A 57,118-nucleotide genomic window follows, 5' to 3' on the forward strand; every position below is an offset into this window, starting at 1 on the left:
CAGCGGGTTTACTATCCTTTCACCATCAACAAAGCGCCAACTGTAGGCATCGAACGAACCGAACTCTTCCTGAACCTTAAGAAATGCTCTGGCGTTCGAAACGGCGGCCCCAACTTTTAGACGATTTCTAATGATACCCGCGTCCTTAAGCAGACGTTCGATATGAATTGGTGTGAATCGCGCGACCTTTTCGGCGTTGAAACCAGCGAACGCCTTGCGATATCCTTCGCGCCTTTTAAGTATAGTGAGCCAGCTAAGCCCCGCCTGTGCCCCTTCAAGCACTAAAAACTCGAATAGCTTCTTATCGTCATGGACGGGGACTCCCCATTCCTTATCGTGATACTTGATATAAACAGGGTCTTTTTCGCACCACTGGCAACGCACAAGTTGTTTCATAGAATATGAGCTTCAATATCCCATCGCGCCAAAATTCCAAGTTTAAAATTGTGTGTACAGCAGGATCATGGCACTGCGTGCCATGGCTCGTAAGGTGGCATGCCGCCCACCATCGCTTGCGCTCTGGTGCCGGCCGGCCTTTGGCTCCGCCCGGTAAACCAAATTAGAACCTGTTTTATAAATCAAAGCAACATTAACAATTTATAAAATACACTTTACAAATTGTAAAGCATGGTGTAACCTAGCCATATTCTTATGAAAAACAGAATACTTGTAAGTACCATTTCAGCCCGATTATCGGAAAAAGAACCCCTTATACAGGTGATCGTTGGCCCCAGGCAGGTAGGTAAAACAACGGCTCTTAAGGCAGCGATCGGAGAAAAGGCAATTTACGAGAGTGCGGACAATCCAACTCCAACACAGAGCAGTGCGATCGAGGAGTGGTGGAATCGGGCGCTAGAGAGCGAAGCCAAGATACTTGCCATAGACGAGGTCCAAAAGATATCAGCTTGGACAGAAGTTTTAAAAAAACTATGGGATAAAAAACCAGGGGCGCTTAAGGTCATAGTGACAGGGTCCTCGGCGTTATTAATTGAAAAAGGACTTAGGGAATCCTTAGCTGGAAGATTTGAACTGATACGGGCCGAGCACTGGAACTATCAAGAATCAAAAAAAGTCTTTGATCTGTCGTTAAGCGAATTCATAGAATTTGGCTGTTATCCTGGTTCCCTTCCAATACTAAGGAACGATATCAATCGCTGGGGCCAATACGTCATGGATTCGATTATTGAACCGGCGATCGGAAGAGACCTGCTGCAGTTATATCCTGTGGATCAACCAGCTCTGCTAAGACAGGTGTTTGGTGCGGCCATTTCACTTCCAGCCCAGGTCGTCAGCCTTCAAAAAGTTCAGGGACAACTGCATGGAAAGGGAACTCTTCCAACGATCCAACATTATCTAAGATTACTATCGGATGCTTTTTTAGTAAGTGGGGTAGAAAAATATTCTAAATCTTTACTACGGATGAGAAAGAGCTCACCAAAGCTGATAATTCACGATAATGGGCTCATTCGGTGTTTTGAAAAACCCATAAACAAAAGGATCTCACCGGAAAAACTGGGACATTATTTTGAAAATTGTATCGGCGCGCGCTTTATCGAGGCTGGATGGAGCACTTATTATTGGAAAGATAGGGACGCCGAAGTTGATTTTATTGTTATTGGCCCAAATAATGAAAAATGGGCGGTGGAGGTAAAAAGTTCCAAGGTCAGTGAAAAAGAACTGAAAAGCCTTTTTAAGTTCTGTGAACTGCACGACGATTTTGAACCAGTCTTAGTTTCGCTGGTTGGACAGAGAGTCGATGGAATAAAATCATTGGCTGCTGAAGACGTATTATCCTTTAGCAGAAAATATTAGTCAAGCGTTAGTCAAGCTATTAGTAAAGTGGCTGCCCTATCAACAAAAAAGCCCTCTGATATCGGGGGTTTTTAATATTTGCTCCGCTTCAGCCGAAGGCCGAGCCCCTCCAAAGTCTGGCAGGCGCATCTGGCGGAGGATAGACCAAGTTAGAACCTGTTTTATGGGCCATGTGGCCTGATTTACCCCACCCCGCGGCTCACCAAATGTATTGTTTTGTAATCGCAAATTATGATACAAGGCGCTTTGGCCGCTAAACCTAAAATATAAGCACCGTCTCTTAACCTCTCTTGTCAAACATTCCCCAATCCTTTTTTGGGCTATACACTTGGCTCAAGTGACTTCATGAAAACATAATGATTTCAATGTGGCCACATAAAAAAATCTTAATCAACCTGAGCCAAGTGTATAGGCCTATCCCTTTTTTTGACTAAATGACGAAATTACTTTTACAGGAGTCAATAATCGTCGGTTTTCAGGTGGCCGGTGACAGCCAAGCGCATAAGCACATAAATAAGTACGAAATTCCGGAAAAATGAATGTATCATTGTTCGGATTAACGAACAACTGTTTGCAACTTTCGTTAATATCATACGATTTTCTTTCTTGGCATGATTTTTGCTGAGTGAAACGGCATGAAGAAGGCTATGGTTGCTATTATCGTGTTCCAGATGGTTCTTCCATATCGTCTATTTGCAGGAGGGATTACAGCAGTCATTGTCCCGGTCAAAGACGGAGTTTCCGACGATTCAACAGAAGAGATCGCCAACCTTTTTATGGAGGCGCTCTCAAAAAATGACATAGAGGTCATCTCGAAGGAAAAATCCGAGGCGGTGCTTAGTTATTACGACACAGCAGACAGCATTTCCGTTTCGGATCTATCTTCAGAAGCCGTAAAACTGATTTCGAAGGCAAAGGAACATTATTATAATTTTGATAGCGATTCCGCTTATGCAGAGGTCTCTCGCGCAATAGAGCTACTCAAAGGTGAGTCGGGTCGGACGCTCAGGGACGCCTACGTTACGGCCGCTATTATAGACAGGGCCAATGCTGAAGGATACCTGAGGTCGGCCCTTAAGATAGATCCTTTTTATGCAATAGATAGAAAAACGTTTCCGCCATCAACGGTCGATGCGTTTGATAGGGCAAGGTCCGAGATGGAGCGCCTTCCCACGGGCGAGATCCGTATCGATACGGACCCTAAAGTTTGCGAAGTTTATATCAACGGGGTCATCCGTGGAGTTACCCCATTGGTGGTCTCAGAGCTCCCCGAGGGTGAGTATAAGATCTTAATTAAAACCAATAAATATAGGCCGGTTGAGCGAATCGCTGCCGTCAGATCCGACGAAACGATAAAGATAAAGGAAAAACTGTACTGGGCGTCCGAAATAAAGAAGGAGGCGCCGATCAAGAACCTTCTTACGTCCCAAGACGTCGCTCGCTCGGAAATAACCGAAGGAGTGAGAGTTGCCGAGATTCTTAAGGTTTCAAAGACGATCCTCATAGATGTTGACGAAGAAGCAGGTGGAAACGGAGAGGTTGCGATCAGGATGGTAGATAGAAAATATAAGGCGGGTCACAATCCTATCGTTATCAGTTATGACCAGTCAAAGGACAATCTGTCACAAAACTTAAATTTAGCCGCCGAGAGCCTTATCTCGCAGACAAAGGTAAATATCTTGAGCGATCCCCAAAAATATCTCGACCCAGATGGCGTGGGTGAGCCGGTGCTCTTGGGAAAACGCAAAAAGGAGCTCACAAAATCACCGGCATTCTGGGCGGTTCTGGGCGGCGTAGTTGCTGCAGGAGCCGGCGGCGCCGCCGCGGCGGTCATGCTTGGCGGAGGAGGGGGAGATAGCGAAGGGGCAGGAAGCGTTAACGTGCAGTTTAAATGAGTCGCTTAAAGGGGTTTATTATGAGTAGCGTTATTTTATTATTTGCAATTTTAATGATCGCTTCATGCGGCGGCAATTCCGGCAGTTCCAATAGCTCAACATATAGTTCAAATAATACAGGGACGATCAAGGCGATCGTTACGGGTTCCAAATCATTTAATCCCAATATCTCTCACGGCAAGATCGTTAAGTATAAGATAACGATAACTGGTGAAGGCATAGAAGCGCCTGTTGTGGCCGAGATTGACGGAACCGCCGATTCTGGAACCGTTGAGGGCGTGCCTTCGGGTGATGAAAGGACCGTCAGGGTCGAGGCGATAAATCCGAACGAGCTTTCCATAAGAGACGGCGAAGTAAGCGGCGTTCACGTTTCGTCGGGTGAAACCGAAGATGTAGAAATAACCCTAGAGTCGGTTCCGGTCTTCGCCAATATTAAGAGCGGGGCGTCTATCCCGAACACTCGTTTTATTGTGAGGGTCTTTTCGGATCCTAAGGATCCGGTGATGGTAGAGGACGAGTTTGGCGGATCCATAGCGGCCATGACGGATGTTAGCACCTCCGGTATTGAAATATCTCCGAACGTTGTAACTGGTATCGCGTCAATCTCACCCGCGCTCCTTTCTGTGGGAGAACACAGTCTCACCGCAAAAAATTATCGAACCAACCGCTCTTCTAATGTCATCGTGAGGATAATCGACGGTACAAAGCAAAAAGGCGCGCCGTTCTTCAGTGTGAAGGAGAATTTATGAACAAGAACGCCATTGCGGTCGTGATGTCGGCACTTTTAATATCGTGCGGAGGCTCAAACGGCGATGATGAGCTCGCGGACGAGCCCGCCCCGACCGGAGATGAATCCGCGTATTCTGAATCGATACCGACGGCCACACCGGATGCGGATAACGATTCTGTGTCGGATGAGAACGATAATTGCGTCAACACGGCCAACACGGACCAACTTGATACCGACGCCGACGGGAATGGCGATGCCTGTGAGAACGACGATGATGACGACGGCCTCGATGATACAAAAGAACAGGAATTTGGAACAGATCCTAAAAATAAAGATACTGACTTCGATGGAATGATCGACGGTTTGGAGATCAAGAACGGAACCGATCCCCTAAGGCAGGATACCGATTCGGACGATTATAGCGATAGTAAAGATGTGTTTCCGCTTGACGCCAAAGAATGGAGAGATTCCGATAATGATGGCGTTGGCGACAATAGCGATAATTGTAAAAGCGTTTCAAATCCCGGTCAGGAAAATACCGACAAGACCTACTCTATGGAGGGTGTCAAGGCCCCGGACGGGGATCTTGTGACAGCCGACAATCTTGGGGACGCCTGCGACGACGACATCGACGGCGACGGTCTGCACATAACCTATCTTGATGCGGGTAACGGAAACGATTCGAGCTCCGGCACGTTTGTGGAACCGGTGACCGGCGTTAAGCGCGCCATCGAGCTGGCAAAGGTCCGAGGAGATGACGTCTATGCAGTAGCGGGTTTCTATGATGTCTCAGGAGCAGAATTTACCGACGGAGTCGATCTATACGGAGGGTTTTCGGCCGAATTTACACAAAGAAGCGTTCTTGACGATCTGCCGCAATTTAAAACGACGCTTGGTAGAAGCGACCTTCCGGCAACGCTTTATTTTAAAGATCTAGAAGGACAGGTTAAGATCGACGGTTTCTTTGTGGTAAATAATGGCGACGATGACAGTGTTGCCGGGATCATACCTGATACGGACGATCTTGGATGCGACACGGCGGCCGCCTATATTGAAAATAGTAAAATAGAGCTCACGAATAATGTCATTGAAGGTAATAATAAAAGCCCAAGGTCCTGCGGAGTGATCCTTGGAAAGAATGCCGAAGTCAAGCTCAACGCCAATAAGATAAGCGGGGGCGGTTCAAATAAGGCGACGCTTTCAATAGGCGTTGCGATTGTTGAGGCCCTTGCCAAGATCTACAATAATATCATCGTTGCCGGCAACGGTGAACATGCAACGGGGATAAAACTGACTTATTCGAACGCAACTATCATCAACAACACCATCGATTCGTCATCGTATGCCAAAAGCCCGAAGGTCTCTTCCGGCATCTCATTTAACGGCGGATCGCCGAAGATAATTAATAATCTGGTCTATACCTCTCTCTCAAAGGACCAGGCGGTTCTTTGGTGCCTCGGGAACGACATGTCCGGAGCTGAGCTGAAGAACAATCTTTTCACCACATTCCCCCAAACGGGGACGAACGCGGCGCTTATAGACTGTGACGGGGAGTTCACGCTCACATCGGAATATATCGGCGGCGCCGGTCTTTTCGTTCCGGGAACGATCGTTGGCGAGAACCTTTCCTATGAAGGCGGCTTGGATGGGCTTGTGGGGCCATCCTATTTCCCGATAAGCAACGCTCTCGTGGATTCAGGCCTTAATGTTGAAAACGAAACCGATCTATATGGGGATCCAAGGCCGAACGGATCCGCAACGGATGTGGGGGCCATAGAGAAATGAGAAAGCTGTCATTCATAGCGGCGGCGGTAGCTCTTGCAGGATGTGCGAAGAGCGGCATTAATGTCCCGTCTTCATATATGGGGGAGAGTAAGAGAGAGGCGGCGGCTCCCCCTGTGACCCGAGTCTATTTTCCGTTCGCAAGCGACGTCATCCTTCCAGCCGTCGAAAAAGAGCTGGACCAGAACGTGTCATGGCTAAAAAGGAACAATGGGATCTATATTATCTTAGAAGGCCACTGCGACGAGGTCGGTCCTAAAGAATACAATATGGAGCTTGGCGACAGGCGTGCGCGCACGGTCAAGGCGTATCTAATGGAGATGGGTGTTGATCCGGAGCGGGTCATCATGCTCGTGAGTTACGGCTCCGAAAGACCCTTGAACCCGGGACATAAGGTCGAAGACCTTCGCGAAAATAGAAGGGCCGAATTCGTCACTAGATAAAATTGGAGGATCTTATGAAATATGCGTTCCTTGTTTTGTTCTCCCTTGCGGCGCTTTTTATTTCTCCCATTTCCGGGGCAGAAGAGACAAGGCAGATACCTCTTCTTCTTAATTATCAGAGCGCCCTTTTCGATGAGGGTGGAAATCTGATCCAGGATGGCAGTACCGACTTCAGTTTCAGGATCATAGATCATGAAGGCAACATTCTCTATGAAGAGAACCAGCAACTGGATGTCGCAGATGGGAGGGTGAGCGCAATGATTGGAAATGGGCTTAGTGGCGGCGGGGCGGCAACGGGAGGGGTCCCTTCCGATATATTCGACCCGAATGGCCGACGGTTCCTGCAGGTAGAGATACCCGGCCAAAAGCCGTACGATAAGCTCGAGATAGTCTCCGTTCCGTATTCCCTCTGGTCCGAAAAAGCCCTTGGGCTGACGGAAGGCTCTCTAAAAGGAGAGATGATAGGGGGCGGGGTGATACTAAAAAGCCATCTTAGCGACGAACTCATTTCTTACATTGAGGATAACGGCACCCTTGGAAATTTTGTTAATAGCGTTCAGGGTTCGACGGGCGCTTCCAAGGTAGGGGTAGGCTCGACGTTTATTTACTCAGGCTCAAGCACGGTTCAGGGAGTGCTGAAGGACCTCGATGTTGCGATAAAAAAACGGCAGGAAGAGGTCGATTGGACAAAGGGCGATTACACGGCAAAGATCACGGGCGAGGCCACGGCGAGACAGGGCGCTGATACGACGCTTCAGGCCGGTCTAAACAGCGAATCTCTGGCGCGGTCTGCGGCAGACACGACGCTTCAATCGAGCATAACGGCAGAGACAGGCGAAAGATCGGGCGCAGACGCAGTGCTTCAGGCCAGCATAGATGAGCACGGTTCCGCAACTTCAACGCACGGAGCATCCGGCAATATCGTCGGAACCGATAATAATCAGTATCTTTATAACAAGATATTGGTCGCGCCAAAGATCATAAGCGGAGCCAATGGCAATCCTGACGTCGGCGCCCAATTCGATATCTCGGTTGATGAAGGAATGGTCGTGGACGGTAATTTGGTAGTGACAGGTTATATACAATCGAAATCTGTAAAGGCGTTGTCTACACCTTCTTTTAGCGCGCCATCAGGGAGTACAGCGGAGAGATACATCTATCCCATTACGCTGATCGAAGACGACGACGGCGAGAGAGATACGGACCTCTTTACGATAGCTGATCTCGGTTCCAAAAAAATATGGCTTGAATGGTTCATCAATGGTGTCGATGGAGATGAATACATTGAAATGATGGGAACCGCCGCCCTGCCAAGTGACGGCGATGTTGTGAGAAGTCCGATGAAGTGGGACGCTGGAAAGGCAAAGCTTAATGTGAGCGGAAACACTGTCAGGCTCCGATATGATGTGACCGGCGATAACAGAACTTTCGATATCGGCGGTTTTTTTAAGATCACAAGGGCTTTAGAATAAAGCTCGCAATGGTTTCTTAAAAGAGAAACTAAGAAAGGGGAAAGATATGAAAAAGAGGATGATAGCAGGCGTGGTGGCGATGCTGTTCTGCACGGCGCTTGTTGCCGCATGCGGTAGCGCTACTTCCGATGTAACAGGAGGAGGCGTCGATAGTCCCGCCGACACCGGCACCGAAGGCGTTGCCGATGCTGATATTGTTCAAACAGTGCAGGCGCCCGTTCCGGGATCAGTTAAGGATTTTTTCGATGGCATTTGCTCAGATTATCGGCCGGTGCCTATCAAAAAAGATGAAGATTTGGCCGGTCAGACAGCCGCCTACGACGAGATCGTGGCCGAAGAGGATTGGGGGGGAGAGATAGCGGAAGGAACAAAATTGTATGTCGGTAATATCAACGGCGCCGTATTTGTTTACGGTACGAACGATACAGATAAAGCGTCTTGGGGTGTGAGAAAATGGGCGCTTGCCGAGACCGGTGAAGATTCAAAAAAAGGCCTGGGCAATATCCAGATATCCGCAGGGACAAAGGCCGATGAGGCCCGGGTCGTAGCGAATCATCCCGACAGCAGTTATCCAGGCGTCAGATATCAGACCTGCGTTGTTGTTAATACCCCGAGCTCTTGGGCGCAGTCACTTAAGAACGTCGCCGGTGATGTCTTTGTTTTCGATGTCATGGGTACAGTGAAGGTGTCGAATGGAAACGGCAATATTAATGTTGGAGACGCCGGGGGGAATTCGGTAGAGATAGAGAACCAAAGCGGTAATATTGTTGTTAGTGCGCGCCCTTCCTCCGCCGTTAGCGTTCTGAACGGTTCCGGCAACATCACCTATCATCTGCTTGAAAGCACACATCTCAAGAACGACAGCTCGCTTGACACAAAAAACGGGACGATAAAGCTTGTCTTTAACGCAGGGACCGGCGCCAAATTGGATGCCCTGGTTGATGCCGGCACGATAAGCGCGCCCGATCTCCCGGCTCCGGAGGCGGTGGACGCCAACGGACAGCGTCTGGTCGCGGATGTGAACGGCGGCGGCGCAAAACTGACGGCTCATTCCGAGACCGGAACGATCACGGTTGAGTTGTTGAAGCCGCAGACTGATGCTGGCGAAACGGAATAAAGACCATGCGCCTTCCGCACAAGTTCGGCAAATATATCCTAGAGCTAAAGATAGCTCAGGGAGGGATGGCGGAGATCTACAAAGCAAAGTATGTGGGCGAGGGAGGATTCGAAAAAACGGTTGCCGTTAAACGGATCCTTCCCGTCTGGTCGGACAGCAAAGATTTTATAACGATGCTTTGCGATGAGGCCAAGGCGTTGGTACAGCTTCAGCATCAAAATATCGTTCAGGTGTATGAGCTGGGCAGAGATAAAGACGTATTCTACATATCTATGGAATATGTGGATGGCGTGGATGTTAGAAGGCTGTTCAAAGCGGTTCAAGATAGTTCAAAGGTTACCGAATGGCCGCTCAAACTCACCTGTTTTATCGTTTCAGAGGTATTGAAGGCCCTCGATTTTTCGCATAATAAAAATTCAGGGATAGTTCACCGTGATATCAGCCCTCAGAACATCCTTGTTTCATTCAGCGGAGAGGTAAAGGTCGCCGATTTTGGCATTGCCAAGGGCTTTCACAGATCATTTGAAACCACCGCGCAACAGGTGAAAGGAAAATATGCCTACATGTCCCCCGAACAGGCAGGAGGAAAAGCGGTTGATGCGCGTACCGATATTTATTCTGTAGGCGTTATATTTTATGAGCTTCTGACCGGCCAAAGGCTTTATGACGCGCCCAACGACCTCATGACGATCGAAGAGGTAAAACGATCGTCACTGCCAAACGGTTGGGGCAGAGAGATGGACACCGAACTTAGAGAAATTATTATAAAGTCGCTAAAAAAAGATGTTTCGGAAAGATATCAGACGGCCAGAGAATTTTTAGATGACATAAATAGATATATTGTGTCTCACGGTCTTGTCACCAATAGCATCGAGCTCTCCGGCGTGCTTCGCGGGTATTTTAAAGAGAATATTAAGCAGGCGCCATCTTTAGCAGACGACAAAAGAAATGAGACCAAGGCCTTGAGCGTTGTCTCAAGAACCCCTCCCGAAAAGAAGGCGCTTGGCCTAAGATATGTGTATTCTATCTTGTTCATCATCCTTTCGGGACTCTTTTTTAGTTTCAGCCCCCATTCAATTCGTTACACACCAGAACCGGTCCGAACGACCCCTACGATAGAGGAGAAGAAGGCGATCCCGTCTTCCATGCCAGCGACCCTAAGCGTTCAGGCGCGACCGTGGGGATATGTTTACATCCCGGGGCTCGTTGAGAGGAGAGAGACGCCCGTTCGTTCGGTAAAGGTGAGGCCGGGCGATTATACGCTCAAGGTAAATTTTGAACCAGAGAACAAGTGGGTGGAGAAGAAGATAATATTGTCTGGCGGCGAAAAGACGGCGTGTATGGCGGACTTTACCAAAGGCACAACGCTTACCTGCATATCTAAATGAATTATTTAAGCCATGGGCCCCAGTCGGGGAGCTGACCGCCGCCCTTGGACATCTTCACCTGGTTTGCACCGTCGGCCCGCATCATGTATATGCCGGCGCCTTCTTTTCTGGTAGAGCTGAAGACTATATAGCGGCCGTCGGGCGACCATCTTGGATGTTCGTTAGAACCGGAATCTATCGTTAGGCGCTGAATGTTACTGCCGTCGCTGTTCATCACGAATATGTCGAACGTTCCCGAGTCCTGTCCGCAGAACGTTATCTTTGTGCCGTCCGGGGAGATGTCCGGCGAATCATTATGAACACCTACAAAGGTCAACCTTGTGCCTAGTCCCCCTTCCGGAGTTGTTCTGAAGACGTGGAGTCTTCCGGGAAGGGTCGATGAATACACCATTGTCCCGCCGTCCTTAGAAAATCGCGGAGCAAGATTTATTCCGGAGTTGCTCGTTAGCTGTCTTTCCTTTCCGCCCCTTATGCTCTTTGTAAAGAGTTCAGTAGAATATCCGAGCGATGACGCGTAGTAGATCAAATTATTGGTGAGAAAGGCCGGCGTTATGTTCGTGTTCTTGTTGTTGGTCAACTGTCGCATGTTTCCGTTGCCAAGGTTCACGAAGAATATCTCGGGGTTCCCCTTTTTGTAAGAGGCAAAGGTCAGCATGCTACCGTCGGGCGACCATGAGGGACCTAAGTTTATAGATGAATCGGGCGTAACCCTGAAATTGTTCTCGCCGTCCACATCCATCACATAAATAGGTTTGTTACCCCTTCCGCTCATGGCGGTGTAGGCGATCTTTGTGTTGAATATCCCGCGTTTGCCCGTAAGCGCCTCCATTATATCGTCGGAAAATCTGTGAGCAACGGAACGCAGGTTCTTTTCGTTGGATGTATATTGTTTTCCCACAAGAAGCTGGGCCGAGTAGGGGTCGAAGAGTTTCAACTGAACGGTATATTCCCCCCCCTTCCTCTTGATGGAGCCTTTCACAAGGCCGCCCGCCTCAAGAGCCGTCCATTTTGCAAAGTTTATAGTGTCTGATGTGAGAGCTTCGCTCGCGTCAAGAAAAGCGGAATCGGGGATAACCTGAAAATATCCAGAAATGGTCAGGTCGTTCTTTATTATATCGGGGACCTTTTCTGTAAGCTTTGAACCGCGCATTCCATCCAGCCCTACAAGTTCGGTAACTGCGATCGGGAAAAGTTTGTCCGAAGGCTGGTCGACGGGGATATAGATGCGGGCCCATGCAGAAGAAGCAAGAAGCAGGAGGCAAGAAGCAAGAAGTAGTGTCTTTTTCATGATCAATGTTTCCTTATGGTTTTAATCTCGGATCGAATTCCACCAAAAATCCCTCATTGTATGCCTCCCATTTGAGCCTTTCGATAGGTTCGTCAAAAGGGGAGGCCCTTTGTATCGCGCGCACGCAGGAGGAGTCGAATGATGCGTCACCGGACCTACGTTCCCACTGGGTGGATATTACCTCGCCACCCTCATTTATCATGACTATCACCCGCGACTTCGGTCTTGTCCCCTCCGGCATCTCGCCGTACTTCATGGGGACTATCCACTCCTGAATTATCTTCGAGCGTATCATTGCCTGATACTTTACATATTCCGGGTCGTCAATAGGAACCCTTAAAGGCTCGTCGCTCGTCCCGTATTTGAACCCCTCACCGCCATCCTTTAATTGGGCGGCCTCGGGTTGTATCACGCGCTTTTTCAAAAGTTTGTCTATCTTTGCAAGGGCGGCGCTCTCTTTTGACTTTTTCTTAACCGGCCTTTTCTCTTTCTTTTTTTTCTTCTTGTCCTTATCCTTTTCCGGTTCCTTCATCGTCTTTTTGTCTATTTCAGCCTTCGGGTTCAAGAGATCTTTTTGTTCCTGAATGGTGCTTTTAGGAAGGGCCTCGGACTTTTTCATGCCGGTCCCTATATCTTCGGAGGTCCCGCGCGGAAGCTCAACCCATACCATTTGCAGGGGCTTATCAGAAAAAGTCCGCTTTATCGAAGGGACAACGCACAGGATTATTATCAGGACCAGATGCCCTATTGCGGAGTAGAATATCGGGCGGGATATGTTTGGGACGTCCTGACGCGTGTACACATTTAACCCTTCAGTTTGGCTTTACATTCTCGGGCTGAGTTACCATTCCTATTCGCAGGATGCCAGCGCTCTTTGCCAGCGTCATGACCTTAACAACGTCGCCGTACATGATATCGGTATCGGCCCTGATGAAAAGGTCCTTTTTTTCTTTCGACTTGTAGACATCGCCAAGCTTCTTTTCAAGAAAGCCTATGGTCACCGGCGCGGGGTCGTCCCCCACGAAAATGTCGCCGTTCTTTCTCATGGTGAGTATTATGTCGGCCTTTTCCCTTGAAATAGAGGGCGCGGATGCCTGCGGCAGGTTGACATCTAGCCCCTGTTGCATAAGAGGCGCCGTTATCATGAATATGATAAGAAGCACGAGCAATATATCGCAGAAAGGAATTACGTTGATCTCGGCCAGAGGTTTGTTCCGGCCGTTACCGTTGTGGTTGTTTGTCATAATAATTATCTGAAATATTCCTTTTGTATCCTGTTCATAAGATCGCTTGAGAACTGGTTGATGTCGCGGGTGAGAAGCCTTATCTTATTGACGAAAAAGTTGTAAAAAATAACCGCCGGGATTGCCGCGGCAAGGCCTATTGCAGTTGCGATCAAGGCTTCCGCAATGTGCGGGCCGATGACCGCTATAGAAGAAGAACCGCCGCTACCGAGCTTCCAGAACGCGTTAAGTATCCCCCACACCGTTCCGAAGAGGCCGATAAACGGCGCCGCGCTTGCCGTTGTTGCAAGGAACGGAACGTAATATTCGAGCTGCTCAACTTCCTCGTCTGTCGTTCTTGAAACGTCTCTTTGAATGTACTCCAGGTTCTTGGCGTTGTCGGGATCGCGAAGTGACGTTATGCCGGTCTTAAAAATGCTGAATACGGGGCTTTTCCTGAAGGAGCCTTTTGAGACGAGCGCTTCTATAGACTTTGCCTGCCAGAAAGAATAGAGAAACTGCTGTGTCCTCTTCTTGAACATCTTCAGCTGGCGCTGTTTCATTACGATAATAGCCCATGAAATGACCGAAAAGATCACTAAAATGAGCAGGGCACACTTAACTACGATGTCGGCCTGCCAGAAAAGGGCCAGAACGTGGTTGTTGGAGCCTATATCCGTTGTTTCGACCGTCGGTAGCGCGTCGGCGGCATAGGCAATTGCTGAAAAGAGTATCATGATCGTTATTCCTCCGTTATTTTGTACAGCGGGTCCGGATAATCTAATAAAAAGGCTCGCATGTCAAGCCCCTCAAGGTCCCATTTAATTTTGCTTTGACTTGGGACCGGTTTTAAGGGTACTCACGCCCCGTAACGTTCATGCACAGATCAATAGGCATATTCGATTCCGGGGTGGGGGGACTCACCGTTTTTTCTGCGGTGAGGAAGGCGCTTCCCCATGAATCTCTTATCTATTTAGGCGATACGGCACGCGTTCCATACGGGACAAAGTCGGCCGAAACGGTCATAAAATATTCGATACAAAACACCCATTTTCTTGCGCAAAGGGGCATCAAGGCGCTCGTTGTCGCCTGCAATACATCTTCTGCGTACAGCCTTCCGTTCCTCAGGAAGGAGGTCGATGTCCCCGTGATAGGCGTTATCGACCCGGGCGCAAGGGCGGCCCTTAGCGCCAGCAAGTCAAAGCGTATAGGCGTCATCGGCACACCGGCAACTATCAACAGCAATGCATATGCGCGGTCATTAAAAGAGCTCGATCCCGATGTTCTCGTGGTGAGTCAGGCGTGTCCGCTCTTTGTGCCACTCGTGGAAGAGGGCTGGCTCGATGGTGATGTGACCGAATCGGTCGCAAGGACCTACTTAGATTCCTTCAAGAAGGAAAAGACAGACACCCTGATCCTTGGGTGCACCCACTATCCGTTTCTTAAAGGGGTCATTCAAAAGGTGGTAGGAGACGAGGTTACGTTGATCGATTCTGCCGAGGCGGCGGCCGAGGCCCTAAGGGTCGAGCTTGAGAAAGAAGGACTTCTTGTAGCGCCTAACGCAGAGGCGGAATATCATCTGTATGTGACCGACCTTCCCGCACGCTTTGAATCCGTTGCCATGAACTTTTTGGGAAGAAATATACCGGCGGTAAGAAGGATCGAACTATAATGTTGCGGGAGATCCTTCGGCCCGAGGGCCTCAGGATGACCTTTTGCGAGGTCTCACAAAAGGTCTCACAAAAGGTCAGTTGCCAATATGAGAATAAGGTGTTATAAGAACTTTCGTATGACGCGAAAATTATTGTATTTTATCGTTGCCTTGGGGCTTTTGGTTTCGCAAAGGGCTTTTGCCTTATCTGAGAGCGGTTTCAAAAATCTTCACATCTTTTCCAAAATATTGAGCCAGGTCGAAAAGAACTACGTTGAAAATGTGAACGACACGGAACTTGTCCAGAACTCCATTCGCGGAATGCTTTCGGGTCTCGATCCACACACGGTTTACATGCCTCCGCAATCGTACAAGGAGCTTCGCACCGATACCGCAGGTAAGTTCGGCGGAGTTGGCGTTGAGGTCTGGGTAAGGGGAGGAATGCTCACGGTCGTGGCTCCTATAGAAGGCTCGCCGGCGGATAGGGCGGGACTTAAGAGCGGTGATAAGATAATCAGGATCGACGGTAAATCTACAAGGGACCTCGATCTTTCCCAGTCGATACTTCAGATGCGCGGTAATGTCGGTTCAAAGATGACGATGACTATCCAGCGCGACGACCCCAAAAAGACATTCGATGTAACGATGACGCGTGAGGTGATAAAGGTTCCCAGTATCCGTTCCGAAGTTCTCGATAAGGAATACGGATATGTGAAGATCAGAAGTTTTCAGGAACGAACGGCAAAGGACCTGAAGAAGGAGCTGGATAAATTAAGAAAGAAGAACGCTCTTAAGGGCCTTATCATAGATATGCGCGATAACCCCGGCGGTCTTTTAGATCAGGCGGTAGAGGTGGTAGATATATTCATCAACAAGGGGGTTATCGTCACAACGGAGAGTCGCGGAAAAGAGATAGACAGAAGGGAGGCTCACGGTGTCGCCACCGAGGATATTTCTTATCCCATAATAATACTTGTCAACGGCGGTACCGCATCGGCATCAGAGATTGTGGCCGGAGCCATGCAGGACCATCAGCGCGCGGTTGCGCTGGGGACGCAAACGTTCGGCAAGGGGAGCGTGCAAACGGTGATAGAGATGGATGACGGAAGCGCACTCAAGCTTACCATCGCGCTCTATTTCACGCCAAAGGGCCGCTCTATCCAGGCCCAAGGCATCATGCCCGATATAATCGTAGAGGATCAGCCCCCCGAGATTGCAAAAGATGAAAAGAGGGGGATACGTGAACGCGACCTTCCCGGTCACCTAGAGGTTCCGCCGGAACGTATTGATACGAGAGAAGGCGCCAAGCTCGTTACCAAGACCGGCAAATTAGACTATCAAAAGAAGGTGGCGCTCGATTATCTCAAGAGCTGGGAAATATTCAAGGCAGGCACCGCCCCCCTCTCAAGGCCATTACCAAAATGATAAGGGTGAGTAACTCTGACGGGTAATATTTCACCCACCAGCATCAATTTTCAACTTTTCCCGTTAGATGATATTTTCATAACCATTTAATTTATAAAACTCTTTTCAGATCACCGATTACCGATCACCGATTACTGAACATGGCATGTCAATTGCATAATCACTCCTTGGGGGAACGGTTATGAAAAATATACGACTATTAATGGTGGTGGTTTTAGTGGCCTTTGGCGCCTCTCTGACGCTGTCGAGCACCTCTTTTTCAGGAGAGGGCAAGGGCTCGACCGTTCAGGCGGCTTCCGCTGTTCAGACGGCCGCCTGGGCTAAGGCAAAAAAAGGATTCTTCGAAAGCATAGCTGAATCTATAAAGGCGTTCATCGACAGTATCGCCAGCGTTCCATCCAAAATCAAAATGGCGATGAAGGGAATAGGGGCCGAAGATCAGCAGGAGATGCAAAAGATAAGTAACGTCGAAAATATAACCGCAAGCCTGGATGAAAGCGAGTTTCCTCAATCGCAAGGCCAAAAACCCGACCTTGCAGATAAACCAAAGGCGGAGTTTGGGGACGCTGAGAAGGACAATGCCGCGGCGAAGGCCCAAACTACAGAAGGTCAAGAAATGGACCCGGATGGTCTCTTGCAGCCCCAACCGATCAAAGATGGAACCGCCAACAAAGATTACTTCCGCCTTAATGATGTTACAAGGTCCGAAGATTTTTCTCAAACGACCGTTGTATCTCGGGACGCTCCAGACGATATCGGAACTCAACCGGTTAAACGGGTTGTAGCCGGACATTCATTCCCCGCCGTTTCGCAGCCAGAAGGAGATGCGGTTGTGGTTGCGGCGCCCAGGGAGGGGGCTGCCAGTTTTCAGGGCCAAAGAGATGCGGCAGACAATGAGCCTCTGTCTCCGGTGTTTCGGTCGCAGTCGAGTATAAGACCTGATGCCGCCGGCCAGACGTTATCAGCCGGTGCTCTAAGAGGGAGAACGGTCACGGAAGAAACATCGACGCTAGCGATACGGACGCGCGCGCAGGTGATAGCGACTCCGGGTTCGGTCCCTGCCAGGATCTTGGCTCCGGCCACAACCGGCGAAGAGCCGGGTCTTTGTGACGACGGTTTTGCGGCGAACGATTCGTTTCAGATAAGCTCCTCCGAAGGTCTCGATAATTTCATATCGGTTACCGGCAAATATCTCCTTGTAAAGAATCTAGACGGCGGGCTTAATGCCGCATCTATTTGTAGCGGGCACGTTACACGCTGTCCCGCCTCATTGGATCCCTGCGTCAGCGGTTTGCGGAACATTGTGAACGCCGCCGATGCCTGTAAAATATGTGTGGCCTCGCGAGTTGATAGAGAGGACGATCTTCCTCAGACGCTCCCGTCGGTCGGTGAGAAGATGATATTCGCTTTCAAAGACACGGTCTATGTTACAAAGGAGAGCGAAAAGATCTTAGGTGATATTTTTGTGGATGACGCCGGTAACGGAAGGGTGGATTTTTCAAGCATAGCCTACAAAATGACGCCCGGAGGAGTCAATATTTGTGGTGATTGCACGAGCGAATATTTCCTCACAAAGAGGGTCATCAACGATAGGGATGTAAGCGAATTGGATGTAACGTTCCTTTTAAAGTACGATGACAGGTCTGTTCATCCGTATCTTAGCGGTCTTATGGTTGAAGGAGACAACCCTTTTACCTACATCATAGCTCTTGCCGTTCACCGTCCGAACCAGCGGCAAAGCGTTTTTGATACCACAGCGTCCGTGCAGCTTTCTGATTACGTCCGTCCGGCCGCTCCTTCAAGATAAATGGCCAATGCAGGGTTTTTGAAGGAAAATCAGCCGGTTTTTCTTGCGTTAAAAACCGCTTATTGCTAAGAGACACACAACTTTAAAGGTGAGCGAGAATCTGGCTTTGCCAGTTCGAGATCGAGGGGTTTGGGGGAAAACGGCGAGGTTTTGGGAGCTGGTCGCCCCCCCATCGTAATAGGAGGATTTGATCCAATGAACAAACGTGTCGGGATACTCACTGGCGGCGGCGATTGTCCGGGGCTTAATGCCGTGATAAGAGCCGTGGTTTGGCGCGCGACCCAGTTCGGAGACAGGGTCATAGGACTTAAGAACGGATGGGCAGGCCTTCTTAACGCCGACACGATGCCTCTCGACAGAAAGATGGTTGGCGGCATCCTTTACCGCGGTGGCACGATACTTGGAACATCAAGGACAAATATCTTCAAGGAAGAATCAATAGCCGAGACGGCCATTAAAAATTTCAAAAAAATAGGCCTCGATGCCTTGGTAGCAGTAGGCGGAGAGGACACCTTGGGCGCAGCCTATAAGTTGGCCCAGCGGGGCATTAATGTTGTGGGCGTTCCAAAGACGATAGACAACGATCTTCCCGGGACGGATTTTACCTTTGGCTTCGACACGGCCATTTCAATAGCAACGGAGGCCATCGACAGACTTCACACGACCGCAGAATCTCACAACCGCGTCCTCGTGGTAGAGGTGATGGGGAGGCATGCGGGCTGGATAGCGACATATTCAGGACTTGCGGGCGGCGCCGATATCATTCTGGTGCCTGAACATCCGTTCAGGGTAGAAGATGTTTGCGAGGCGATAAGGCGCAGGCACGATGCCGGCAAGTTCTTCTCTATCGTCTGTATCGCCGAAGGCGCGCAGATGGTCACAAGGAAGGGTAAAGAGTCGGTACTTTCTTCAAAGGGGAAGGATGCGTTCGGGCATGTCCGCCTCGGCGGAATAGGTGCGGTGCTGGCGGAGAGGATAGAAGAGATCACCGGCTATGAAACGCGCGTTACGGTGCTTGGACATATACAGCGCGGCGGTACGCCAACGGCCCACGACCGCGTTCTTGCAACACGCTACGGAGTTGAGGCAATGGATTGTGTGCACGAACAAGACTTTGGTGTGATGGTGGCGCTACAAGGCTCGAAGATCGTTCGTATCCCTCTCAAGACCGTTGCCAAGAAGATAAAGACGATAGACAAAGATTTATACGATCTTACCAAGGTCTTTCAATATTGACCGAGTTAACCGATAAGATTTTTTATCTTTTCCAGCAATTCTTCCGGATCGGCAGAGAGATAGAACTGGCTATTGCAAAGGCCGCGCCAATCGCAATTTTCAGCGTGCCTGCTCTTGCGGAGTTTATTTAATGGACGGCGGGCTGATGTAGGCAGGAATGCGGGGAGAGACACAAAACAAGAGTTTGAAGTCGCGCTCCGGGTATTTCCTCGCGCACCCACGAAACGTGAGTACCCGCGGTCGGTCGGAACAGCGGCTCCTTCGGAACCGAGTTCTCGTCCAGAGAACCTAAAAAGTCGAAAGGCCAGCTGTTTACACAGCCGGCCTTTCGACTTTGTGGGCCTCGAGGGACTCGAACCCCCAGCCAACCGGTTATGAGCCGGTAGCTCTACCATTGAGCTAGAGGCCCTATTTAAGATGGGGGGAACGACCGGCTCGAAGACTCGCCGTTTCCCCCCAAGCCACTCGGCTCACCGCTGGCAAAGCCGGGCGGTTCGCCGCTTAACTATAATTTCAAACATTTATATTCAAAATTCTGCCCGCCAAAGCTCTAGTGGCGGGCGCTTCCTTAGAGGAAACCCATATATTATATGATGTCCTGTAGTCAACGTAAAATTAAACCGTTTAAAAAGTTTAAAAAGATTGACAAATCCAAACCTTCAAGTAAATTAACGCCTCAACAAATCGGGAGGAAAAATGGATAGAAAGAAAAAAGAAGATCTGTGCAAATGCGGTTGCGACCCCAAAGTAACGACCAAAAAGGACAAAAAGAACCAGAAATGGGTGAAGCCGGAGCTTACAGACGTGTCCGGACGTGTAATGGCACAGCCTTATATCAGATTTACCTAGATCTTAAACGCGGTGTGATGGATATCGTAACGTTTCAAGGGGGCGACGTTTATGACGATGCCCCTTTGTTTTATTTTAAAGCCCGCCTTCGCCATTAAAATGGCTACGGCGAGGCAAGGAGAAATCTATGGAATTCAAAAAGAACGTTCAGGTGCGGAAAGAAAAGTTTGGAACGGTCATCTTTGAGACATTAAAAGAGAAGGTCTTTGTTACCAACGAAACCGGTGCTGAAATTATCGAGCGCCTCAAAGAGAAGAAGACGCCGGATGTCATTGTTAACGAATTGGCGTCGCTTTACGGAGCATCTAAAGAAGCCATCGCTAATGATGTCAACTGTTTTATCGAAAACATGATCGATCAGGAGGTGTTAGCAAGATAAGTGTTCTAGTGCGTGGTTCGGAGAGCTCCGACTAATCACTAATCACTGTTCACTAATCACTGTAGTAAACATGGAACCCACAAAGAACTTTAACACAACGCCCGGCATGGCCGGAGAGAATTTTGACGATTTCAAGGCGCCGCTGTTTCTTGCGTGGCAGATAAATTCCGTCTGCAACCTTGGATGCCTCCACTGTTGCGAAGAGGCCGGCCACCACATTCCGGGAGAGATGACAAGGGATCAAATTTTCACTTTCCTGCATCAGGTCCGCGAGATGGGGATCCCTTACGTTGCCATATCCGGCGGCGAGCCGCTTCTGCATCCCAACTTCTTCGAAGTGGCAGAGTTCATCCGCGAAGCCGGAATGAGCCTAAAGGTCGAGACCAACGGAGAGTTCATCGACGACAAGGTCGTTGATCGTTTTGCCGCGCTCGATTTTAGGTCGGTCCAAATAAGCCTCGATGGCGCGACCGCCGCCACCCATGAGGTCCTGCGTTTAAAGGGTGACTGGAAAAAATCTTATACCGCCGTAAAAAAACTGGTGGAAAAGGGCGTGACAACGGAGATAGTATTCGTGCCGACAAGTTTTAATATCCATGAAGTGGGCGAGGCGATAGACATGGCCCATGACCTTGGCTGCTACGGATTTTATACAGGCAAGATAATGCGCATCGGGCGTGCCGCGCTTAACTGGGATAAGTTGAATCCTACCGAAGAACAATACAAGGCCTTCTTTAAGACCCTCGACGAAAAAACAAAACAATACGAGAACAAGATGAAGGTCTATTACTATCCGTACGATGTCATCGAAGAGCTCAAATATAGATTGGAAAAGCCATCGGCGAGCCTCTTGGTCGTTCCTAACGGCAATACTAAATTAATAGGGCCGCTTCCCTTTATCTGCGGCAATGTTAAGGAACAATCGCTTGCGGAAGTTTGGGAACGTTACAAAAAGGCGTGGCGCGAACCCAAGGTCATCGAATTCACAAAGAGGGTCATAAAGGATCCCAACCTCCTCGCCCAATCAAATAAATGGCAAAACGTATTTTAAGGTTCGTCCGTTACCGTTTTCTGCTATTTGCAGGCCTTCTGCCATATTGCCTTGGCGCCGTCATTTCGAGGCATAGCGTTCAAGCGTTCGACCTTAAACTCTTTCTTATAGGCCTTGTCGGCATATTTTTTACGCTCGTCGGAGTAGAGGCCTTCAACGAGTATTTCGACTGGGTGCTGGGGACCGACAGGGTCTTTCAGTTGAACCCAAAGCCTGTCACAAAAAAAAAGTTCTATATAGGTGTTGGGGCCTTCTTTATAGCCCTTTTGTTCGCGGTATATCTTACATGGCAGGTTGGGGCCGGCATTGCCATTTTTGCCTTGGTCGGTTTTATTGCGGCGGCCGGTTATCTTGGTCCGCCACTACGGTTCACGTACCGAGGACTTGGCGAGATCGTCATCGCCATTTCGTATGGCCCCGCCATGGTGCTTGGTAGCTACTACCTGCAGACCGGCCGGATAGATCTGCTTCCGGTCGTTGCATCAGCGTTACCGGCCATCTTTTTATTCTTAATAGCGATAATGAACGAGGTGCCCGATTTTCTGCAGGATAGCCTTGTCGGCAAGAGGAATATATGCGTAAGGAGCGGCAGGGAAGGGACGGTAACCATATACGGCTTGATGTCGGTCGTTCTCTACATAACTTTGACGCTGATGGTAATTATTGATCTGTTGCCAAAGATCTCCCTTCTTATCTTGCTAACCATCCCTTTTATGTGGCGCAACTATTACACCGCCAGAACTATGCTGGAGGAGCCTCCGAATCTGTTCGGTGCTATACGCGGGACCCTGATAGTTTACATCGTTTCCATGGGCGTTCTTATTGTCTCTTACTTGCAAAATTAAAATAAATGCGGGGTTGACAATTTTATCCAGCCAGCATATATCCCCCGCCAATTGTGACAGCCGATCTGAAAGGTCAATTAGCGTTACTCAAGACACTGCAGGACGTCGATGTCGTCCTCCACGATATAAACCGCCAGTTGGAAGCAATACCCCTTAAAATAGACGAAGTCGCCTCCGTTTTTCGTGCCGCCCAGGAAGAAATAATCAAAAAAGAGGCCTTAAAAGCCGAGATCGAGAAAAAGAAGAGAGTTGAGGAGCTTGAGATAGAGGCCCAGAATGCCCGCACCAAAGAACGCGAGTCAAAGCTCCATGCTATTAAAACTAATAAGGAATATCAGGCCGCCATCAAAGAGATAGCCGACGCCAAGCAGACCACAAAGGATCGTGAAGAGGCCATTTTTACTATGATGGAGTCGATAGAGAAGATTTCTGAAGAAATCACGCAACTTTCTTTGGGAATAGCCGATAAAGAGAATGTCTTTAGGAAAAAGGAGACTGGGCTCAAGCAGGAAGAGGAGCTCTTAAAGCTCGAACGTGACGAAAAGCTGGCTTTGAGGGCCGAGGCCGAGAAGGGCGTGGATAAGAAGGTCCTTAGCGAATACCGCTTAATTCAGCATCGTTTTAGCGATGGGATGGCGCTGGCAATAAACGGTGTCTGCGGCGGGTGCAATAAAAGGATACCCCCTCAGGTCTTTATCGAGCTAATGAAGTGGAAAGAGCTCATCAGTTGCCCAAACTGCCGCAGGCTCCTTTTCTTTGAAGAAGCGCCCACGCAAGAAGAAGCTTAAGAAATAATTTGTCTTGCATTTTTGGCGTGGTATAATCGCGTACAATTATGATCAACATTAAAACAATGCCAAAGGATGCGGCCGCCGAGATCTTGCGTTATCTCGCCGAACATGAAGACCTTCATTCGCTCGAAAAGGTTACGGGTGAAGAACTGACCTCGGTAGAGGTGAAGGCCCTCTTGAGGGAGATAGCCGACCAGCTTACAATTGAAGCCGCCGCCGAGACAAAAGGGGCCTTCAACGTCAGGGGAGACAAGACCCTTTCAAAGAACGCCAAGAACGTCATTTCATGCCTTTCGCCAAGGGAAGAGAAGCGCTTCCTTTCGGCATTCGGGCTTATCGACCCCTCGACTTGCCGGCCCGACGACCGGCGCGCTCGGGACAGGTAAGAAGTGACCCGTGAAAAAACTGATAATAAATAGCGATGGTGCCGCACGCGGCAACCCCGGACCCGCCGGTATCGGTGTAACGATAAAGGACGAAAAAGGGGCCATTGTAAGAGAGATAGCCGAGTATCTGGGCGAAACGACGAACAATCAGGCGGAATATAGGGCGCTCATCGCAGGGTTAAAGGCGGCCGTAGAGATGGGCGCCGAAGAGATAAGGGCTTTTGCCGATTCGGAGCTTATCGTCAAACAGATAAAGGGCCTTTACAAGGTGAAGAACGAAGGACTTAGGCCCCTTTTTGAAGAGGTCAAGGGGCTCTTGCGAAAATTCAAGAGCTGTAATATAACCTATGTGCCTCGCGAGATGAACAAAGAGGCAGATAAGCTCGCCAACAAGGCGATAGACGAAGCTTAAAGTAAAGATCTTTGAAAAATGAACGGAGGGCCTTTTACGCGGTCGCCGTCCGCCTTTGGCGGATGGAGGAAAGTCCGGGCTTTAAAGAGCGCCGTAGCGGATAACGTCCGCCATCTCGATGAAAATCGGGAGAGGAACAGTGCCACAGAGACGAGTCTTGTCCGGGGACACACACTTAATTCAAGAAGTGTGAATTAATTGTGTGTCCCCGGATGAGGGTGAAACGAGGTAAACTCTACGGAAAGCAAGGCCAAGCAGGGACACGGGTTGCTCGCCCGTCCGATCCGGCAACGGAGAGGACAATCCCGGGTAGGCCGCTACTATCTTTATCAGTAACCGCCTTTGCCGCAAGGCTTTGAGCGAGTCAAGCGCTAGCGTTGGTAAAGATGACGAGATGCGAGGCAACTTTGCACCCCAGATGAATGATCGCACCCCGGAAGGGGATACAGAACCCGGCTTATTAAAGGCCTTCCGTTCATTTTTATCTTATTTTAAAACGAGTAGGTCAATCCAACCTTCACAGGTATCTGTATGATCGGCGTTGTCGAGCTGTCCGAAAGGTCGTTGTCGTTGAGAAAAAGAATTATCTTTACCGGGACCTCTACCATTAGCGAGAGGTTCGTCACGTTTGGCGAACCGGCCATCGCATATTCCATCAAGGTGTATTTAAAACCAAATGCCGCACCGAAATCGGGGCCAAGCGACGCCGACTGGTTCGCAACCTTTCCTTCTGTCATGTAGTTAAAGCCTGCCAGCGCTCCCACGTATGGGTCGAACTTTCTGTCGGGATCTAAGAAGTGAAAGTTTACCTGCATATCACCGTTTATAAGATTTACCCACTCTGAACTATTGAGCTTTAGCATTCCCCAGTTGGCCGAAAGGGCTAGACCGAGCCAGTCGGGTCGTTCAAACTCGTACCCGCCCATGAGGAAGGCGCCGAAGTTGGGCCAGAACTTGATCGATGAACCGGGATCGGGCGCTATCACGCTCTGGTCCTTCCATGTGAACATTACCGGCTGCTGATAGCCGCCGCCGATATAGAAGCCTTCGGTGCGGGCGTGCGCGGAAGAGGTCAGGAGGCAAGAAGCAAGAAACAGGATGCAGGACACAGAAAATACTATTTTTTTCATATGAACTCCGCAGATTAGATGCCGGAGACTGGAATCCGGAGGCTGGAGAACTTTATCTTTTTCCTGCCTCTTGCTTCCTGCTTCCTGCATCGAAAATAAACAAACTGTCACCCAATCCCGAATCCAACCTCGTATTATCAAACACATAAGTGGAAATATTTCCAGACTTATTATGTATCGTCATCGTTTTGAGGATATTGTCGGGTCCGAACTCGCAATCGAGCCATTTGTACTGCGGGCTCTTTCCCTTGGGAGTTAGCTTTAGATATGTGTTTCCCTTTTTGGGGGTATTCACCTTCCGCTCGGCTACCGTAAAGAGCTCCTTCATTTCCGAGAACCCGTTCAGGAACTCAAGCGCCTCTTTGGGGATGGTCTCGCCGCCCACCTTGTAGGTCTCTACCTGTTCGAGTTCCTTGTCTATTATCCAGAGTTTCTTGCCGTTACTTATATAGCGCTTAGGATGTTCGCCGGTATATTCGATAAATAGTTTTCCAGGCCTTTTCATCATAAAAACGCCCGGCTCTTTTATTGTGGAATCGAGCACCTCAACGTAGGTCGACTGCGTGAAATTGGCGGTCATGTCCCTTATGGAAGAATAGGTGGATTGGATCCCGTCGACCGAAGCGGCGTTCGCGTAGTTCGAAATGACCAATGTCCAAATCCCAATGAAGAATGAAATTACAATGACACAATGTCCAATCCGTTCATGCCATTGGGATTTGAATTTTGGATATTTATTTGTCATTTGGATTTGGTCATTGGATATTTCTTCAGCTATTCTCTCTCCTGCGAAAGGCCGCTGACAAGCACTGTTCTTGGCTTTGCTCCGTCGGCGGGACCGACAACGCCTTCCAACTCCATCTTCTCTATTAGCCGCGCTGCCCGGTTGTAGCCTATGCGGAAACGCCTTTGTATCATTGAGATGGAGGCCTGCTTTGTTTCAGAAACGAGCTTTACCGCTATGTCATAGAGCTCATCATATTCCCCTTCTTCGCCCATGGGAAGCCCGTCCTCGCCAACGTTCCTCTCTTCAACTATCGATTCGTCGTAGGCGGGCTTTCCCTGTTCCTTGATGTGGTTTATTATCCTTGTTATCTCGACCTCGGTGATAAGGGCTCCGTGCAACCTCATGATATCAGATGAGTTGGGCGGCATGAAGAGCATGTCGCCCATGCCAAGGAGTTTTTCGGCGCCTACCGTGTCAATGATGGTGCGCGAATCGTGCTGGCCGGAAACCTTGAACGACATACGCGCCGGGAAGTTCGCCTTGATGAGCCCCGTGATAACGTCGACGCTCGGGCGCTGGGTAGCGAGTATCAAGTGAATGCCGGCCGCGCGCGCCATCTGGGCTAGGCGCGTGATCGACTCTTCCATATCTTTAGATGCCACCATCATAAGATCGGCAAGTTCGTCTATCACGATCATGATATAGGGGAGCTTGCCCAAATGGCAGATGGCCTCCCTGTTCGCCGCCTGCACCCTTGCCGCCTCTTCAACGGACATGAGCTTAATACTGCCCTTGTCTATTTTTTCGTTATATCCGGCGATATTTCTGACCCCTGCGTCCGCCAGGATATTATAGCGTCTCTCCATTTCGCGCACGGCCCACTGGAGCGCCAGCACCGCCTTGCGCGGTTTTGTGACGACAGGGAGGAGGAGATGGGGGATCCCGTCGTAAATAGGGAGCTCGAGCATCTTGGGGTCGATAAGTATCATCCGCACTTCTTCGGGAGTTGCCTTGTAGAGCGTGCTCACTATCATCGTGTTGACAGCCACGCTCTTTCCACTGCCGGTGGCGCCGGCCACAAGGAGATGGGGCATCTTTGTGAGGTCGGTTATCACAGGATGTCCTTCGATGTTCTTGCCGAGCGCAAACGTTATCTTGGAGCTAGAGCGCCTGAATTTGCCGTCGCTTATAACGTCCTTGAGCCAGACAATCTCGCGCTCGATGTTGGGTATCTCGATTCCTATGGCCGCCTTGCCGGGAAGATGGGCAACGATACGAACGCTTCGCCCGCCCATTGTGACGGAGAGGTCGTCTTCAAGATTCACTATCTTGCCGACCTTTACTCCGGGTGCGGGTTCGAACTCGTACATCGTGATGACGGGCCCGGGGTGGATCTCCGTGACCCTTCCTTCAACTCCGTAATCCTTGAGTTTTAGCTCCAGAAGCACCGAGTTTTTCTTGAGGTTCTCTTCGTCGATGGCGACTATCTTCTGTTCCGACGAATCAAGGAGAGACGTCGGCGGGAAGGTGTAATCCTTGCTCATCCTTGCAAGCTCCAGCTGGCTGTCGCGCGCCTTTGAAGGCTTTGAGTCGGCGCGTTCGAATATCTTCGGGCCGTCTGCGTCGTATTCGCTCGATTCAGATTGGGGCGCCATGGGGGAAGTTACCGCGGTCTCTATCTTTTTGGATGGCCTTTCGGCGGAGGATGTTAGTCCCGGAATGGCGACCCCGGAGCCCCTTTTTACAGCCTCTTTTTTGATGATGTTTATCTTAACTTTTTTGCGCTTTTTAAAGTTCCCGATACAGTCGGCTATTGCATCTTTCCATAGGGGTAGTGTTTTAAAGGCCCACTTTTTTGTCCTCTCGAAGTAGATTATGATAAGCCCCAAGAGCCATGAACCGATCACAACCGTTATCTTTTGAACACCCTTGGCTATCTCCACCACCGACATGTGGGTTGCGTAAAGGGCTGTGAGCGTAACGAGAGTGAAAGCGACGATATATGCGCCGGCCTTGCCCAGCCAGTTCTGCATCAAGGTGCCAAAAAGCGCTCCGAGAAAACCGCCGGCCTCAATGGGCTGACCGTGGATATGGACCATCTCGAACTTTAAATGAAAGAGCGCAGCGCCGGAGACGAGAAGCATGGCGTAGCTCACAGCCTCTTTCCAGTTAAGGTTTATCGTCCTTCCCCAGAACTGCAGGAAGCTTACAAGGAAAAGGACCGAGCAGAGGAAGTAGGCGCTGACGCCGAAGATGTTGAAAAGTATATCGGCGGTATACGCCCCCACAAAACCGCCTAAGTTGTTTATATGTTTAACGTTAGATGTTACGTTCAGCGCCGGGTCCGCCGGGTCGTAAGAAAGGAGGCAGAGGGCAAAAAAAATGCCCAGCGCCAGAAAGAATACACCAAAAATCTCGCCCTTAACCGTTCTCTTTTTATCTTTGGCCATAGACTAGTTCTCGATAAGCCCCGTGAATATAGCAACAAGCTCGGGATCGAACTCTTTTCCCGCCCCTTTTTTAAGCTCGTTTAAAGCCTGATCGAGCGGAAACGCGGTCCTGTAATCCTGAGCTGTTATCATTGCGTCCCAGCTTTCTGCAAGATGAATTATTCTGGAGGCGACAGGTATATGCGTGCCCTGCATGTGGTCAGGGTAGCCGTTCCCGTCAAAATGTTCGTGGTGGTGGAGTATCGTGTTGATCTCGCGGACAGAATTCGTGGCGATGAGCCCGAAGTCCACAAGGACGCGGTCGCCTATTTCGTGGCCGTATTTGGAGTTTATCTTTCGAAGCGAGTCTATTCCCACATAAAGGAGAGTTAACGGATAGCCATATCTTATCGCCTTTTTTGTCTCGCGGGCGAGCGTTTCCAGCAAGAATTTCTGGTTGTATAGTCCGGTAAGTTCGTCCTTTATCGAGACCTCTTTTAACTCTTGAGTGAGTTTTTTTCGTTCAAGAATGTCTTTTACAGCTCTTGCTATAGCATATGACGAAACTTCATTTTCTGTAATAAAATCAAGGTGTTGTTTAGCGTATTCGTCTGCCTTTTCGATGGGGACAACGCCTAAGAATGGGAGGTCTGTCTTGATCTTGAACTCGTCATCGGCGATGATTATGTCGAGGTCTTTAAAATTGTGGATCTCTTCGGGAGATGCGGTCTGCGAGGCGGTCAATTTGGGGAATGCGTGCCTCAAAATGGATGCAAGTGGTACTATCGCATTCTGTTTCTTTGTGATATAAAGGATCGAGAGCGAATTCTTGGACATCTTGCGTATAATAATAACACGAGATGAGAGGTTGATGCAATGTTAAAGAAAAAGGGAACAGGAAACAGGAGGCATGAAGCAGGGAGCAAGAACGGTTTTATCCTGCTTCTTGCTTCATGCCTCCTGTTTCTCTTCTCATCCCACGCAAGGGCCGACGTAATCTCCGAGACGCTTTTGGGCGAAGAGCTCATGTTCGAGCGCAATTACCCGGCCGCGCTCGAGCTATTTTCGATCATCGAGAAAGAATATCCGGATTCACCCTGCGGCACGTTTGGCCAACTGGCAACGCTGCAGATAATGATGTTCGAGAACCTGGATTTCAGGTTCAAAGATCAATACGTTGAAGCGGAGAAAAGGTTCGAAAGGGTTGCTTATAAGACCATTAACAACAACCCAACCACGTGGGACCTTTTTATTTTGGGCGCCGGTTACGGGATGAAGGGATTCTATTTTGCCAGAGAGGGAAAATGGTTCAGGGCGGTAGGGAGCGCAGTTCGCGCCACACAGCTCTTAAAAAGGGCGCAGTTCATAGACAAGACGTTCGTCGATTCGGACCTTGGAATAGGAATGTACAATTATTGGAGATCGGTCCTCACAAAAGGGCTCCGGTTTTTGCCATTTTTCGGCGACCACACAGCAGAGGGGATAGCGGCGGTTGAGAACGTTATCGAGAACGGTAAATATGGCAAGACCCTGGCGGAGGCCAATATGGCCTTTATGCTTGCCCGCGAAAAGAGGTACGACGAGGCCAGAAAGATCCTAACTCTCTTCCTTATGAAATACCCCAATAACATCATTTTGCGCCAACTCTCGGGCGATATCTATATCGACACGAAAAAGTACGACAAGGCGGCCGAAGAATATAAGTTAATATATAAAATCGATCCGGAGATGACCAGGGCCATTTTTCGCCTGGGAAGGATCTATCAAAAGGCCGGGAAGAATGAAGAATCTCTTAAATACTATCAACAGTATCTTGCCACTGGTCCCGAAAAGGACTGGGAAAAAGCCACAAAGGCCTTTATGGCACAGCTCACCCCAAAAACCTCTTTACGATAGCGAGATAGTGGTGTAGCACGAATAGTATAGATATGGGTATAACCATAGTCCATAAAAGCGGCTCGAAAAAAATGGGGTCTGGCTCAAAAAAGGCGCTCATTCTTGCCGGCGGGGCTGTGACCGGCGCCTCCTTTATGTCCGGCGGCCTTAAGGCCCTGAACGATTATCTGGACGGTTTTACGGTCACCGATTTCGACACCTATGTTGGGATAAGCGCCGGAAGTTTGCTGGCCGCACCTCTTGCCGGCGGTATCGGTCCCGAAGAGATGTTAAAGAGCCTCGATGGCACCTCGGCGCAATTCAGCAAGTTCTCCGCATGGCATTTTTACTGGCCCAACATGATGGAGATAATCACGAAACCCCTGACATTTGCCAAGAAGTTCTTTTCCGACAAATCGCCACCATCTCTTTACGAGATACTTCCCTCGGGTCTTTTTGATAATTCGCCGGTCGAGCATTACATAAGAAAGAACATAGAGAACAACAAGCTTACCAACAGCTTTAAGACAACGCTGAAGGTGGGAGGCAAACACCTCTACATTGTTGCATCTTCTTTGGATGGTGGCAAGCGTGTTGTCTTCGGGCCCGATGAGAACGCAAGCGTTCCCATTTCAAGGGCGATACAGGCATCCACCGCTGTGCCGGGATTTTATAAGCCGGTAAGGATAAACGGTGTGGACCATGTAGACGGCGGCGTTCAGGATACCGCATCGATAGACATTGCCGTCAAAAAGGGGGCCGACCTCATTGTTTGCTACAACCCCTTCAGGCCGCACACAAGGGAAGGCAAGGCCGCGGGCGAAGGGATAATGACCGTTCTGAACCAGATATTCAGGACCTTCTTTCACAACAGGCTTCACATGGCGCTCGACAAATACAGGGATGACAAGAGCTTTAAGGGCGACATTATTCTCATTGAACCAAAGGATGACGACAAGGCTTTCTTTGATCTTAACCCGCTCCTCTATTCAAACCGTGTAAAGGCGGCGTGCTTAGGGTTCGAATCGGTCACCAATTCCATCAACGATAAATATAGCGGGATCGCTAAAGTGCTTTCGGTGCATGGGATAAAGATGACAAAGAAGAAAATAGGAAAAGAGCTGGACCGGCTTCGAACGGCAGATGAAGATATGGAGAAATTAAGGGGAATTTTGGAGAAATGACCAATGGGCACCTCTATAAACTACTCACGCTGTCATTGCGAGCCCCGAAGGGGCGCGGCAATCCCCCATAAACACTTGATTTATGGAGATTGCTTCGTCGCTGGACGCTCCTCGCAATGACATAACAATGGGTTTATAGAGGTGCCCCAATGTCCAAAACCCAATGACGAATGAATATTCAATGACTCAAATCTCAGTTGATTCATTTGATTCATTGGAATTTGTGATTTTATTCGTCATTGGAGCTTGGTCATTGATGCTTTTATAACTGTGGAGCAACAAACCCTGGACTTTAATGAAATAGTGAGCCCTCCGGCAAAGGCCGAAGTCTCGGCGCCGGTATCCGTCGAGAATAAGGCGCCGCGCATCTTCACCGTGAGCGAGCTTGTGGGGGGAGTACGTCAGCTTCTTGAAAGGAACTTCAATAATATCTGGGTCGCAGGCGAGGTCTCAAATTTCAGGATATCTCCGTCAGGTCACACATACTTCGTGCTCAAAGATGAAAAGGCGGTGATCAAGTGCGCTCTCTTTAAGGGGCACGCCTCCAAGATAAAGTTCCAGATAAAGGACGGGATAGAGATCATCTGCCGCGGGAACCTTTCCATCTATGAAAAGGGCGGCGACTTCAATCTTATCGTCGATTATTGCGAGCCTAAAGGTGTCGGTGCGCTGCAACTTGCCTTTGAACAGCTAAAAGAAAAATTATTTAAAGAGGGTCTTTTCGATCCAAAACATAAGAAGCCTCTTCCATTCCTTCCAAAGAAGATAGGAATAGTTACTTCACCCACCGGCGCCGCCATTCGCGATATTCTGAACGTCCTTTCAAGGAGATATCCGGGTATCGAGGTCCTTTTATATCCCGTGCGAGTCCAGGGCGACGGTGCGGCTCCTGAAATAGCACAGGCGACCATCTATTTTAATACGCGCGACGATATTGACGTGATGATCATGGGCCGCGGGGGCGGTTCTCTTGAAGACCTTTGGGCGTTCAACGAAGAGGTCGTTGCAAGGGCCGTATTTGCCTCCAGAATACCCGTTATAAGCGCCGTGGGCCACGAGATAGATTTCACCATCTCGGATTTTGTTGCTGACAAGCGCGCCCCAACACCATCGGCCGCCGCCGAGATAGCCGTTCCAAAGAAGGACGACCTCTTAAAATTCCTGAAAGACAAACATCAGCAGCTTCTAAGGGCGCTTTCAGTATGTCTTGATATAAAGATCAAGTTATTCTCTCAGACCGCTTCTCACCTAAAACCCCCGACAGCGAGATTTCCGGACCTCATCATCCGGATAGATTCTTTGAGGGAGCGGCTTAATAACGTGGCATCCGTACTACTGGCCCGGCTTGACGCCTCGTTCAGAAAGCTGGCCGCGGAACTGAACCATCTCTCTCCGCTATCCGTGCTCTCAAAGGGTTACAGCGTTGTTACAAAGAAGGGGTCGGTCGTTAACGATGCCGCAATTCTTAAAAAAGGGGACAGCGTTCATGTGCGCTTCTTTAAGGGGGGCGCGTCGGCAAAGATCGACAAAATAAATTAAAATGGTAACTCACGAGCTTCGAACGCCAATATTCATAATAAAAGAAGGGATCGACCAAGTAACAGAGGGGATGCATGGTGATCTGAAGGAAGAACAGAAAAAGATACTGGGAATGGCCGGTGGAAATGCAAAGAGGCTGGCGCTCATCGTTAATGACCTGCTTGACATATCCAAGATAGAGGCCGGGAAATTCGATATCAAAAAGAAAGATGACGACATCGTGGCCGCCGTGAACGAGATCGTTCACGGATTTGAAAGTGTTGCAAAAGAAAAGAGACTTGAGCTCAGGAAGAGCTATCCTTCAAAGGAAACAAGACTCTCCTTCGATAAGCTCAGAATAGAACAGGTTTTGACAAATCTCTTGAGTAATGCCATTAAGTTCACCGCCAAGGGTTTTGTCGAGGTAGGCCTTGCGGATAAGGGCGACATGATCGAGTTATATGTTGCAGACTCCGGCCACGGCATGACCAAAGAGGAGATGCCTAAGCTCTTCAACAAATTTGAACAGCTTGGCCACGGGGCAGAAGGCGGAGAAAAGGGAACGGGCCTGGGGCTCGCCATAACAAAGGGAATAGTTGAGCTTCATGGCGGCAAGATAAGGGTTGAAAGCATTGCAGGAAAAGGGAGTAAGTTCATGTTCACATTACCAAGGAGCTAAATATGGCGCCCGAAAAAGAGACATTTGAAAGATCGCTTTCAAAACTGGAAGAGGTCGTTAGACATCTTGAAAAGGGAGATCTTTCGCTTGACGATTCGCTCAAGACGTTCGAAGAGGGGATAAAGTGGTCGAGGATGTGTGAATCTAAACTAAAAGAGGCCAAGGGGAAAGTGGAGATGCTTATGAAGACAGAAGGCGGCGAGCTGAAGGCGGCACCGTTCAAATCGGAGGAGAACGCCTAATTCTATGGATCTCAAAAAATATCTGTCAGAAAAGAAGACGTTGGTTGACAAGGCCATTGAAGAGTATTTTTCAAAAGAGTGCGGCGCCTCGCCAAAATTGAAAGAGGCGATGCTTTATAGCCTTCGCGCCGGCGGAAAGAGGCTACGTCCCGTACTTGTGATGGCCGCATGCGAGGCGTGCGGCGGCAAGGCCGCCGATTCAACGCCGGCGGCTCTGGCCCTTGAGATGATACACACCTTCTCACTTGTTCACGACGACCTGCCTGCAATGGACGACGATGATCTAAGGCGCGGTCAGCCGACCAGTCACAAGAAGTTCGGCGGGGCAACGGCCATCTTGGCGGGCGATGCGCTCCTTGCGGAGGCGTTTTCGTGCCTTTCGTCGTGCGTCGTGCGTTGTGCGTCATGCGTCCAGATCATAAATGATATCGCTAATGCGACAGGTGCCCGGGGTATGACAGGAGGTCAGGAGCTGGACCTCGAGGCCGAAGGAAAGAAGGTCTCTTACGAAGAACTTAAGAACATCCATAAACTAAAGACCGGAGCATTGATCGAAGTTTCTATTACAAGCGGCGCTAAAGTAGCCGGCGCCAAAGACGATAAACTTTCAACTCTTAAGAAATATGGAGAGGCGATAGGACTTGCCTTTCAGATAACCGACGACATCCTTGATGTAGAAGGGACGACGGAACAGCTGGGAAAGCCCGCAAAGAGCGATATAGAGAACGAAAAAGCTACCTATCCCGCGATATTAGGAATAGAAAAATCCAAAAAACTTGCTAAAGATCTTGTGGATAAGGCCTACTCTGCCCTCGCCGGATTTGATTCAAGGGCCGATCCTTTGCGCGATATTGCCCGCTACATACTTACCCGTAAGAGTTGACGGGCGCCTTTTAAACGTCCTTCCATGACCTTATAACGCAGTCTTTGTAACTGAAGGTTTCGCTCCCGCCGTAAAAGCATTCTCCCAGAGGGGGGCGCCTATTGCGTTTTTCTGAAGTTCAATGAAATGTTCGACATTTTTTTAACATTGATGGTAAACGGGCGAGCGAAAAACCTTATACAGGCACCCATATAGTACAGTTTAATTGACTTGAACGATAATTATGTTACTAGTGCATCGTCAATAATATGCCTCAAACCTACAAAAATGCCGGCGTAGATATCGATGCCGGCGACCATTTTATCGACCTAATAGCGCCGGCCGCAAAATCGACCTACAGGAAAGAGGTTTTGGGAGGCGTTGGCCCCTTTGCCGCAAGCTTCGCCATTGACCTCAAAAAATATAAGGAGCCGGTTCTTGTAAGCTCGACCGACGGGGTCGGAACAAAGCTCAAGGTGGCGATAGATTTAGGCAGATACGACACTATAGGCCAAGACCTCGTTGCCATGTGCGTTAACGACCTTATCTGTTGCGGCGCGGAACCCCTTTTCTTCCTAGACTACTTTGCAATGGGGGTGCTCAAGCCAAAAGATCATGCTCCGGTCATCGAGGGGATCGCCCGCGCCTGCAAATATTGCAATTGCTCTTTGATAGGCGGCGAAACTGCGGAGATGCCCGGGATGTATCACGGAAAAGACTTCGACCTCGCTGGTTTTTCAGTGGGCGTTGTAGACAAGGAGATGGCGATAGACGGAAGCAAGGTAAAAGAAGGTGACGTTCTGATAGGCGTCGCCAGCTCCGGCGCCCACAGCAACGGTTATTCTCTGGTAAGAAAGGTAATCGCTGATTCACGCCTTAAATGGACCGATAAGTTCGAAGGAAAGACGCTCGCCGATCTCGTTCTTGAACCGACCAAACTATATCCACCGCTCGTCCTCCGCCTCCTTTCGAATCACGAATCACGAATCACGAATCACGGCATTAAGGCCATAGCCCACATAACCGGAGGCGGGCTTGATGGTAACGTCCCGCGCGTGGTCCCTGAAGACCTCACAGCGATCATCAAGATCGACGCGTGGAAAAGACCTCTTATCTTCAGGCTCCTTCAGGAAAAGGGAAATGTTGCCGAAGAAGAGATGCGGCGCGTTTTTAATCTAGGAATAGGGCTTGTGCTTGCGGTCGACAAAAATTCTGCCGATGAGATCCAAAAGAGCATCGAAAAGTTCGGAGAGAGGTGCTATAAACTAGGTCATATTGAAAAAAGGAAAGATAAAGAGATAATTTTTATCTAACTATGGCAAAATTACCGATAGCTGTCCTTGTTTCCGGTTCAGGCTCGAACCTTCAGGCGATAATCGACGCCTCACAGAACGGTTCGCTAAACGCCGAAATCAGGGTAGTTATAAGCAATAGACCGGACGCGTTTGCGATGACACGCTGCGAAAAACATGGCATTACGTCGGTCGTTCATGAAGGGAAGGCCTACCCCACAAAAAACGTGTTCGAAAATGCGATCATCAAGACGATAAAAGATTCCGGTGCTGAGCTTATCTGCCTCGCCGGCTTCATGAAGATTTTATCACCTGCCTTCATCAAGACCTTCGGCGGTAAGATCCTGAACATCCACCCCGCCCTTCTTCCGAGTTTCCCGGGACTTCACGGGCAAAAGCAGGCGCTTAACCACGGTGTCAAGATCGCCGGATGCACGGTTCACTTCGTGGATGATGGGGTAGACGCCGGTCCAATAATCCTTCAGGCGGCGGTGCCCGTCGAGAACAACGACACAGAAGAAACTCTTTCAGCTCGCATTCTAAAGGAAGAACACAAGCTCTACCCAAAGGCCATAGAGCTTTTTGCCGATAAAAAATTAAAGATCCAGGGCCGAAGAGTGTTGATAAGTGAGTGATTCTGTTATATACAACGCTTGAACCGCCTTTGAGCAACCTTTGATCCACTTTTTTAGAGGAGATAAGCCATGAACAAACTCTTAGCGCTTGTAACTGTCCTGATCGTTGTCACAGCTTCCGCATCCACCAGAGCCGAGAATTTTTCTGTCGGAGCGGGGCCAACAGGCAGCATCTACGTAGTCGATGCTGCCCCTGAGCTTCAACCCGGTATCGGCGGCCATGTATTCTTTGACTACAGATGGAGCCCTCAGATCTCCACACAGTTCACGTTCATGGTCACAACACAGAACGGTCAGGGTATCTCGAATGGCGTGGACGATTTCTTGTTCTTTGGCCTGCCTTCTGTTGATATCAAATATTATGTCCTTTCCAGCGAATCGCACTGGGACCCTTACATCATGGGGGGTGTCGGCTTTTACATGTTAAGCAAGGCTTCTAAGAGCGGTAACGCGCCTGCGGCCGGCTTCGGCGCCGATGCAGGCCTTGGGCTCGATTATTATTTCACCGAAAAATGGTCGGTAGGCGCCAACGCCCAGTTCAGGAGCATCGGCCTCATAACAAGCACCACCGGCAACAATAACGGCACCGCAATTTTCCCGTTCACAATGAACGGATATGCAGCCATTCATTTTTGATAACTGTCTGTCATCCTTCGGGCTCACGCCCTCAGGATGACCCGACCATTGGATAGATATAGTTCCGGCACCGCGCGGGCGGCCACCGTCCGCGCTCATTGACCCTGGCCCCCCTATGGTCGATCAACAAAATGGGGATGATGAACGCCGTTCACAAAGAGATCGAACGCCTCGACACCTATCAGGGAAATTTTTTCGATCACTCCTGAGGGAATATCTCAAAACCGGCGCCCATAGAACTTGCGAAGAATTTAAGGGCCCTGAAACCATCCAGTTTCACAGAGTCCTTGAAGAGAAGGTCCACTATCTTTGTTTCGCCCACCTGTATCATCATGGGATATTCGAGTTCCTGCCGGAGCTTTTCGGGAATGGCCAGATAGGTATCTGGGCTGACCGTACGAAGGTCGATGATGGGGTCATGCTTCTTTCCCCTTATATCGACAAGCTGCCATTCATCGTAACGGCTGTCGAGTTGCATGATGTTTATGGAATTGTTGACTATGGCTACCGAAAGTATCTTGAATCCCGGGATGATATTGTCCGTCTCAGAGCTATAGTCCGCATCCAACCCCAGTCCTAAGGACGGAACGCTCGTTCCGCCGGCGACCTTCATGTAGCTCTTCTTCCTTGCCAAGGCGCTCGAAGCGGTAAATATGAACGCCAATGACACTAAAAGAATGACAGCTCTCCTCATAATATATTCCTCACTTTTTGCGTGAAATAGCAGGCGGCCTGCCTCTTATCTGCCTTGGATTCTAACACAGGCGCGTCTTTCATGCAAACATCTTCCTTGTAGCGGCATCTTGGGTTGAATGCACACCCTTTTGGAAGATCGATAGGCGATGGCACGTCACCCTCAAGGATTATCCTCTTCTTCTTGATCTTTGGGTCCGGAAGAGGAACAGCCGAGAGAAGCGCTTCGGTGTAAGGGTGAAGCGGTTCCTTTATGAATTTGGCGTCCATTAATTCAACTATCTTTCCAAGATACATAACGGCGACCCTTGAGCATAATTTGGAAATTACCCGGAGGTCGTGCGAAATGAAAAGATAGGCCATTTTGTACCGTGCCTGCAGGTCCTTCAAAAGTTCCAGAATATCCGCCTGCACGGCAACATCAAGCGAAGAGACGGGCTCGTCGGCAACTATGAGCCTTGGCCTTGTGGAGATCGCGCGGGCAATGCAAATCCTCTGGCGCTGACCGCCGGAGAATTCATGCGGATATCTTTGGGCGAATTCTTCGTTAAGGCCCGCTTCTTTTAGAAGTTCGCCGGCCTTTTTAAAACGCTCGTTCTTTTTGATCAACTTATTGATGATGAGCGGCTCTGTTACGATATTGCCTACGCACATGCGCGGATTTAGCGATGAGTACGGGTCCTGAAAAACGATCTGACGTTCTTTTGAAGAACCGCCGAAGACTACCGTTCCCGAATCCGGTTTGTAAAGCCCGACCGCTATCCTGCCGAGCGTCGATTTCCCGCAACCGGACTCTCCCACAAGGCCCAGAGTCTCGCCCTCTTTAATGAAGAGCGAAACGTCACTAAGCGCATGGACAAAATCCCTTCCGCCGCCAAAAAAACCTCTTTTAACGGGAAACCTCTTAACTATGTTCTTAAGTTCAAGTAGCATTGTTAAAGAACCGGCACCGTAGCCAGTAATTTCTTTGTATAGTCATCCTTGGGTCTCTCGAAAACATCCCCCACTTTTCCCGATTCGACCACGCGGCCGTCGTGCATCACATAGACCCTGTGGGCGACCTGCGCCACTATTCCAAAATCGTGCGTAATGAATATCACCGCCATCCCCAACTTTACCTGAAGGGAAGCTATGAGCTCCAATATCTGAGCCTGAATGGTCACGTCGAGCGCTGTCGTCGGTTCATCTGCAATAAGAATATCAGGTTTTGAGGCAAGCGCCATCGCTATCATCACGCGCTGGCGCATCCCTCCGGAAAGTTCGTTAGGATAGGCCTTCATCTTCTTCACGGGATCAGGAATGCCTACCATAGATAAAAGTTCGGCCGTCCTTCCGGGCGCCGCTCTGTTGTCAAAGGTCTTGTCGTGGGTCAATATCGCCTCCGATATCTGGTTCTCTATTGTAAAGACGGGATTAAGCGCGGTCATCGGCTCCTGAAATATCATCGAGATCTTACCACCCCTGACCTTTCTAAGCTCGCTTGCGGGAAGCTTTACAAGATCGATACCGTTGTACGATATCTCGCCGGAAACGATCTTCCCGGGCTCGGGGACGAGTTTTAATATGGAAAGGGCAAGTATCGTCTTACCGCTCCCGCTTCCGCCGACCACCGCAACAATTTCGCCCCTCTCCAGGGAAAGATCCACGCCATCCACCGCCTTGACAAGACCGGCCTCGGTATCGAAATAAGTGCGTAAGTTCTTTATATCAAGTAACGTCATCTCATCCTCGGATCTATCGCATCTCTAAGGCCTTCACCCAAGAGGTTATAGGCGGTTATGGTCAAAAATATCGCAAGGCCCGGCGTTATCGTAAGCCACCAGGCCACATCCATATATTCCCTTGATTCAGAAAGTATCCCGCCCCAGCTGGATACGTAAGGCGGTACTCCGAAACCTAAAAAGCTCAAAGACGATTCCACAAGTATCGCCGCCGCAACACCGAATGATGCGCTCACGAGCACCGGTGCAAGTGAGTTTGGGAGGAGATGCCTGAAGATTATCCTGAAATCGCTTGCACCGCTCGCCTTTGCCGCCGAGACAAAATCGACCGATTTGAGCCTTAAGAACTCTCCCCTGATAAGCCTTGCAACTCCGGTCCAGCCGGTAAGACCTATCACGATCATTATATTGTAGATGCTGGGTCCCACGAACGCCAGAATAGCAAGTATGAGGAAGAACGTGGGGAAACAGATGACGACCTCGATAAGACGCGAAAGTGCGATATCTATCCAGCCGCCGTAATACCCGGCTATCGCCCCAAGGATTATGCCTATGGTAATATAGATGGAAACCGCAACAAATCCCACGGAGAGAGAAATTCTGGCGCCGAAGACTATCCTTGAAAATACGTCGCGGCCCTGATCATCGGTACCGAAGAGATGCGCAAGGCTCGGGGCTTTGAGCACCGAATCAAGGTCGTAGGCGTTCGGATTGTACGGAGCGATCATGGGGGCAAAGATGGCGACGATAAAAAGAAGGACAATAACAGCAAGACCCGTCAGGGCCAGCTTGTTCCTCTTCAATTGATGCCAGACCATTGCCCAATATGACATATCATTTACCTTCGAAACTGATCCTCGGATCTACGACCACATACATGATATCCGCTATCAATATACTTATCAGCGTCAGTGATGCATCTATCGCCGCTATCGCCATTATGGTCGGATAGTCGCGAGCAAGCACCGACTCAAAAGAGAGCCTCCCCATTCCTGGGATAGAGAATATCTGTTCTATTATAACGCTTCCGCCCAGGAGCGCCGGAAGCAGCGTGCTCATAAGGGTCAAAAGCGGTATCATGGCATTACGAAGCGCATGTTTCCCGATGACCGTCAGTTCAGAAAGTCCCTTCGCACGCGCTGTTCTTATATAATCCTGCCTTATCACCTCTAAAATAGACGCCCTTGAAAATCGCGAAAGAAAAGCAAGCCCGCCGTAGACAAGACACGTGACCGGCAGGACAAGGTGCCAGGCTATGTTGCCGACAAGTCCGTACCATGGAAGCGACTCTGCACCATCTGACATAAAACCTACTATCGGGAACCAGTTGAAATAATCACCGCCCCCCAAAAAGACTATCAAAAGCGTCGCCACCCAGAAAGAGGGGAGCGAATAAAGAACGAACAAAGAAAATGTTGTAAGTTTATCCATGAGACTTTTGGGATGAAGCGCCGAGAATATACCCAAAGGTATGGATATTATGTATATGATGAATATCGAGATAATGTTCAGCGTAAGCGTTATCGGAAGTGTCTCGACTATCTTGTCCATCACCGGCCTGTGGTCCTTGAAGGAATCGCCAAAATCGAGCGTGAACATCCTTTTCATCCACAGGCCGTACTGAACATGAAGCGGCTTATCCAGGCCATAGAGCTTTTTGGTCTCGGCGATGACCGTTTTTGCGAACGCCTCGGTCTTAAGTCCGGGGCCGCCCGTCTGCATCTTTAGAGATACCGGATCACCGGGCGCCAGCTGAATGATGGCGAACGTGATTATGGTGATCCCGATGAAGGTCGGGACGATCAAAAGCAGTCTTTTGGCAATATAGCTCAGCATTCTTCCAACACCCTTCTAGCCTCCTGCTTCTTGCTTCTCCACGGGTTACTCACTTACCACCGTGGTATCTATTCCCCACTCCCTTATATCAACCCCAACCTTATATAATTTAACATTTGTGAAACGTTTTGAATAGGCAAGAAGTGTCGCCGGATTGAACAGAAAAGTGTAAGGTTGCTCAATATGGAGGATCATCTGCAGCCTCTTGTAAAGTTCATCCCGCTTCTCTTTGTCGAACTCCACGCGTATCGCCTCTATCACCTCATCGGCCTCTTTATTGGAAAACCCTACATAATTGGAGCCGTCCTCTATCTGCGACGAATGCCACAGCTGATAAGGGTCGTTCTCAAAGGGGACCGACCACGCAAGCGTTATCGCGTCAAATGAGCGTTCGTCTATCACCTTTATCAGGGCGTTGAACTCGAGCCCCTTCATGTTCATAACGATGCCTGTCTTTGAGAGATCTTCTCTAAGCATTGTCCCGATCCTCGACGCAGAAACAGAAGAGGCCACATAACAGTAATCGAACTTGAAGGGGATGCCGTCCTTGTCGCGAATACCATCGCCGTCGTGATCGATCCAGCCGGCCTCGTCCAAAAGCTTGGCAGCGGCCTTGGGATCAAAAGGGTCGGGTTTTATATTGTGACCATAAGAATCGCTGAAATAATATTGAGGCCCCTCAACGACAATGCCAAGGCCGAAGGATAGTTTTTCGAGGATCTTCTGCTTATCTATCATCATCGACATGGCACGCCTTACGCGGGCATCGCTAAAAAAGGGTTTTTTGATGTTCCAGCCGATATACGAATATTGCGGGAGGTAATATTTGACCTTATTAAATCGAGCGTTAAAGGCCCTGGAGCCTGTAGAGCGCTCCCACTGAATGGCACGAAGCTCTGCCATATCTATCTCGCCTTTTTTGAGTTGCTGTAACGGGACGGTCGAATCCTCTATTATCTGAAAGACAAGGCCTTTGAGCTCCGGCGGCTTCTTCCAGTAGGACCCGTTGCTCTCCAGAACTATCTTTCGTTTGGTCTTCCATTCTTTAAAAATGTAGGGGCCCGTTCCGATCGGATTACGATTGGCGGGATGTTTGTTAAAATCGGTCCCGTCGTCAAAGATATGTTTTGGGACTATTGATATCCCGCCGCAGACAAGGAGCCCCCTGAAATATGGTTTTTTATATACGAACTTGACCGAATGGTCAGAGAGTTTTTCTACATTTTCAATGTCACCAAGCCCTGCCCTGTATACCGCGGCATCCACTTTTGGGTCCATTATCACGCTGTACGAGTAGATAATATCGTCCGCCGTGAACGGGTAGCCATCCTGCCACTTGACGTCCTTTCTTAGATTAAACGTGTAGGTATGATGGTCCTCTGAAACCTCCCAGCTCTCCGCAAGGAGAGGCTTGTATTCAAGCGTTTCATTATCGAGGTCCAAAAGCGTTTCATAGATATATCCTAGCACCTGATAGGCGTTGGAATCGGTCGCAAGTATGGGGTTCAAGATCCCGGGTTCGGAATTGATCTGCATGATAAGGACGCCGGGGTCCTTGGCCACCTTAAAAGTGCAGGATAAGATTAAGATCAAAGCGAACAATACTGTTCGGGCAAGGCCGCTCAAAACGGGGCGAAGTCGAGAACCGAGTTTGTTTCGCTCTAAAAGATTCATTCCGCTTTTATCTCTTTATACTTTATCTCCATCAAAAGTTTGGGGTTTTCGAACCTTATGACCACGTGCCTTGGAAATCTTTTGTTGCCTATCTTCACAAAATCGTCGAAGTCGGCCTCGAGCATCACCCTCTTCTTATCAGGGCCGGTGAACCTTGTATAGACCAGCGGGTTCGCCGTATCGGTCTCGACCTCCATTTCATCTACCGGTCCTCTCAAAAAATATGAGCCTCCGCTTGAGTGGAACTCCTTTGAAACCTGCGCGCCGCCCTTTTCCAGATAAGGCCGACCGATAAGAAGATTAGAGAACGTCATCGGGTCCAGGCTGACATTTCCGACAAGCGGAAGAATAATGTTTCCTTCGTTAAAAGGGACCTTCTTGCCCGTAAGCGGCAACTCTAGATACCCGTCCGGCCCCTTAGCATTTATAGTGGCCACAACGTCGGAAAGTCTTTCGAGGGCGTCTATCCTTAAGCTATCGGGCGAACGGATGGAGATGGTGACGTTACTCGCCCATTTAATATCGCCCTTTTCGGCAACGACATAGGCAAGGGCATGAAATGACCTTAGATCGGATGACATAGTTATCGCCGTTTTAGGTTCGCGTTTGGCGCAGGCGGAGAGTAACAGAAAGCATAGAATCAGAAATAAGAGGCCGAAAGCTGAAAACCGGAAAGATTTAATCCTGCTTCCTGCCTCCTGCTTCTTTCTTCCTCTTCTCAGCACCCTCCCACCTCGCAGATCTTCGCCTTTATCCTTTCAACATCTTCAGGCCTTGCGTCCTTCTTGCCGTTCAATATGTTCAATATCCTTTTATAGACAACAAGCGCCTGTCTATTATCGTTCCTGGCCTTGTCAACGTCACCAAGATGCTCGAGCACCGTGAACTCTTTCGGGAGAAGCCTTGCCGCCTGTGTAAGTATCTCGTGGGCCTTGGTAAGATCGCCCTTCTTGAAGTAAAGCCATCCAAGGCTGTCTAGAATATAGCCGTCGTTCGGCTTTAGCGAGGCGGCGTCCTGCAACATGTTCTCGGCCTCTTCCAGATTCTCTCCCGTCTCAACATAAGTATAGCCGACATAATTAAGCGCGTTGGCGTTCTTTGGATTTATCTCGATCACCTTTAGCATCGTCTCAACCGCGTTATCAATATCCTCCGCCTTGTCGTATGAGACGGCCAAGGCAAAGGCCAGCTTTTCATTATCCGGAAGCTCAGACACCCCCTCCTTCAGAACATCAATTGTCTTTTTCATCTTCTGGTCGGGCTCAAGAAGCGCCGCCATGTAAAGATAAAGATCGGGCTCGTCCTTCCTTTCCTTGATTGCAGACTCTATGGCCCGCACCGCCTCCGCATGGTTCTTGTGCAAAACATGGTACTGGGCCATATTTATTCGGGCGTCCTTGTAGAAGTTTGATTTCACCGGGACCATATTGAAGTGTTCTATTGCTTTATCGGTGTCCCCGGACTCGGCATAGATAACGCCTAGGTAATATCTTATCTTGTCCGATTCGGGGTTCGCCTCAAGAACGCTTTCGAACTTTGCGGCCGCTTTTTTGAAATCGCCCAGTTCATAATATACAAGCGCGATCTTCAGCTGGATAGATATGTCCTCCGGATCGATCTCTTCTATCTCAAGTAGCTTCTTAAGTGCCTTCTTTGTATCCTTTTTATCAAGATAGATCTGGGCAATGGCGGACTGGATCTGGAGGTTGTCCGGTTCCGACTCAAGGACCTTCTGATAATTGGCTATCGCCTTATCGTACTGTTTCAAAAAGGTCCCATAGATGAGGCCTAAATAAAAATAAGGGACCGTTGACTCAGGGTCGGCCTTTGCAAGCCTTTGCATGGTAACCGCCGACTCATTATACCTCTTCATGGCAATATACTCTCTGGAGAGCTGCGTGTAGGCCTCCGCCTCCAGAGGATAATCTCTTATAATTCTCTCTAAAACGTCTACCGCCTCTGCATGTTGTTCCTGGATAGAATAGAGCTTTGCGAGCAGGAGTCGTGCCTGAACCAGTTTTGGAGAGAGTTCAAGCGCCTTTTCAGTGGCCACAACGGCGGCCTCAAGATGCTTTTGGTCCGCCGCATCTATTGCTATCTCATAGTAGAGATAACCGTAATCCGGATACTTATTTATGACGAGCTCCATCTCTTTTCTGGCCGCGTCATATTGGCCTTTTAGGGCCAACTCCTCCGCGTTCAAGAAGTGCATATAAACTTCTGCGGACTCTTTTTCGTCGAGGGTCTCTTTGTGGATACCGTCGGTCACCTTAACAGCGTATCGCTTGCCTCCGTGGGCGCAGGAGAAAAGAAGCAGGAAGCAGGAAGCAAGAAGCAAGAAGTATGATAGAATTTTTCCGGCCTTCTGCGCCTGATTTCCCCTAACATTTCTCATACTTGCGTACATATCACCTCTTCACCCACCAGGCAAGAAATTCCACGTTCCCATCGGCGCCGGTTATGGGGGATCTTGTCAAACCATTTTTCACCCACTTTAAACCGTCTGCGGCCTCCATGACCTTATTTACACACTCCTCTCTCACCTTTTCATCCCTGACTATTCCACCTTTTCCCACCTTGCCTTTGCCCGCCTCAAACTGCGGCTTTATGAGAGCGATGATGTCACCGTCGTTTTGGAGCAATCTATCAACATGCGGCAGGACCTTTTCGAGCGAGACGAAGGAAACGTCGATCACGGCCACTCCCAACTTGTTCAACCTGCCAACTTGTTCAACTTTCCTTATATTCGTCTTCTCCATCACCACCACGCGCGGATCATTTCTTAATTTCCAATCGAGCTGGTTATAACCGACATCGATGGCATAGACCTTTGCCGCACCGTTCTGAAGTAGGCAGTCGGTGAATCCTCCTGTAGATGCCCCGACATCCACGCAGACCCTGTCTTTAACATCTATCTTGAACTCTTTTAGAGCATGAGCAAGCTTCACTCCTCCGCGCCCGACATAGGGATGGTCCTGGCCTGTGATCCTGATAACGGCCTCTTCATTTACAAACTGTCCCGATTTTGTGACAGGGACCTCGTTCACAAGGACACATCCGGCCATAATAAGGCTCTGGGCCTTCTCGCGCGACCGAATAAGGCCTTTTTCGAAGAGGAGCTTGTCTATTCTGATCTTTTTCATGAACTCTGACCCCGGTTCAAATATAGGCAGGTTTTAATGAAAGTATCAACGCCAAGATTCTTGTACCACAACCGCCCGAAACAGCGTTTACTTAACTGAAACCGCTACTGCCCGGTTAAATTGGGAATAGCGAGAGTTGGGATGATATAGCTTTGACGCGTCTTTCCTTTTCACTCTCCGTTGATCACATAAAATCATCACATATGGTCTCGCATATGCAGGCACTTTTGAACATCAGTGAATTACGGACGAAATTTAGGGATTTGGAACATCTATTAATACGGGGCGCCTCTAAAAACCTGTTTGTTCTGTCATTGCGAGCCCCGAAGGGGCGCGGCAATCTCTAAGCAAACACTTGATTTATGGCCCTTCCGGTGTTCAGGATTGAAATGGTCTATCTGGACATCATTTCCCAGCAGATAAACAGGGTGAAGATGGTGCACGGTCATTTTTATCTGGTCGTAGCCAAGCCTCTTTCACCGGAGAGCGATAAAAAGGCCCATTCCGCAGAGCTCAGCCGTATCGAATCAGGGCTTAAAGATGTATTTGGCGAAAAGGCGGTCGTCTTCAAATATGGCTCCAGATTAGTGATAGCCGTACTTGACAGCGATCTTAGGAACACTGAACCCTTTATGGACGCGCTTGATAAGAAGAAAGAGGAAGGGTTCCAAGTGGAGATCATCTCCTATCCACAAGATGGCATAACATCGGAAGAACTTATGGAAAGGGTGCTCGCCAGATATTGAAGGGCACCTCTATAAACCCATTGTTATGTCATTGCGAGGAGCGTCCAGCGACGAAGCAATCTCCATAAATCAAGTGTTTATGGGGGATTGCCGCGCCCCTTCGGGGCTCGCAATGACAGCGTGAGTAGTTTATAGAAGTGCCCTGAAGGTATTATGGAAAGAAAAGTGAACACGAAGAACAAATATGTCATCCCCGCGAAAGCGGGAATCCAGCCGTTCTCAAGGCCGTAGCGTTCAAGAAGCGAGCACGCAGTTTCATATTCTTCCGTTGTCAGGCGGCGATTTATGACGGGATCTTCTGCCGCCTTGTGGGCCGGGAAATATTGGCTCATGAAACTAATGTGGGTCTTTGGTGATATTTCTTCGGATATGAACTTAAGCACCTCTTCTGTCCCTGAAAGCTTGCCGGGTAGAATTAAGTGCCTGATAATAAGCCCTTGTTTGGCGATTCCGTTTTCGTCGAGCTTAAGACCGCCCACCTGACGATACATTTCTTTAACGGACAAGCGGACGACATCCCAATAATTTGCGGCAGATGAATAGTGTTCGGCAATATCATTAGACGAATATTTAATGTCCGGCATGTAAATATCGACCACACCGTCAAGTAGCCGCAACGACTCCATGCCGTCGTATCCGTTCGAATTCCAGACGATGGGGAGATTCATGTGCCCGCTTCTCGACTCCGCTTCGCTTCGCTCGAAAACTATGCTGCTCGAGCGACCCTGCCGCACAGCAGGGGAGTAGAGAACCGATCTCCTGTTTAGCTTTGCAAGATAAAACCCCGCCAGAAATTGTGGTACTACATGTGAACCGGTAACTATATTGATATTGTGACAGCCGCGCGCCGAAAGAGATAACATCATCTCCGCAAGCACCAACGGCCCCGCATCGCTCCCGTTGCCTAACCAGCTTATGGGATAGTTCTGACAGAATTTGCATTTAAGGTTGCATGATCCGAAAAATATCGTCCCGCTCCCCCTTGTCCCTGATATCGGCGGCTCTTCGCCGGCATGGACGTTGTGACTTGCGACCTTTGCCGTCTTCCCCGTGTGGCAAACGCCCGTTTTCCCCTGAATGCGATCGACCCCACAATTTCTAGGGCATAATTTACAAGAACGAAGCGCCGTGTAGGCCAAACCAACCCTTTCTCGTAACTGATCTGAAGAAATGAGCATATAGCCAGCAAATCTAGCAAGGCCAGCAAGGCTAGCAATGGGGAAGTTTTTAACCTTGCTTGCATTGCTGGCTTGAAGCCTTGCTGGCCTTATGACATTGTTATTTTTTAACTCTTCTGGCATCCCAGAACATATAGTAACAAAGGAGCATGACCATCCCAAGTCCCAGCCAGTTTCCCCAATATCCGTCGTTGGCAAGGTCGGGCAGGATATGCAAGTTCTTCTCCTGCTCTATCCATCTGATAAGCGCTGTCACAACGCCTATTAAGGCGCCGCCGGCAACAAGACCGGACGAGACAAGAGTTCCCCTCTCAGTATATCTTGCCTCTAATACTTCGTCCTTCTTTGCCGTCTTTCCAACAAGCCATGAGACCGTTGCTCCAACCAAAAGCGGAAAGTTGATCTCAAGCGGCAGATAGAGACCGAGGCCGACCGCCAAGGGGGCAACCCCAAGCATTTCCATTAATACGGCTATCACCGCGCCCACCGCATATAGGAACCACGGTGCGCCTGTAGACATAAAGCTTCCGATAACGGCCGCCATTGCGTTGGCCTGAGGTGCCGGCAGAGGATGCGGATGTTCCGGAGACGGGGCGTATCCATAGACCTTTGCGAGAAGGACCATGATAGATGCCGTGACCGCGGCGGCGATTACCGAGCCAAATATGTTCGCGATCTGAACCTTCTTAGGTGTCGCGCCGAACCAATATGATATTTTAAGTTGCGTTATTAAAGAACCCGACATCGAAAGCGCCGTGCAGACAACGCCTCCTACAAGCAACGCCGCCACCATCCCCTCTTTGCCCGTCACCCCGGCCTTTGCCATTACAATGATGGTAATAAGAAGAGTAAGCATTGTCATGCCCGAAATGGGCGTCGTACTTATCGTCGCTATCGCGTAGGCCGAGACGCTGTTGAAGAGGAAGGTTAAGAGGAACGTGGAAACAAGGCCTATAGAAGCAAGAACGAACGGGTTGGATTGCCCGGTCAGGACCGAATATCTGAAATAGCACCATATGACAATAAGGTCTACTATGGTCAGGAAAAGGACAAGCGTCATGGGAATGTCGCGCTCGGTCCTTTCAGCTACGCGTTCACCGCCATGCTTGGACCTTGATCTTATAACATCGCCCAGGCCCTCAACCGTCGACTTGTATATGATGGGGATGAACTTGATGATGGCCAGTATCCCCGCCATGAATATTGAACCGATACCTATCATCCTTGCGTATTTGGAATATATGTCACCGGCGCTCATTGCGGCAAAGGTGGTCCCGCCGCCAAGATCGCCGAAATAGGCTATCATGGGGACCAGCACGAACGACGAAAGGATACCGCCGGTCGCCATCATTAAAGTATATCTGATACCTATAATGTAGCCCATTGCGGTTATCGCAGCCCCTGTGCTATTCGAAAATACAACCTTGAACTTGTTCGTAAGTATAGAGCAAGAACCTATTATGTCGGTCGAAAATGTCTCGCGCCATGCCCTGAGCGATACACAGAAAAGGTCATAAACTCCACCGATCAACATTGTATAGACCAGAACAAGCGCGTCGCGTCCGCCTTTTCTGCCGGCCACGAGTATCTCTGCCGTGGCGGTCGCTTCGGGGAACGGGAACTTACCATGCATGTCGGCCACAAAATATCTGCGAAGAGGTATCAATAGCATCACGCCAAGGACAGAACCCAAGAAAGGGATCAGAAACAGCTGAAATGTATTTGTATATTGGTCGAGCCCCATGACATATAGGGCCGGCAGAACAAAGACCGCGCCGCCGGTTATTATGCCTGAGGTTGAGCCGATGGCTATTATCATCACGTTCTCGAGCAACGTGTTCCGGCGTTTGAACATGTAAGAAATGCCTACAGAAAGTATCGCGATAGGTATCGCCGCCTCGAGCCCCGTTCCTATCTTAAGCGTCAGATATGCAATGGCCGCAGAAAAGATAATGCACATTATGATGCCCAAGAACACCGATCTGAACGTTACTTCCGCAACATCGTCGCCGCTTTTGATCATCGGCACATATTTTTCGCCCGGCTTCAACTCGCGCCGCGCATTCTCGGGCAACCCAACATGTTCTTCAGCCATACTAACCCCCGTTATCAAGTTTACAGGTTAGCAAATCCCCAGGTTAAAACCTGCCAACCTGCCAACAAACTTGCTATCCTTTTTTAAAAGATTTGACAAGTACGTTATTGCGGGGCTAATCATCCATTCCATGAAACCGATAAATACAGAAAAAGCCCCCAAGGCCGTAGGTCCTTATTCGCAGGCGATAAAGACGGGAAATCTTATTTTCTGCTCCGGTCAGATACCCATCGACCCGACAACGAACGAGCTAAAGCTATTTGAAGGCGATGTGGCCGCTCAAACCACCTTAGCGCTTTCAAATCTGAAGGCCGTTCTGGCGTCCCAGGGTCTGACCCTTTCGAATGTCGTGAAAACGGGCGTTTTTCTTGCGGATATGAACGATTTTGCCAAGATGAACGAGGTCTATGCGAAAGAATTCGGCGAACACAAACCTGCGCGCGCCTGCATCCAGGCGGCAAGGCTCCCCAAAGATGTCCGGGTCGAGATCGAAGCGATAGCAGAAATCTAAAGCATATTTATTGAACATACAGAAAAGGAGAACGGGATATGATGAATAACACACCGATGGCAGAGCCTTTTAAGATCAAAATGGTCGAACCCATCAAGATGACGACCAGAGAATATCGTTCAAAGGCGATAAAAGAGGCCGGTTACAACACCTTCCTTTTAAAAAGCGAGGATGTCTGGATAGACCTTTTGACCGATTCCGGCACCTCGGCCATGAGCGATAACCAGTGGGCAGGAATGATGTTGGGCGACGAGGCCTATGCCGGAAGCAGGAACTTCTACAACTTAGAAAAGACCATTCAGGACGTTTACGGTTTCAAGCACGTGGTCCCCACACATCAGGGCCGCGGCGCCGAACATATCTTGAGCAAATGCCTCATCAAGTCCGGCGACTATATCCCCGGCAACATGTATTTCACGACCACGCGCCTGCATCAGGAGATGGCCGGCGGGACCTTTGTCGATGTCATCGTAGATGAGGCGCACGAACCAGACGTTGATCATCCGTTCAAGGGAAACATCGACCTTGGGAAACTTGAAAAGCTGGTGGGCCAGGTGGGCGCAAAAAGGGTCCCCTACATCAGCGTTCAGACCTGCGTTAACATGGCGGGCGGCCAGCCGGTGTCTATCGAGAACCTAAAACAGGTCCGCGCGTTCTGCACAAAGCACGGGATAAAAATGGTCCTTGATAATACGCGCACGATCGAAAACGCGCAATTCATCAAAGATCGTGAAAAGGGATATGAAAACAAATCCATTAAAGAGATAGTCCGCGAGATCTGCTCATGTTTTGACGCCTGCACAATGAGCGCCAAGAAAGACTCGCTCGTTAATATCGGCGGCTTCCTTGCAATGAACGATAAGGATTTCTATACCAAGGCCAGCGGCATGTGCGTCATCTTTGAGGGGCTTCATACATACGGCGGCATGGCAGGACGTGACATGGAAGCCGTTTCGCGCGGTATCCATGAATCTATAGATGATAACCATATTGCGTGGAGGATCTCGCAGGTAAGATACCTGGGAGATAAACTGCTTCGCGCCGGAGTCCCTATCGTCGTCCCCATCGGCGGCCACGGAATATTCCTCGATGCCAAGAGATTCCTGCCCCACTTAAAACAGGACCAGTTCCCGGCACAGGCTCTGGCGGCGGAACTTTATACTGGATCGGGTGTTCGCGCAATGGAGCGCGGCATTGTTTCTTCCGGACGCGACAAAAAGACCGGTGACCACAAATATCCAAAACTGGAGCTTGTAAGGCTCACCATCCCCCGAAGGGTCTATACGAACTCGCACATGGACGTGGTTGCCGACGCGGTCATCAAGCTCTACGAGAACCGCAAGAATATTAAAGGCCTCAAAATGGTCTTTGAGCCGGAAGACCTTCGCTTCTTTCAGGCAAGGTTCGAACCTCTCTAAAAATTATCTTAATACCGCGTTTGGGTGGTCTACGGCGAATGAATTGCCGCCGTTCATTGTAGATATGGCGGTGTATGTCTTCTGCAGGAGTTGAACGGCGAACGCGACGTTGTGAATACCTACGCTCCCGTCATTAGCTATCAAATTATGATCAAAGACCGCCCTCCTCACGTCAATAGGGCTTGCGTTCTGTTTAGCCTGCGAGGCGTAGGTAAGACCGGCGACCGTTATCGTTCCGTCGGCAGCCTGCGTTGTGCCCGCGGCGACGTTCACTGTGTCTATGGATTTAATCTTATTGGTAAGGGCAAGTAGCAACCCCTTGTTCTCGTCCTGGATGCCGCCAATAGTTCCATTACCATCATAATCGGCGCGCGCGGTTCGGTTAAGGGAGGTCAAGCCTGTATGACACGGCGTACATGTGGCGGTAAACTCGTTCCCGCCACTAGACATCGCCCACGTGTGCCCGCCAAGCGTCCTATATCCGGCCTCTTCTGCGGTTGGGGCGGTCCCCATGTGACAGGTCACACATTTATTATTTTCGCTTGATTTTGATGCGTCGCCGGAGCCGTTCGCCAGCGTGAACAGGCTCGATGAATGGAATGAATTCTCTGTGAGCGTAAAATCGTATGAACTGTTCGAGAAATGCGTGACGGCGCCAAGGCCTTCCAGCACAAAGGACTGCGGATTATGATGGATCTGGCGGAAATACTGCGTTGCAAGCTGATCTATCGTTTCGCATGCCACATCGGCTGTACCGTCACCGTTGGAATCGCAGTCTATCTCGCCCTTGACATAATAGCCATCATGACATGTGTAACAGACCGCCGCCTCGCCGGCATCTACCTGTGTCCCTGCATCATCTAACATTGTAACAACACCTTTGCGCCGCAACTGTGTTGAGTTGTTGCCGCTTACGGAAGGGAGCCCCGTCATCGGATCGGCCGCCGTGGAATGTGGGTCGTGACATGCCTGGCAGCTGACACCGACATCGTTAGATGTCTGGGCGGTGACCGTGTCGCCTTCGACATATTGAATAAACCCGGCCGTTGTATGACAACGGGCACACCCGGCGCCGGGCCACGAGGACAGGCGATATCTACCGGCGTTGTTCTTTATGCCCGTTTCATTATGTGCCGCAACCTTCCATTCCGCCTCTTGTGAATGGCATTTGCCGCAGATACCTGAATCCCATTTGCTAAAGGCAATTCGCGAGGCGTCACCATTATGATCGGCGCCGGGGCCATGACAATTTTCACACTGCACATTAGTTAAGGGTGCAAGTGTCGGATTATCACTTATGAACTGATCCCATGTGGTCCCGGTAGAAGGAAAACTGTAACCGGCGTCCGTTACAAGGTCATCGAAACCGCCGTTAACCGCCGTCGCCGCCGTGTCATATCCCACCGTATGGCATTCCCAGCAATATGGTTGCGGGGCCTTTGACTTATAAGAGCCTGTCGCCTTCTGGAAGATAACGGAATGGCCGGTCTCCTCCCATTCGGACGTGGTGTCGGGTTCTTCCGTCCCATTATGGCAGGCCCCGCACTGGCCGACGCTTTCGTCAGGTGTTGTTCCATCTATCGTTCCCGCCCCGACATATGTGCTCGCAGTGACCGTGATCGCGCCGTTCGTGGCGGCTGATACTGATGTGTAAGCTATCGTATAGACACCATCGATATCGGGTGTAAAATTGGGGATCTCAAGCGCCGAATTAAGATTTCCGGTGTCTTCAAATATCGCCGAAGACCCTGCCGCAGGCGTGAGTGTCCATGTCCAGTCGGTAACAGCTGTGCTTGCCGTGCTTGAGTTGGCTTTGAGTGAGGGGCCGGCAAGATAGACCTTTTCACCGACACCGACATTTGTAAGACCGGTGGTGGTCCTTATTTCGTTGCCGGCATCAAAAAGATAGACCGTAAATGTCGTGATGCCGGAATTATTATTTGCGTCTGTCGCCGTCAGTCGAAATATCAATACCGCATCATCGCGTGATACCGGCAGCGCCTGCCAGCGATACTGATCTGATGCATTTAAAATCGCCGGCATTGCGGGTGCGCCGAACGTGAACGTCTGTGATACGGCGTCACCTGCAACCGTAACCGCCGGACCCGATATCTGCTCCCATTCATATCCTGTTATAGCGCTACCATCTGCAGTACTGCTCGTCGCGCCTGAAAGTATCAGGCCGGCGGCACTGAAATTTGCCTTGTAGGCCGCTTGTGAGTGATAGGTGAACGTGTCGATACCGGTGCTGGCGGTTATCGCCGCGGTCACGTTGTTTGCCGGAGTCTCGCTCCCGGATGAACATGCACAAAAGAACGCCAATTGCAGAACAAAGATCGCTAAAATAATTCTTTTGAACATCACTCTACCCCATTGGTGCCGTGACAAGAGGCACAGCTGGAAAGCCCTTCTGTCTCCGTCATATGTCTTATCGCGGCAAGATTTAGACCTGTGCCGGTGCGGTCGTTCTGGTGGATATTATCTAGGTTGTGGCAGTCAAAGCAGGTGGATTTCCCCCAACCCGTCGTGTGCTCTGCCTGAGTTAAGAGTAGCCCTGCATCCGTTCCGGCAAGGTCGCCGTAGTCCTCGCCCTGAATGGTTTCCTGACTCCCGCAACCGGCGAGCATTACAAAAAGGGCTATGAACATAAATATCTTCATAATGACCTAGCGCGGATTTGAATGGCAATCCCTGCAGAAAACGATCTTGTGACACTGATCGCACTTTCTGGGGTTCGCCCGCGCCTCGACCGAATGATAGAACATGTAATTTCTTTTGTGCACCCTCTGCTGGATGCTGTCCCTTCTCTCGTGACAGTCTATGCAGAACCACGGCTTGTGACACGACCTGCAAGAAGACGATTCTATCTTGGCTGTTGACTGATGCATCTGGGCCCAGCCGGCATCGTGAGATTCCGGCATGCCGGCGCTCTTTTCGGGATCGAGCGCAAACGCCGCACTGCAGACAAAAGACGCCAAGAATATCAACACTATTTTTTTATATCTCATGGAACCGCCTGTCTATCCTTTTGCTTCTTTTGTTCGGGGTGTAGTCGCTGCTCGTCAGGCCTATCTCAAGGTCCACCGTAAGTCTTGCGTCTCTGTTGAACCATTGGTTGTGGTTCAACTCTCCGCCCAGAGAAAGCTTGCTTATCTTATTGAACCAGTAGGCGACCCCTCCCACAAGACTTGTTGCCGTGTCGCTCTGTCCGGTTATCTTCTTATAATTAGAGAGGTCAAAGTCCAGATACCCTGCCCATTTTTCGCGATATCTTGCATCCAGCGCCAGGTATCCGCCATAGACATGACCGCCGTAGCTCTTCAGATAATAGAACTTCGCAAGGGTTGAAAGTTTTGCCCGCTCAAAATAGTTGTCGACGCCGAGATCAAAGAGATAACCATTCTTTGGATTAAGGTTCCTTGGAGTATATCTCAGACAAGAAAGATCTTCAAAGATGTGAAGGTTCTTCATTATCTTGACCCTTGCGTTCGCGCTCCCTTCCATGATCCTTCCGGTAAAATAGTCCGCAAAGATCGTCTCGTATGCGGAGCTCCTGCTCACGTTGTAGTAGTTGCCGTCGAACGCCAGCGCTAACCGCCAGTGCGGATATAGTTGCAGACCAAGGGTCCCGGTATCTACGACCTTTCCCGCGACATCACCTTCAATGTTGCCGTAGAGGTTCGGCGTTGCCCATGCATCGCTGAACCTGTGCGAGGCATCAAGCCCCAAAAATATCGTATCGTTCCAGCCCCAATCGCTTACCACGGCATCTGCCTTGCGCCATCTTGCGGCAAATCTTGCGGAGGTGTCTTTTACGTTTTGAAGATTAACGGCGGTCCCTACGAGAAGACCTTCCTCGCCTTGAGTGACATTTCCCTCTTCATAATAATGATTTCCGCCGGCATATACCGAAAAGTTAAGATATCCGCTATCAGGCGTGACCGAGAGCTTGAGGCCGTCGAGAAGGGCAACGTCAAAGGCCTCGGAGAGCCACTGCCTGCCCCCCTCTATCTTAAGTGATTCAACCGGTTCGATGTACAGGACCGCCTGATAGAGGTCGAACTGATAAGAATCCCTTTCGTCATTTATAAAAACTTTAAAATCAGTTTGAAATGAGGATTCTACCGGCAGTTTTGAGAGGCCAAGGCTAAAATATTGGTTTGTCGGCGCCTCATAACCGACAAATCGGCCCTTTTTTACCTGAGAAAGATTTCTGTAGCTAAAGTCCCATCCGGCAAAGGCTTGAATAGGATAGACGAGAAGAACTAAAAGCGCAACGAGTGCAACGTTTCTTTTATCCCCCATTAGGGACAACAATTAACATTATATTTTCGATAAGTCAATAAATGTGAGGGGCTTCACGATTTTTTCCCGTGTTCTGCTGTGATAATGGTCGTGATACCGCCGCGGACAAAGAACTTCGCCTCAACCTCCATCCAGCGCGGTGCGGTTGCGCCAACCAGATCCGAAAGAATCCTGTTCGTCGCCGCTTCATGAAAGGCCCCTTCGTTTCTGTAGGACCATAAGTAGAGTTTAAGCGATTTAAGTTCGAAACATATCTTGTCCGGGATATATTTTATCGTGATATTGGCAAAATCGGGCTGTCCGGTCTTTGGACAAAGGCAGGTAAATTCAGGGCATTCACATGTAATAACGTAGTTTCTGCCGGGCTCCGGGTTCGGGAACGTTTCTATCATTTTATTGGGTGTTGTGTTCATATTCGGACTCTTTGCTATACCAGTAGAGATGCCTTAGTAAAGCCATTTTTAAAGTTATTTTGGAACACGGAACAGACATCGTATCCCCCTTATAAAGAGAGGCTCTTCGCGGATTTGAGTGGGTCATTTGCGGGACAAGATGGCGGGAAGAAGCGATTAGACGTGAATCGTCTGTTTATAAACTGAAGAAGAAA

54 protein-coding genes, 1 tRNA gene, 1 other RNA gene and 1 pseudogene are annotated in these 57,118 nt (G+C 49.6%); 31 read left to right on the plus strand and 26 right to left on the minus strand.

What is annotated here, in order from left to right:
- The coding region (locus tag COV46_04205; protein PIR17371.1) for a DNA-3-methyladenine glycosylase I at positions 1-396 on the minus strand (396 nt) is incomplete at its 3' end.
- 255 nt (positions 397-651) lie between these two features.
- Here COV46_04205 and COV46_04210 point away from each other — a divergent pair.
- The 8 genes from COV46_04210 to COV46_04245 all read left to right on the plus strand — a co-directional run bounded on the left by COV46_04210 (position 652) and on the right by COV46_04245 (position 10,639).
- On the plus strand, positions 652-1,812 hold the full coding sequence (locus COV46_04210) for an ATPase (protein ID PIR17372.1): 1,161 nt from the start codon (positions 652-654) through the stop codon (positions 1,810-1,812).
- A 635-nt stretch (positions 1,813-2,447) separates the two neighbouring features.
- The gene (locus COV46_04215; GenBank protein ID PIR17373.1) at positions 2,448-3,707 is read left to right on the plus strand and encodes a hypothetical protein; all 1,260 of its coding nucleotides are present in this window, start codon (positions 2,448-2,450) and stop codon (positions 3,705-3,707) included.
- A 53-nt stretch (positions 3,708-3,760) separates the two neighbouring features.
- Positions 3,761-4,456 (plus strand): hypothetical protein, encoded by a 696-nt coding sequence (locus COV46_04220; GenBank protein ID PIR17374.1) that lies wholly within the window; start codon positions 3,761-3,763, stop codon positions 4,454-4,456.
- On the plus strand, positions 4,453-6,222 hold the full coding sequence (locus tag COV46_04225) for a hypothetical protein (GenBank protein ID PIR17375.1): 1,770 nt from the start codon (positions 4,453-4,455) through the stop codon (positions 6,220-6,222). The genes COV46_04220 and COV46_04225 overlap by 4 nt, the downstream gene beginning before the upstream one ends.
- Positions 6,219-6,662, plus strand: coding sequence for a peptidoglycan-associated lipoprotein (locus COV46_04230; protein PIR17376.1), 444 nt, complete (start codon positions 6,219-6,221; stop codon positions 6,660-6,662). Before COV46_04225 ends, COV46_04230 begins: the two co-directional genes overlap by 4 nt.
- A gap of 14 nt (positions 6,663-6,676) precedes the next feature.
- Positions 6,677-8,134, plus strand: coding sequence for a hypothetical protein (locus COV46_04235; GenBank protein ID PIR17377.1), 1,458 nt, complete (start codon positions 6,677-6,679; stop codon positions 8,132-8,134).
- A 46-nt stretch (positions 8,135-8,180) separates the two neighbouring features.
- Positions 8,181-9,251 carry a hypothetical protein gene (locus tag COV46_04240; GenBank protein PIR17378.1) on the plus strand — a complete coding sequence of 357 codons (1,071 nt, stop codon included), beginning with the start codon at positions 8,181-8,183 and terminating at the stop codon, positions 9,249-9,251.
- 5 nt (positions 9,252-9,256) lie between these two features.
- Positions 9,257-10,639 (plus strand): hypothetical protein, encoded by a 1,383-nt coding sequence (locus tag COV46_04245; protein PIR17379.1) that lies wholly within the window; start codon positions 9,257-9,259, stop codon positions 10,637-10,639.
- 1 nt (position 10,640) lies between these two features.
- Here the strand turns inward: COV46_04245 and tolB are convergent, their stop codons facing one another.
- From tolB to COV46_04265, 4 genes are all read right to left on the minus strand, one after another.
- On the minus strand, positions 10,641-11,933 hold the full coding sequence (gene tolB / locus COV46_04250) for a Tol-Pal system beta propeller repeat protein TolB (GenBank protein PIR17380.1): 1,293 nt from the start codon (positions 11,931-11,933) through the stop codon (positions 10,641-10,643).
- Positions 11,934-11,940: 7 nt separating this feature from the next.
- Positions 11,941-12,597 carry a hypothetical protein gene (locus tag COV46_04255; GenBank protein ID PIR17381.1) on the minus strand — a complete coding sequence of 219 codons (657 nt, stop codon included), beginning with the start codon at positions 12,595-12,597 and terminating at the stop codon, positions 11,941-11,943.
- 142 nt (positions 12,598-12,739) lie between these two features.
- The gene (locus COV46_04260) at positions 12,740-13,171 is read right to left on the minus strand and encodes a protein TolR (protein ID PIR17382.1); all 432 of its coding nucleotides are present in this window, start codon (positions 13,169-13,171) and stop codon (positions 12,740-12,742) included.
- Positions 13,172-13,176: 5 nt separating this feature from the next.
- Positions 13,177-13,887 carry a Tol-Pal system subunit TolQ gene (locus COV46_04265; GenBank protein PIR17383.1) on the minus strand — a complete coding sequence of 237 codons (711 nt, stop codon included), beginning with the start codon at positions 13,885-13,887 and terminating at the stop codon, positions 13,177-13,179.
- 140 nt (positions 13,888-14,027) lie between these two features.
- On the opposite strand from COV46_04265, the gene COV46_04270 reads away from it, so the two are divergent.
- The 4 genes from COV46_04270 to COV46_04285 all read left to right on the plus strand — a co-directional run bounded on the left by COV46_04270 (position 14,028) and on the right by COV46_04285 (position 19,269).
- Entirely contained in the window at positions 14,028-14,822 is a 795-nt protein-coding gene (locus COV46_04270) for a glutamate racemase (protein ID PIR17384.1), read from the plus strand.
- Positions 14,823-14,909: 87 nt separating this feature from the next.
- Positions 14,910-16,226: a peptidase S41 gene (locus COV46_04275; protein PIR17385.1), complete on the plus strand. Its 1,317-nt coding sequence runs from the start codon at positions 14,910-14,912 to the stop codon at positions 16,224-16,226.
- A gap of 202 nt (positions 16,227-16,428) precedes the next feature.
- Complete coding sequence (locus tag COV46_04280; GenBank protein ID PIR17386.1) at positions 16,429-18,033, plus strand: hypothetical protein; 1,605 nt, start codon at positions 16,429-16,431, stop codon at positions 18,031-18,033.
- 195 nt (positions 18,034-18,228) lie between these two features.
- Entirely contained in the window at positions 18,229-19,269 is a 1,041-nt protein-coding gene (locus COV46_04285; protein ID PIR17387.1) for a 6-phosphofructokinase, read from the plus strand.
- Positions 19,270-19,603: 334 nt separating this feature from the next.
- Here COV46_04285 and COV46_04290 read toward each other — a convergent pair.
- Positions 19,604-19,678 (minus strand) — tRNA-Met (locus tag COV46_04290).
- Positions 19,679-20,245: 567 nt separating this feature from the next.
- Here COV46_04290 and COV46_04295 point away from each other — a divergent pair.
- The 7 genes from COV46_04295 (at position 20,246) to rnpB (ending at position 24,457) form a co-directional block, all read left to right on the plus strand.
- The gene (locus COV46_04295; GenBank protein PIR17388.1) at positions 20,246-20,497 is read left to right on the plus strand and encodes a hypothetical protein; all 252 of its coding nucleotides are present in this window, start codon (positions 20,246-20,248) and stop codon (positions 20,495-20,497) included.
- Between the two features lie 70 nt (positions 20,498-20,567).
- Entirely contained in the window at positions 20,568-21,548 is a 981-nt protein-coding gene (locus COV46_04300; protein PIR17389.1) for a hypothetical protein, read from the plus strand.
- The gene (locus COV46_04305; GenBank protein ID PIR17390.1) at positions 21,530-22,393 is read left to right on the plus strand and encodes a hypothetical protein; all 864 of its coding nucleotides are present in this window, start codon (positions 21,530-21,532) and stop codon (positions 22,391-22,393) included. Before COV46_04300 ends, COV46_04305 begins: the two co-directional genes overlap by 19 nt.
- A 53-nt stretch (positions 22,394-22,446) precedes the next feature.
- Positions 22,447-23,181: a hypothetical protein gene (locus COV46_04310; GenBank protein ID PIR17391.1), complete on the plus strand. Its 735-nt coding sequence runs from the start codon at positions 22,447-22,449 to the stop codon at positions 23,179-23,181.
- Positions 23,182-23,228: 47 nt separating this feature from the next.
- Positions 23,229-23,570, plus strand: a complete 342-nt coding sequence (locus COV46_04315; protein PIR17392.1) for a hypothetical protein — start codon at positions 23,229-23,231, stop codon at positions 23,568-23,570.
- Between the two features lie 10 nt (positions 23,571-23,580).
- Positions 23,581-23,982, plus strand: coding sequence for a ribonuclease H (locus COV46_04320; protein PIR17393.1), 402 nt, complete (start codon positions 23,581-23,583; stop codon positions 23,980-23,982).
- Positions 23,983-24,008: 26 nt separating this feature from the next.
- Positions 24,009-24,457: RNase P RNA component class A (gene rnpB / locus COV46_04325), an RNA gene on the plus strand.
- 16 nt (positions 24,458-24,473) lie between these two features.
- Here the strand turns inward: rnpB and COV46_04330 are convergent.
- The 4 genes from COV46_04330 to COV46_04345 all read right to left on the minus strand — a co-directional run bounded on the left by COV46_04330 (position 24,474) and on the right by COV46_04345 (position 28,580).
- A complete protein-coding gene (locus COV46_04330) occupies positions 24,474-25,259 on the minus strand; it encodes a hypothetical protein (protein ID PIR17394.1) in 786 nt (261 codons plus the stop codon).
- Entirely contained in the window at positions 25,165-25,857 is a 693-nt protein-coding gene (locus tag COV46_04335) for a hypothetical protein (protein PIR17395.1), read from the minus strand. Before COV46_04335 ends, COV46_04330 begins: the two co-directional genes overlap by 95 nt.
- A 29-nt stretch (positions 25,858-25,886) precedes the next feature.
- Entirely contained in the window at positions 25,887-27,872 is a 1,986-nt protein-coding gene (locus COV46_04340; GenBank protein ID PIR17422.1) for a cell division protein FtsK, read from the minus strand.
- A gap of 420 nt (positions 27,873-28,292) precedes the next feature.
- Entirely contained in the window at positions 28,293-28,580 is a 288-nt protein-coding gene (locus tag COV46_04345) for a histidine kinase (protein PIR17423.1), read from the minus strand.
- 564 nt (positions 28,581-29,144) lie between these two features.
- On the opposite strand from COV46_04345, the gene COV46_04350 reads away from it, so the two are divergent.
- The 9 genes from COV46_04350 to COV46_04390 all read left to right on the plus strand — a co-directional run bounded on the left by COV46_04350 (position 29,145) and on the right by COV46_04390 (position 37,191).
- Positions 29,145-30,164 carry a hypothetical protein gene (locus COV46_04350; protein ID PIR17396.1) on the plus strand — a complete coding sequence of 340 codons (1,020 nt, stop codon included), beginning with the start codon at positions 29,145-29,147 and terminating at the stop codon, positions 30,162-30,164.
- Positions 30,165-30,196: 32 nt separating this feature from the next.
- Positions 30,197-31,327: a hypothetical protein gene (locus tag COV46_04355; protein ID PIR17397.1), complete on the plus strand. Its 1,131-nt coding sequence runs from the start codon at positions 30,197-30,199 to the stop codon at positions 31,325-31,327.
- 303 nt (positions 31,328-31,630) lie between these two features.
- Complete coding sequence (gene xseA / locus COV46_04360) at positions 31,631-32,866, plus strand: exodeoxyribonuclease VII large subunit (protein ID PIR17398.1); 1,236 nt, start codon at positions 31,631-31,633, stop codon at positions 32,864-32,866.
- 1 nt (position 32,867) lies between these two features.
- On the plus strand, positions 32,868-33,524 hold the full coding sequence (locus COV46_04365; protein ID PIR17399.1) for a hypothetical protein: 657 nt from the start codon (positions 32,868-32,870) through the stop codon (positions 33,522-33,524).
- 2 nt (positions 33,525-33,526) lie between these two features.
- A complete protein-coding gene (locus COV46_04370) occupies positions 33,527-33,766 on the plus strand; it encodes an exodeoxyribonuclease VII small subunit (GenBank protein ID PIR17400.1) in 240 nt (79 codons plus the stop codon).
- Positions 33,767-33,770: 4 nt separating this feature from the next.
- On the plus strand, positions 33,771-34,649 hold the full coding sequence (locus COV46_04375) for a polyprenyl synthetase (GenBank protein ID PIR17401.1): 879 nt from the start codon (positions 33,771-33,773) through the stop codon (positions 34,647-34,649).
- 248 nt (positions 34,650-34,897) lie between these two features.
- Entirely contained in the window at positions 34,898-35,941 is a 1,044-nt protein-coding gene (locus tag COV46_04380; protein ID PIR17402.1) for a phosphoribosylformylglycinamidine cyclo-ligase, read from the plus strand.
- Positions 35,942-35,943: 2 nt separating this feature from the next.
- On the plus strand, positions 35,944-36,555 hold the full coding sequence (locus tag COV46_04385; protein ID PIR17403.1) for a phosphoribosylglycinamide formyltransferase: 612 nt from the start codon (positions 35,944-35,946) through the stop codon (positions 36,553-36,555).
- A gap of 69 nt (positions 36,556-36,624) precedes the next feature.
- Entirely contained in the window at positions 36,625-37,191 is a 567-nt protein-coding gene (locus COV46_04390) for a hypothetical protein (GenBank protein PIR17404.1), read from the plus strand.
- A 199-nt stretch (positions 37,192-37,390) separates the two neighbouring features.
- On the opposite strand, the gene COV46_04395 is transcribed toward COV46_04390, so the two are convergent.
- From COV46_04395 to COV46_04435, 9 genes are all read right to left on the minus strand, one after another.
- Positions 37,391-37,885: a hypothetical protein gene (locus COV46_04395; GenBank protein ID PIR17405.1), complete on the minus strand. Its 495-nt coding sequence runs from the start codon at positions 37,883-37,885 to the stop codon at positions 37,391-37,393.
- Positions 37,882-38,817, minus strand: coding sequence for a peptide ABC transporter ATP-binding protein (locus COV46_04400; protein PIR17406.1), 936 nt, complete (start codon positions 38,815-38,817; stop codon positions 37,882-37,884). The genes COV46_04395 and COV46_04400 overlap by 4 nt, the downstream gene beginning before the upstream one ends.
- 2 nt (positions 38,818-38,819) lie before the next feature.
- Positions 38,820-39,605 carry a methionine ABC transporter ATP-binding protein gene (locus COV46_04405; GenBank protein PIR17407.1) on the minus strand — a complete coding sequence of 262 codons (786 nt, stop codon included), beginning with the start codon at positions 39,603-39,605 and terminating at the stop codon, positions 38,820-38,822.
- Positions 39,602-40,438 carry a peptide ABC transporter permease gene (locus COV46_04410; protein PIR17408.1) on the minus strand — a complete coding sequence of 279 codons (837 nt, stop codon included), beginning with the start codon at positions 40,436-40,438 and terminating at the stop codon, positions 39,602-39,604. The genes COV46_04405 and COV46_04410 overlap by 4 nt, the downstream gene beginning before the upstream one ends.
- A gap of 1 nt (position 40,439) precedes the next feature.
- The gene (locus COV46_04415) at positions 40,440-41,441 is read right to left on the minus strand and encodes a diguanylate cyclase (protein ID PIR17409.1); all 1,002 of its coding nucleotides are present in this window, start codon (positions 41,439-41,441) and stop codon (positions 40,440-40,442) included.
- A gap of 45 nt (positions 41,442-41,486) precedes the next feature.
- Positions 41,487-43,115: a peptide-binding protein gene (locus COV46_04420; protein ID PIR17410.1), complete on the minus strand. Its 1,629-nt coding sequence runs from the start codon at positions 43,113-43,115 to the stop codon at positions 41,487-41,489.
- A complete protein-coding gene (locus COV46_04425; GenBank protein ID PIR17411.1) occupies positions 43,112-43,696 on the minus strand; it encodes a hypothetical protein in 585 nt (194 codons plus the stop codon). The genes COV46_04420 and COV46_04425 overlap by 4 nt, the downstream gene beginning before the upstream one ends.
- A 137-nt stretch (positions 43,697-43,833) precedes the next feature.
- Complete coding sequence (locus tag COV46_04430; GenBank protein ID PIR17412.1) at positions 43,834-45,522, minus strand: hypothetical protein; 1,689 nt, start codon at positions 45,520-45,522, stop codon at positions 43,834-43,836.
- Between the two features lies 1 nt (position 45,523).
- Positions 45,524-46,258 carry a TlyA family rRNA (cytidine-2'-O)-methyltransferase gene (locus COV46_04435; GenBank protein ID PIR17413.1) on the minus strand — a complete coding sequence of 245 codons (735 nt, stop codon included), beginning with the start codon at positions 46,256-46,258 and terminating at the stop codon, positions 45,524-45,526.
- Positions 46,259-46,620: 362 nt separating this feature from the next.
- Here COV46_04435 and COV46_04440 point away from each other — a divergent pair, with 362 nt between their 5' ends.
- Positions 46,621-47,004: a hypothetical protein gene (locus tag COV46_04440; GenBank protein PIR17414.1), complete on the plus strand. Its 384-nt coding sequence runs from the start codon at positions 46,621-46,623 to the stop codon at positions 47,002-47,004.
- A gap of 206 nt (positions 47,005-47,210) precedes the next feature.
- Here COV46_04440 and COV46_04445 read toward each other — a convergent pair.
- Both COV46_04445 and COV46_04450 read right to left on the minus strand, forming a co-directional pair.
- A pseudogene (locus COV46_04445) lies at positions 47,211-48,182 on the minus strand (radical SAM protein).
- A gap of 100 nt (positions 48,183-48,282) precedes the next feature.
- Positions 48,283-50,277 carry an oligopeptide transporter, OPT family gene (locus tag COV46_04450; GenBank protein PIR17415.1) on the minus strand — a complete coding sequence of 665 codons (1,995 nt, stop codon included), beginning with the start codon at positions 50,275-50,277 and terminating at the stop codon, positions 48,283-48,285.
- A 130-nt stretch (positions 50,278-50,407) separates the two neighbouring features.
- Here COV46_04450 and COV46_04455 point away from each other — a divergent pair, with 130 nt between their 5' ends.
- Together COV46_04455 and COV46_04460 are read left to right on the plus strand one after the other, a co-directional pair.
- Entirely contained in the window at positions 50,408-50,788 is a 381-nt protein-coding gene (locus tag COV46_04455) for a reactive intermediate/imine deaminase (GenBank protein PIR17416.1), read from the plus strand.
- Positions 50,789-50,829: 41 nt separating this feature from the next.
- Positions 50,830-52,206 carry a tyrosine phenol-lyase gene (locus COV46_04460; GenBank protein ID PIR17424.1) on the plus strand — a complete coding sequence of 459 codons (1,377 nt, stop codon included), beginning with the start codon at positions 50,830-50,832 and terminating at the stop codon, positions 52,204-52,206.
- Positions 52,207-52,209: 3 nt separating this feature from the next.
- Here COV46_04460 and COV46_04465 read toward each other — a convergent pair whose 3' ends face one another.
- The 5 genes from COV46_04465 to COV46_04485 are packed head-to-tail and all read right to left on the minus strand — an operon-like array spanning position 52,210 to position 56,924.
- Complete coding sequence (locus COV46_04465; protein ID PIR17417.1) at positions 52,210-54,567, minus strand: hypothetical protein; 2,358 nt, start codon at positions 54,565-54,567, stop codon at positions 52,210-52,212.
- A complete protein-coding gene (locus tag COV46_04470) occupies positions 54,567-54,866 on the minus strand; it encodes a hypothetical protein (protein ID PIR17418.1) in 300 nt (99 codons plus the stop codon). Before COV46_04470 ends, COV46_04465 begins: the two co-directional genes overlap by 1 nt.
- 6 nt (positions 54,867-54,872) lie before the next feature.
- Complete coding sequence (locus COV46_04475; GenBank protein ID PIR17419.1) at positions 54,873-55,214, minus strand: hypothetical protein; 342 nt, start codon at positions 55,212-55,214, stop codon at positions 54,873-54,875.
- Complete coding sequence (locus tag COV46_04480) at positions 55,204-56,511, minus strand: hypothetical protein (GenBank protein ID PIR17420.1); 1,308 nt, start codon at positions 56,509-56,511, stop codon at positions 55,204-55,206. Before COV46_04480 ends, COV46_04475 begins: the two co-directional genes overlap by 11 nt.
- A gap of 53 nt (positions 56,512-56,564) precedes the next feature.
- Positions 56,565-56,924 carry an NADPH-dependent 7-cyano-7-deazaguanine reductase QueF gene (locus COV46_04485; protein PIR17421.1) on the minus strand — a complete coding sequence of 120 codons (360 nt, stop codon included), beginning with the start codon at positions 56,922-56,924 and terminating at the stop codon, positions 56,565-56,567.
- Between the last annotated feature and the right edge of the window lie 194 nt (positions 56,925-57,118).

Source organism: Deltaproteobacteria bacterium CG11_big_fil_rev_8_21_14_0_20_49_13, assembly GCA_002796305.1.
In the GTDB taxonomy this organism is placed as follows: domain Bacteria; phylum UBA10199; class UBA10199.

Coding starts and splice junctions, on each gene's coding strand:
- COV46_04475 (PIR17419.1), bottom strand. CDS start 55,214: ATGAGATATAAAAAAATAGTGTTGATATTCTTGGCGTCTTTTGTCTGC.
- COV46_04430 (PIR17412.1), bottom strand. CDS start 45,522: ATGTACGCAAGTATGAGAAATGTTAGGGGAAATCAGGCGCAGAAGGCC.
- COV46_04385 (PIR17403.1), top strand. CDS start 35,944: ATGGCAAAATTACCGATAGCTGTCCTTGTTTCCGGTTCAGGCTCGAAC.
- COV46_04330 (PIR17394.1), bottom strand. CDS start 25,259: ATGTGTTTGATAATACGAGGTTGGATTCGGGATTGGGTGACAGTTTGT.
- COV46_04240 (PIR17378.1), top strand. CDS start 8,181: ATGAAAAAGAGGATGATAGCAGGCGTGGTGGCGATGCTGTTCTGCACG.
- COV46_04305 (PIR17390.1), top strand. CDS start 21,530: ATGGCAAAACGTATTTTAAGGTTCGTCCGTTACCGTTTTCTGCTATTT.
- COV46_04270 (PIR17384.1), top strand. CDS start 14,028: ATGCACAGATCAATAGGCATATTCGATTCCGGGGTGGGGGGACTCACC.
- COV46_04410 (PIR17408.1), bottom strand. CDS start 40,438: ATGTCATATTGGGCAATGGTCTGGCATCAATTGAAGAGGAACAAGCTG.
- COV46_04380 (PIR17402.1), top strand. CDS start 34,898: ATGCCTCAAACCTACAAAAATGCCGGCGTAGATATCGATGCCGGCGAC.
- COV46_04435 (PIR17413.1), bottom strand. CDS start 46,258: ATGAAAAAGATCAGAATAGACAAGCTCCTCTTCGAAAAAGGCCTTATT.
- COV46_04265 (PIR17383.1), bottom strand. CDS start 13,887: ATGATACTCTTTTCAGCAATTGCCTATGCCGCCGACGCGCTACCGACG.
- COV46_04400 (PIR17406.1), bottom strand. CDS start 38,817: ATGCTACTTGAACTTAAGAACATAGTTAAGAGGTTTCCCGTTAAAAGA.
- COV46_04485 (PIR17421.1), bottom strand. CDS start 56,924: ATGAACACAACACCCAATAAAATGATAGAAACGTTCCCGAACCCGGAG.
- COV46_04365 (PIR17399.1), top strand. CDS start 32,868: ATGGTAACTCACGAGCTTCGAACGCCAATATTCATAATAAAAGAAGGG.
- COV46_04415 (PIR17409.1), bottom strand. CDS start 41,441: ATGCTGAGCTATATTGCCAAAAGACTGCTTTTGATCGTCCCGACCTTC.
- COV46_04450 (PIR17415.1), bottom strand. CDS start 50,277: ATGGCTGAAGAACATGTTGGGTTGCCCGAGAATGCGCGGCGCGAGTTG.
- COV46_04215 (PIR17373.1), top strand. CDS start 2,448: ATGAAGAAGGCTATGGTTGCTATTATCGTGTTCCAGATGGTTCTTCCA.
- COV46_04295 (PIR17388.1), top strand. CDS start 20,246: ATGGAATTCAAAAAGAACGTTCAGGTGCGGAAAGAAAAGTTTGGAACG.
- COV46_04245 (PIR17379.1), top strand. CDS start 9,257: ATGCGCCTTCCGCACAAGTTCGGCAAATATATCCTAGAGCTAAAGATA.
- COV46_04230 (PIR17376.1), top strand. CDS start 6,219: ATGAGAAAGCTGTCATTCATAGCGGCGGCGGTAGCTCTTGCAGGATGT.
- COV46_04420 (PIR17410.1), bottom strand. CDS start 43,115: ATGAATCTTTTAGAGCGAAACAAACTCGGTTCTCGACTTCGCCCCGTT.
- COV46_04280 (PIR17386.1), top strand. CDS start 16,429: ATGGTGGTGGTTTTAGTGGCCTTTGGCGCCTCTCTGACGCTGTCGAGC.
- COV46_04425 (PIR17411.1), bottom strand. CDS start 43,696: ATGTCATCCGATCTAAGGTCATTTCATGCCCTTGCCTATGTCGTTGCC.
- COV46_04285 (PIR17387.1), top strand. CDS start 18,229: ATGAACAAACGTGTCGGGATACTCACTGGCGGCGGCGATTGTCCGGGG.
- COV46_04335 (PIR17395.1), bottom strand. CDS start 25,857: ATGACAAATAAATATCCAAAATTCAAATCCCAATGGCATGAACGGATT.
- COV46_04480 (PIR17420.1), bottom strand. CDS start 56,511: ATGGGGGATAAAAGAAACGTTGCACTCGTTGCGCTTTTAGTTCTTCTC.
- COV46_04255 (PIR17381.1), bottom strand. CDS start 12,597: ATGGTATGGGTTGAGCTTCCGCGCGGGACCTCCGAAGATATAGGGACC.
- COV46_04350 (PIR17396.1), top strand. CDS start 29,145: ATGTTAAAGAAAAAGGGAACAGGAAACAGGAGGCATGAAGCAGGGAGC.
- COV46_04225 (PIR17375.1), top strand. CDS start 4,453: ATGAACAAGAACGCCATTGCGGTCGTGATGTCGGCACTTTTAATATCG.
- COV46_04370 (PIR17400.1), top strand. CDS start 33,527: ATGGCGCCCGAAAAAGAGACATTTGAAAGATCGCTTTCAAAACTGGAA.
- COV46_04220 (PIR17374.1), top strand. CDS start 3,761: ATGATCGCTTCATGCGGCGGCAATTCCGGCAGTTCCAATAGCTCAACA.
- COV46_04455 (PIR17416.1), top strand. CDS start 50,408: ATGAAACCGATAAATACAGAAAAAGCCCCCAAGGCCGTAGGTCCTTAT.
- COV46_04315 (PIR17392.1), top strand. CDS start 23,229: ATGATCAACATTAAAACAATGCCAAAGGATGCGGCCGCCGAGATCTTG.
- COV46_04355 (PIR17397.1), top strand. CDS start 30,197: ATGGGTATAACCATAGTCCATAAAAGCGGCTCGAAAAAAATGGGGTCT.
- COV46_04235 (PIR17377.1), top strand. CDS start 6,677: ATGAAATATGCGTTCCTTGTTTTGTTCTCCCTTGCGGCGCTTTTTATT.
- COV46_04395 (PIR17405.1), bottom strand. CDS start 37,885: ATGAGGAGAGCTGTCATTCTTTTAGTGTCATTGGCGTTCATATTTACC.
- COV46_04275 (PIR17385.1), top strand. CDS start 14,910: ATGAGAATAAGGTGTTATAAGAACTTTCGTATGACGCGAAAATTATTG.
- COV46_04405 (PIR17407.1), bottom strand. CDS start 39,605: ATGACGTTACTTGATATAAAGAACTTACGCACTTATTTCGATACCGAG.
- COV46_04440 (PIR17414.1), top strand. CDS start 46,621: ATGGCCCTTCCGGTGTTCAGGATTGAAATGGTCTATCTGGACATCATT.
- COV46_04375 (PIR17401.1), top strand. CDS start 33,771: ATGGATCTCAAAAAATATCTGTCAGAAAAGAAGACGTTGGTTGACAAG.
- COV46_04210 (PIR17372.1), top strand. CDS start 652: ATGAAAAACAGAATACTTGTAAGTACCATTTCAGCCCGATTATCGGAA.
- COV46_04390 (PIR17404.1), top strand. CDS start 36,625: ATGAACAAACTCTTAGCGCTTGTAACTGTCCTGATCGTTGTCACAGCT.
- COV46_04300 (PIR17389.1), top strand. CDS start 20,568: ATGGAACCCACAAAGAACTTTAACACAACGCCCGGCATGGCCGGAGAG.
- COV46_04460 (PIR17424.1), top strand. CDS start 50,830: ATGAATAACACACCGATGGCAGAGCCTTTTAAGATCAAAATGGTCGAA.
- COV46_04470 (PIR17418.1), bottom strand. CDS start 54,866: ATGAAGATATTTATGTTCATAGCCCTTTTTGTAATGCTCGCCGGTTGC.
- COV46_04260 (PIR17382.1), bottom strand. CDS start 13,171: ATGACAAACAACCACAACGGTAACGGCCGGAACAAACCTCTGGCCGAG.
- COV46_04340 (PIR17422.1), bottom strand. CDS start 27,872: ATGCAGAACTGGCTGGGCAAGGCCGGCGCATATATCGTCGCTTTCACT.
- COV46_04465 (PIR17417.1), bottom strand. CDS start 54,567: ATGTTCAAAAGAATTATTTTAGCGATCTTTGTTCTGCAATTGGCGTTC.